The organism is Novosphingobium sp. EMRT-2 (assembly GCF_005145025.1).
Lineage (GTDB): Bacteria > Pseudomonadota > Alphaproteobacteria > Sphingomonadales > Sphingomonadaceae > Novosphingobium.
Map to the genome: position 1 here is coordinate 3,060,891 of NZ_CP039695.1, position 56,365 is coordinate 3,117,255.

A 56,365-nucleotide genomic window follows, 5' to 3' on the forward strand; every position below is an offset into this window, starting at 1 on the left:
GGACCGAAGTCCGGACGCCCCTTGGTGATCGTGTCCCTTGCGGGCGGCGCGGATCAGGCGCTGTAGTACATGTCGAACTCGACGGCCGATGGCGTGGTTTCCCAGCGCATCACTTCCGGCCACTTCAGTTCGATGTAGGCTTCGATCTGGTCCTTGGTGAACACGCCACCCTGGATCAGGAAGTCGTGGTCGGCGGTCAGCGCGTCCAGCGCTTCTCGCAGCGAACCGCAGACGGTCGGCACGGCGGCGAGTTCTTCCGGCGGCAGATCGTAGAGGTTCTTGTCCATGGCTTCGCCCGGGTGGATCTTGTTCTTGATCCCGTCGAGACCGGCCATGAGCAGCGCGGCGTAGCACAGGTAGGGGTTGGCCATCGCGTCGGGGAAGCGGAATTCCACGCGCTTGGCCTTGTCACCGGCGCCATAGGGGATGCGGCACGAAGCCGAACGGTTGCGCGCCGAATAGGCGAGCAGCACGGGCGCTTCATAGCCCGGCACCAGGCGCTTGTAGCTGTTGGTGGTCGGGTTGGTGAAGGCGTTCAGCGCCTTGGCGTGCTTGATCACGCCGCCGATGAAATAGAGGCACATGTCCGACAGGCCGGCATAGCCGTTGCCGGCAAACAGGGGCTTGCCCGCGTCCCAGATCGAGATGTGGGTGTGCATGCCCGAGCCGTTGTCGGTCTTGATCGGCTTCGGCATGAACGTGGCGGTCTTGCCATAGGCGTGCGCGACCTGCTGCACCACGTACTTGTAAACCTGCATGCGGTCGGCGGTGGTCACGAGCGTGCCGAAGGTCAGGCCCAGTTCGTGCTGCGCCGAGGCCACTTCGTGGTGGTGCTTGTCGCAGGGCAGGCCCATCTCGATCATGGTCGAGACCATTTCGCCACGCACGTCGACCAGGCTGTCGACCGGGGCGACCGGGAAGTAGCCGCCCTTGGCGCGCGGACGGTGCGCCAGGTTGCCGCCTTCGTAGTCCTTGTTCGAGTTGGTCGGCAGTTCGATGTCGTCGATCGAGAAGCCGTTGCCGTTGTAGCCGTCGTAGAACTTCACGTCGTCGAACACGAAGAATTCGGCTTCCGGGCCGACATAGACGGTATCGCCGATGCCCGAGGACTTGACGAAAGCTTCGGCGCGCTTCGCGGTTGAGCGCGGGTCGCGGGCATAGAGTTCGCCGGTCGAGGGTTCGACGATGTCGCAGACCAGGATCATCATCGGCGTCGCGCTGAACGGATCGATGTAAACCGCGTCGAGATCCGGCTTGAGGATCATGTCGGATTCGTTGATGGCCTTCCAGCCTTCGATCGACGAACCGTCGAACATCAGGCCGTCTTCGAGTTCGTCTTCACCCAGGACGGAAGCAACCATGGTCAGGTGCTGCCACTTGCCCTTGGGATCGGTGAAGCGGAGATCGACCCACTCGATTTCCTCGTCCTTGATACGGGCGAGGATGTCCTTTGCACTTGCCATCGCTGGTCCTTCTTCTTGCCCCCCTCATCGGGGCATTCGGGGTGATAGTCTCTTGAAGGCCGACGGTCCCTGAGCCAGCCTTGCAAGAGGGAGCCCGCCCGCCCGGCTCCGTGGCGCCGGGCAGGCGGACAAACCTGTCATAAACCCGCCCTGTCAGAGGGCGGCGTCATCGCGTTCGCCGGTGCGGATGCGCAGCACGCCTTCCACGGGAATCACGAAAATCTTGCCATCGCCGATGCGGCCGGTCTGCGCGGCGGCGGCGATCGCCTCCACCACCCGGTCGACCAGGGCATCGGCCACCACGACTTCAAGCTTCACTTTCGGCAGGAAGTCCACGACGTATTCGGCGCCGCGATAAAGTTCGGTATGGCCCTTCTGGCGCCCGAAACCCTTGGCTTCCGTGACTGTAATACCCGAAACGCCGATTTCGTGGAGCGCTTCCTTCACTTCATCGAGCTTGAAGGGCTTGATGATCGCCTCGACCTTTTTCACGTCGTTCAGACCCCTGCAACACGGGCCAAACTCCAAGCGACACGATCTGCGACCTTGTTCGCGCCAGAGTCCGGCGGTTGTCCCTGTGGCACGGTACTAACAAGAATCGTGCCACGCGCTGTCTGATTGCACTAGGCCATCGCCGCAGGGCGGGAAAGCGGGAAAATCGGGGGGTGGTGAAAGAATTGAATCGACAGCCTGAGGACAACATTTTGCAAGTTGCGCGCGGTTGATCGAAAGATGCATAAAATTTGCGCAGCCCTGCTCAAAAAGCAGGCAGGCAGACCGCCCGATGCGCCCTTCAGGCCGAATAGGGCGGTCGGTGCAGTCCCTTTGGGCTGGCCGTGAAAATCTCGCAGCCATCCTCGGTGATGCCGATCGAATGTTCGAACTGCGCCGAAAGCGAACGGTCGCGCGTCACTGCCGTCCAGCCGTCGTCGAGAATCTTCACGCCCGGCTTGCCCAGGTTGATCATCGGCTCGATCGTGAAGAACATGCCCGGGCGCAGTTCGGGGCCGGTGCCGGCGCGGCCCGCGTGGACCACTTCCGGCGCATCGTGGAACAGGCGGCCCAGCCCGTGCCCACAGAATTCGCGAACCACGCCATAGCGCTGCCGTTCGGCATGGGCCTGGATCGCCGCGCCGATATCGCCCAGCCGCGCGCCGGGCCTCGCGTGTTCGATGCCGATCATCAGGCATTCGTAGGTCACGTCCACCAGCCGCCGCGCCTTCAGCGGCACGTCGCCGACCAGGTACATGCGGCTGGAATCGCCGTGCCAGCCATCCAGCAGCGGGGTCACGTCGATATTGACGATATCGCCGTCCTTCAGCGGCTTGTCCGAAGGGATGCCGTGACACACGACATGGTTGATCGAGATGCAGCACGAATGCGCATAGCCGCGATAGCCCATCGTGGCGGGCACGGCGCCGGCGTCCAGCGTCATCTGCCGCACCACGTCGTCCAGCGCAGCCGTGGTCACGCCGGGCTGGACCAGCGGAGCCAGCGCGTCGAGGATTTCGGCGGCAAGGCGGCCGGCCTTGCGCATGCCCTCGAACCCGGCCGGGCCATGGAGCTTGATGGTCCCGTCGCGCGGGAGGACTTCGGTATCGTCTGCGATCACATACTGGGTCATGCCGGCTATATAGCGCGTGTCCCGCGAAAATGCGAGATCATCGCGTTCTGAATGCGGCGCGGTATTCCGGCTTCACCGCGGCAAGCACCGCGCTCGTCACCGGCACCGTTACTTCATACGATCCTTCGGCATAGGGGCCGGCATCGTATGGCGCCACCAGCACGCCGATGCTGTCGAACCCCTGCTTGCCGGCCGACCCCAGGATCACCGTCTCGCCCACCGGATCGATGCAGGCGTCGAATTCGGAATCGCTGTTCGCGGGCACCGGTTCGCCACGCTTCTTCGCGCGCTGGCGATTCAGCTCGGCGCAGAACGGCTGGCGGATCGCCTGCGACAGCGCGGCTTTCGAGGTGAACAGGTCTGCCACGCCACGGCGCTGACCGGCGGCCTTGTCCCACAAAACCGTGTCATAGACGTAGTTCGGGTGCGCGCCGCCCGAATAGCTGCCCACGATCGTCGACAGGCTCAGCCAGCCGGGCAGGTCGGTCACGACCTGCCAGTCGAGCGAAAGCGAATGGGCGTGGAAGGGATAGTTGTTCGCCTTGGCTTCCTTGCGGTCGTCGCTGGCTTCGTTGACCAGACCCTGCTTCTTCGCGATCAGGTCCTTGTCGAGCTGGTCGCGCAGCGCCGGGATCGCGCCGGCCGCCGCCGGATAGGCATAGTCGAACTCGTAGAGATCGTTGTTTTCCGAAACCTTGCGCGCCACGCCCGGCACCGGCTGGGGCGGGGCGGGCGGCGTCGGGGGAGCGGTCAGCGCGTGCGACTGGGATGCCGCCGCAGCCGGCTGCGTGGCCGGCGCCGGCTTGCTGCACGCGCCCGTCGCCAGCATCGCGCCGAACAGGACTGGGGCGATGGTCAGGGTCGTGATCGAAACGGCAACCGGGTGCTTCATCGCAATTTCCTCTCGCGCTTGCCGCACGGCTGCGGCAAGGTCCGCCGCAACATGAACGACCGCACGCCCTTGAACCAGCCCACATTGATCCAACCTGACCGGGGACAGGCCGCCACTGCACTCCACCTGGTCGACAAGGCGTCCTTCGCCGCATGGCAGAAGGCGCGCACTCCCGGCCAGCGCGCGATCCTGGCTGCGCAGAAGTTCGAAGGCGCGGCGGGGGACGTCGCGATCCTGCCCGATGGCGATGGCTGGTTCGCGGCCGGCGGAGTCACCGATGGCGCCGCGCTCACCAGCTGGTGCCTGGCGAAACTTACCGAAACCCTGCCCGGCGGCACCTACCGGCTGGCCGAGGGGGAGGCCGGCAAGGCGCTGCACGGCTGGGTCACCGGTCAATACCGCTTCGACCGCTACCGCAAGGACGCCACGGGTGGCGAACCGCGCGTGCTGCTGACCAAGGATGCCAAGGCGATCGACCCGGCGCTGGCCGAAGCGGCCGCGGTCACCATGGTGCGCGATCTCGTCAACACGCCGGCCGAGGACATGGGGCCGGCGCAGCTGGAAGCCGAGGCGCGGGCGCTCGCCAAGGCGCATCACGCGCAGATCCACGTCTTCGCGGGCGATGTGCTGGAGCGCGATTACCCGATGGTCCACGCCGTCGGCCGCGCCGCCGCGCGCAGCCATGCCCCGCGCCTGATCGAACTGGTCTGGGGCGATCCCAAGCATCCGCGCGTCGCCGTGGTGGGCAAGGGCGTGTGCTTCGATTCAGGTGGGCTGGACATCAAGCCGTCCTCGGGCATGGCGCTGATGAAGAAGGACATGGGCGGAGCCGCGCACGCGCTGGCGCTGGCGGGCCTGGTCATGCAGGCAGGGCTGAAGATCAACCTGCATCTGCTTGTTCCGGCAGTGGAAAATGCGATTTCCGGCAATGCCTTCCGCCCCGGAGACATCCTTCGCACGCGGCAGGGGATGAGCGTGGAGATCACCAACACCGATGCGGAAGGGCGGCTGGTGCTGGGCGATGCGCTGGCGCGCGCCAGCGAGGACAAGCCCGAACTCGTGATCGATTTCGCCACGCTGACCGGCGCCGCCCGCGTCGCGCTGGGGCCGGACCTGCCCGCCATGTTCGCGCGGCAAGACGGCACCGCCGACGCCCTGCTGCGCGCCGGGCTGGAGCGCGACGATCCATGCTGGCGCCTGCCGCTGCACGACGGCTACCGCGAGTATCTGAAGTCCGACGTGGCCGACATCATGAACAGCCACGCCAACGGCTTCGCCGGGTCAAGCGTCGCCGCGCTGTTCCTCGACCGCTTCGTGGGCGAAGGGATAGACTGGGTGCATTTCGATACCTTCGCTTGGCGTCCGGCGGCTAAGCCGGGGCGGCCCAAGGGGGGCGAGGCGCTGGGCCTGCGCGCGGCCTGGGGCCTGCTGCTCGACCGCTATGGCCAGCCGGCGTAGCGCGTCCGACGGACCGGAGCGGAAGGGCCAGCCCTTGAATGAGGGGGCCGGGCCGTATAAGCGCGCGCTTTTCCGCTTCCGGGGACATGCCGAATTGACCATCGAGTCCGCCTTGATCGACCAGTCCGCCCTTTCGGGCGATGCCGTGCCCGCCGAACAGCTCGCGCTGTCAGGCCCGGTGCCGCGCCTGGAAGCGGACCATATCCCGGTGCGAGGCGATCTGGCGCACATCCGTCTGGCCGGAAAGGTTTTCGTGCCGCACTATTCGGTGCCGATGCCGCGCGTGATCGCGGCGGGCGGAACTGAGCTGCGCCGCGCCGGGCGTGACGATGCCGATGTCATGGCGGCGCTGGATGCGGGCACCGTGTTCAGCGTGCTCGACATGGCGGGCGGCTGGGCCTGGGGGCAGGTCGGCGTGGACGGGTTGGTCGGCTACGTGCCGCTGGCCGCGCTGGCGGAGCCGGGCGCGTGACCACCTCCGTCTTCATCGATGGCGCCGCGGGCACGACCGGCCTCGAGATCGCCGACCGGCTGGCCGACCGGCCCGAATTCACCCTGATCGCGCTGGACGAGGCGCGCCGCAAGGACGATGCCGCGCGGGCCGAAGCGATCAACGCCGCCGATGTCGTGATCCTGTGCCTGCCCGATGACGCCGCGAAGGCGGCGGTGGCGATGATTGCCAACGACCGCACCCGCGTGATCGACGCCTCCACCGCGCACCGCGTGGCCGAAGGGTGGACTTATGGCTTGCCCGAGATCGTCGGGCGCGAAGCGGTGGCGAACGCAAAGCGCATTTCCAATCCGGGCTGCTACCCCACTGGCTTCATCGCGCTGGTCGCGCCGCTGGTGCGCGCCGGCCTGCTGCCGGCGGCTTGGCCCTATAGTTGCAACGCAGTGTCCGGCTATTCGGGCGGCGGCAAGGCGCTGATCGCCCGGTTCGAACAGGACCGCGACATCGCCTGGCGCGGCTATGGCCTCACCTTCGGGCACAAGCACGTGCCGGAGATGCAGCAATACGCGCACCTCGCCATCGCGCCGCTGTTCAGCCCGGCGGTGGTGCCGGCGCATCGCGGCATGATCGTGGAAGTGCCGCTGCCGCTGTCGATCATCCCCGGCAACCCCGCACCCGACCTGCTGCGCGCGGCGCTGACCCAGTTCTACGCTGGCTCGCCCATCATCACGGTGGCGCAGGAGCCGCCGGCCGACGGCGAACTGCTGATGCGCGGATCGATGGAGCCGTGGGACGGCCTGGAACTGCACGTCATCGCCAGCGCCGACGGCGCGCAGGCGCGGCTGGTGGCGCGGCTCGACAATCTCGGCAAGGGCGCCAGCGGCGCGGCGGTGCAAAGCCTCAACCTGATCGCCGGCATCGACGAGACGGCGGGGCTGCGCCTGTAGAGTCCAAGAGCTTCAACGCACGCACTTCGTCATTGCGACGGGCGCAGCCTCCGAAGCAATCCAGGGTAGCGTGCGCGGATCTGGATTGCTTCGCTGGCGCTCGCAATGACGAGACAAGGTGGCCCCCAACGTCCACCCAAACGTTGCCAGCTCCCCCGTCATCCCAGCTTGCGCTGGGATGACAGAGGCGGGGATGACGGGAAGGGCCTTGTGCTCAGTCTTCCGGCGCGATGGTGATCTTCAGGCCTTCCAGTTCGCCGGTGATCTGGATCTGGCAGGACAGGCGCGACTGGTCGTTGCGGTGGTCCGAGCTGTCGAGCAGGTCGTTCTCGTCTTCGCTCATCGGCGCGATCTTGCCGGCGAAGGCGGGGTCGACATAGACGTGGCAAGTCGCGCACGAGCAGCAGCCGCCGCACAGCGCCAGCAGTTCGTCGAAACCGTTGTCGCGGATCGCTTCCATCACCGAAAGGCCGGCGTCGGCGTCCACGGTCTTTTCTTCACCAGCACGATTGACAACGACAATCTTGGGCATCGCTTGCGTCTCCGTTCAGGGACGGAATCCGCCCCCCTGTTCCCGTTTGGAAGCGGCTGCTAATGAGTGCCCCCGGCTTTGGCAAGCCGGTCTGCGCGAAAGGATGGAGAGCGCCCGATGGGTTTGACTGCCGATGCCATTGCCACCGGGCTCGATCACATCGCTGCGCGTTCGCCACGCATCGCCACCGCGCTCGGCCGCGTCGGCTATCCGGAGCCGCGCATCCGCGCCACCGGCTACCGCACCTTGCTGCGCACCATCGTCGGCCAGCAGGTCAGCGTGTCGGCGGCGGCCTCGGTCTGGGCGAAGCTGGAGGCCTTGCTGGGCGATGACATGCCGCCGCACGATCTGCTCGCCGCCGATTTCGACGCGCTGCGTGCCTGCGGCCTGTCGCGCCAGAAGCAGGGCTATGCCCGGTCGTTGTGCGAACTGGTGGTGTCCGGCGCGCTCGATCTCGAAAACCTGCCGGCGGATGACGAGGAAGCGATCGCCGAACTCGTGCGGATCAAGGGTATCGGCCGCTGGTCCGCCGAAATCTACCTGCTGTTCGCCGAAGGGCGCCCCGACATCTGGCCGGCGGGCGACCTCGCGGTGCAGGTGGGCCTGGGCAAGCTGCTGGGGCTGGAGGAGCGGCCCGACGAAAAAAGCACCCGCGCCCTGGCCGAGGACTGGCGCCCCCATCGCGGCGCGGCGGCGATCTTCACATGGCACTGCTACAACAACCCCGCGCTCTGACCGCTCGCATCTTGTAAGTTCGCCGCCGCTGTAGGATGAGTTGCGCATAACAACGCAATTTGAACGGCCAAATACGGAGGGGCTTGGGCATTCATGGCACGCAAGGCAATCTTCATCACCGGCGGCGCATCGGGCATCGGCCGCGCCGTGGCGCAGCGGTTCGGGCGCGAAGGCTGGTTCGTGGGTATCGCCGATATCAACGAGGCGGGCATGGCGGAAACCGCCGCGCTCCTGCCGTCGGGTGCCAGTTCGATCCACAAGCTCGACGTGCGCGATCGCGCTGCGTGGGATGCGGCGCTGGCCGATTTCGCGCGCGCCGCCGGGGGCGGTATCGACGTGGTGTTCAACAATGCCGGCATCCCCATCGGCGGGCAGCTCGCCGACCTGGGCGTGGACGAGGTCGAGCGCACGCTCGACATCAATCTCAAGGGCGTGATCTTCGGGGCGCAGGCCGCCTATCCCTGGCTCAAGCGGAGCGCGCCGGGAAGCTGCCTGCTCAACACCGCCAGCGCGGCCGGCATCTATGGCACGCCCGGCGCCTCGGTCTATACCGCCACCAAGTTCGGAGTGCGCGGGCTGACCGAATCGCTCGATGCCGAATGGGCGCCCGACGGCATCGAGGTCCGCGATCTGATGCCCGGCTTCATCGATACGCCATTGCTCGATCACGCACCGAACCGGGCCTCGAACGAGGATATTCGCGGCCGTGTCAAGGAAGCCGGGCTGGAAATCACCCCGGTTTCGCAAGTGGCGGATGCGGCATGGTCGGCCATCCACGGCCAGACGCTGCATACCCTCGTCGGCCCCACCGCGCGCAAGCTGGCCTTCGGCGCGCGCTGGCTGCCCGGCCGCGTGCGCAAGCAGGGCCGGGCGAGCCTGCGTCCGCTGGGGGGGTGAGTGATGCCTTGGGTTAAGCCCTGCCTTTCGTCGTTGCGAGCGTAGCGAAGCAATCCAGAGTCCCGCGTACCGCTCTGGATGGCCGCGGGGCTTCGCCCCTCGCCATGACGATGCAAGGCGAGGGCGTCCGAATCCTAGACGAACGTCTCGATCATCGTCGCCAGCGCCACGTCGCGCGTGCTCAGGCCGCCGGCGTCGTGCGTGGTCAGCGTGATTTCCACGCGGTTGTACACGTTGAACCATTCGGGGTGGTGATCCGCCTTTTCGGCATGGATCGCCACGCGCGCCATGAAGCCGAAGGCTTGGGCGAAATCGGCGAAGCGGAACGTCTTGACGATGGCGAGTCCGTCTTCGCGCAGCGCCCAGCCGGGCAGGCGGGCCAGGGCTTCGTCGCGTTCGGCGTCGGTCAGGCGGGCAATCGACATCTGGCTCTCCTTGGCAGTTGCCGCGCTTTCCCCTATCGAGCCGGTCCATGCAAGCCTGCCATCTCGTCGCCCGTGACATCGCCTGCCGGCGCGGCGACCGGTTGCTGTTCAAGGGGCTGTCGTTTTCGATGCGGGGCGGCGAGGCGCTGCACCTTGCCGGGCCGAACGGCATCGGCAAGTCCAGCCTGATCCGCATCCTTGCGGGGCTGTTGCGCCCCTTCGCCGGCGCGGTAGAGCGCGAGGGTACGCTGGCGCTGTCGGACGAACGGCTCGCGCTCGACGGGCACCAGCCGTTGGGCGCGGCGCTGGCGTTCTGGCGACGGATCGACGGCAGCGGGGGCGAGGGCGCGGATTTCGGCCTTGAAGACCTGCTCGACGTGCCCGTGCGCTACTTGTCCACCGGCCAGCGCAAGCGCGCGGCGCTGGCCCGCGTTGCCGCCAGCCAGGCCGCGATCTGGCTGCTCGACGAACCGCTCAACGGGCTGGACACGCAATGGGCCGCCGTGGCGCAGGAGCGCATCGCCGCGCATCTTGCCGGCGGCGGCGCGGTGGTGATCGCCTCGCACCAGCCGCTCGCACTCGCCGGGGTGCGGGAACTGGCGCTGCGTGAGTACGTCGCGTGATCGCGCGTCTCTGGCCCATCTTCACGCGCGATCTGGCGCTGCTGCTGCGCGGCGCGCAGGGGCGGGGCGGGGCGGTGCTGCCGCTGCTGTTCTTCCTCGCGGTCGCCATGCTGTTTCCCTTTGCGGTGGGTCCGGACGCGCGGCTGCTCGGCCGCACCGGCGCGGGCGTGATCTGGGTGGCGGCGTTGCTCGCCGCGATCCTCCCGCTCGACCGCCTCGTGGAACCGGACCTCGAGGCGGGCTTCTTCGATCAATGGGCCTTGCGCGGCATTGCCGAAGAGGCGCTGCTGCTGGTGCGGATCGTCGCGCACTGGATCAGCTTCGGGGTGCCGCTGCTGCTGGCCGCGCCGCTTTCCGCCGGTCTGCTCTCGCTCGATGCGGGGCAGTTGCGCGCGGTCGAACTGGGGCTGCTGCTGGGCACGCCGGGGCTGGCCGCGATCGGCGTGACCATCGCCGCGCTTACCGCCGGCCTGCGCGCGGGTGCGGCGCTGGGGGGACTGCTGGCGATCCCGTTGGCGGTGCCGCTGCTGATCTTCGGCGCGGGCTCGCTCCAGCCGGGTGGGGAGGGTGGCCTGCTCCTGCTCGCCGCGACAAGCTTGGCCGCGCTGGCCATCGCGCCCTTCGCCGGGGGCGCGGCCATCCGCGCCGGCCGGGAGTAAAGCGGTCCGGAACGATCGGTCGAAAGCGGGATTTGTCGCGGACCAAGCCGCAAACGGATTGCGGAACGCACACGGGCCGCCTAACTCCTTGACCATGACCGTACCCGTCCTTCTTCCCGACACGCTTTCGCTCATCGGCAACACCCCGCTCGTTCGGCTTAAGGGGCCAAGCGAGGAAGCGGGGTGCGACATCTTCGGCAAGTGCGAATTCGCCAACCCCGGCGCGTCGGTGAAGGACCGGGCCGCACTGTGGATCGTGCGCGATGCCGAGGAGAAGGGCCTGCTCCAGCCCGGCGGCACGATCGTCGAAGGCACGGCGGGCAACACCGGCATCGGCCTCGCGCTCGTCGCCAACGCGCTCGGCTACAAGACCGTGATCGTCATGCCCGAAACGCAATCGCGCGAGAAGATGGACACGCTGCGCGCGCTGCGCGCCGAACTCGTGCTCGTTCCCGCCGCGCCGTTTTCCAATCCCGGCCACTTCGTCCACACCTCGCGCCGCATCGCCGAGGAGACCGAAGGCGCGATCTGGGCCAACCAGTTCGACAATATCGCCAACCGCCGCGCGCACATCGAAAGCACCGCGCCCGAAATCTGGGAGCAGATGGAGCACCGCATTGACGGCTTTACCTGCGCGGCGGGCACAGGCGGCACGATCGCCGGCACCAGTCTGGGCCTCAAGGCGTTCGATGAGGACATCACGATCGCGCTCACCGATCCGCACGGCGCGGCGCTTTACAACTACTACGCCTGCGGCGAGTTGAAGGCCGAAGGATCGTCGGTGGCCGAAGGGATCGGGCAGGGGCGCATCACCGCCAACCTCGAAGGCGCGCCGATCGATACCCAGTTCCGCATCGCGGACGAGGAAGGCCTGCTGTGGGTCAGCCGCTTGCTGGCCGAGGAGGGGCTGTGCCTTGGCCTGTCGAGCGGGATCAACGTGGCCGGCGCGGTGGCGCTGGGGCGCAAGCTGGTGGCGGAAGGGCGGCCGCACCCGCGCGTGGCCACGATCCTGTGCGATACCGGCTTCCGCTACCTGTCCTCGCTCTACAACCCGGAATGGCTGAAGGCCAAGAATCTGCCGGTATTTCCATGGCTGCAACAATAGGATAATCTGCCCGGGATGGCTCTTTTCGGCTTCCCTTCGCGTCGATCCGGCCGCGCCGCGCAATCCGTGCCGGGCGCGGGCCATGGCGCGGCGCAGGCGGGCGGCATGGCGAAGGCGCCCATTCACCACGTTCCGCCCACTCCGCGCGAACTGCGCGCGCAAGTGGTCCACCGGCTCCAGATCGGGCTGTTCGGGCTGGCGGCGATGTTGCTGCTCGTCGGTCTGGCCAACGTCATTCTCGATCGCGCCTACATGGCCGATGCTTCGGCCGTGGCCGATCCCGACGCGTCCGCATCGGCCAGCACCACGCCGGCGAACGATCCGCTGGTCGACATGGGTGTGACGCCGGAACTGCCCGCGGCCAACCGTCCGGCCGACAAGACGGCGCCCGCCGCCGCGCCCCAGCACTGATTTCCGTCGCGCGCATGGCTGTATCGCGCCGGTGGCGCTTCGGTGCGGCGCTGCTGGTCTGCGCGCTGGTGGTGGGCGCGGGTGTGGCGTGGAAATCCAGCGGCTCGCGCGCGGTCTCCGCGCAGGAGCGTCCGCGCCTGATGCTGTTCACCAGCCTGCCGATCCTGTGGAACGAAACGCCGGACCTGGCCGCCATGCTGCGCGCCGATGCACCGCCGCACTGGGCGCGCCGCGCGCTGGAAGCACACTACACGCTCGTCGCGCGCGATACGCTGCTGGCCCCGCCGCTGGACGCGCGCTTCCTGCTGCTGGCGCAACCCCGTCCGCTCGCGCCGCAGGAGAATGTCGCGCTGGATGACTGGGTGCGGGCGGGGGGGCGTCTGCTGCTGTTCGCCGATCCGATGCTCACGGCGGACAGCACCTATGCGCTGGGCGATCGCCGCCGCCCGCAGGACATCGTGCTGCTTTCGCCGATCCTCGCGCGCTGGGGGCTGGAACTGCGCTTTGACGAGGATCAGCCGGCGGGCGAGCATGACGCGGCGCGGGAAAGCGCGGGCGCTGCGCTTCCCGTCAATCTGCCCGGGCAGCTCGCGCCGCGCCCGGGCGGGCATGACGCGCGATGCGCGATCGTGCGCGAAGGGCTGGTCGCGCGCTGCCGGATCGGGCGGGGCCGTGCGCTCATCGTGGCCGATGCCGCGCTGTTCGAACCCTCCGGCGCCGACGGAAAGCGCGCGGCGGCGCTGGATTCGTTGCTGGAAGACGCGTTCGCGGGCTGAGCCGGCGACTCCACGGGAAAATACGGGAAAGGCGGAGGGGCTTAGGTGCGGAGTCGCACGAGTCCCGCATTTTTTGGGCGTTTCCAGATAGAAACAAATCAAGTACAACGTGCAACATTGCGATGAAGCGTGTGGAAAAAGTGCTTGGGATTCAGGTTCTGGACGTAATTTCCCGCATTTTCCCCTTTCCGCCCGTGATGTCCCCGGTTAATGATGGTCCATCGGGATGAACTCCAGGCCGTATCCGCGGGGGATCGGCCGGCTTGCGCGCGAGCGTGGGCCGGGGGTGGAGCCTTTCGTCTTCGAGCGGGGTATTCGGCGTGGCGGGAGGGCCGTCAAATTACGTGGGACAGGGCTTTTCGCCGCGCGGCGAAAAGGGTCGCTTCGTCCTGCCCTCCGATTTCCGCGCCGATGTCCGCGACGCGTCTGACGGTCAGCGCATCCTCTGCATCGACAAGCATCACCGCCTGCCCTGCCTGGTCGGCTTCGGCCTTTCCCGCAGCGAACAGTTCGCCGCCGACATCGACCGCGAAGAGGACAAGGCGCTTCGCCTCGGCCTTGACTTCGATCGCGACATGCGCGCCGCGCAGCTTTACGGCTTCCACCGCGCCAGCTTCGACGATTCCGGCCGCTTCGTCCTGCCCGACCACCTCGCCGAACTTGGCCAGGTGGAGGACGGCCTGTTCTTCCAGGGTGGCGGCACCCAGATCACCATCTGGAATCCCCGCATCCTGCTCGACATGGGGCCGGGCTGGGAAGCGGCGCAAGCCGGCTGCCGCGCCAAGATGGCGGACATGGCCAAGGGGAAGCGCAAGTGACCGCGCCCACGGTGTCTCCCGCAACGGGCTTCGGCCCGCACGTTCCCGTGCTGCTCGATGAAGTGGTGGAAGCGCTCGCCCCCGCTCCGGGCGACGTGATCGTCGATGCCACGTTCGGCGCGGGCGGTTATACCCGCCGCCTGCTCGCCGCCGGCGCCACCGTCCATGCCTTCGATCGCGATCCCGACGCGATTGCCGCCGGGCGTCGCTGGCCCGAGGCGCAGGGCGATGCGCCGCGCCTGGTGCTGCATCCGCGCCGGTTCTCGGAACTGGCCGAAGGGCTGGCCGAAGCCGGCGTCGCCAGCGTGCAGGGCGTGGTTTTCGACATCGGCGTCAGCTCGATGCAGCTCGATCAGGCCGCGCGCGGCTTCGCCTTCTCGTCGGACGGCCCGCTCGACATGCGCATGTCGCAGGACGGGCCGAGCGCCGCCGATTTCCTCAACGAGGCGGACGAGCAGGCCATCGCCGACGTGCTCTACCGCTATGGCGAGGAGCGCCAGTCGCGCCGGGTGGCGCGTGCGATCGTGGCGGCGCGTCCGCTGGAAACCACTGGCCAGCTCGCCGCCGTGGTGCGCAAGGCGCTGGGTCATCGCCCCGGCGCGCCCAAGGACCCGGCCACGCGCAGCTTCCAGGCGATCCGCATCCATGTGAACGGCGAACTCGACGAACTCATCGCCGGGCTGGCCGGAGCGGAACGGATGCTCGCGCAGGGCGGGCGGCTCGCCGTGGTCAGCTTCCACAGCCTGGAAGACCGCATCGTCAAGCAGTTCCTGCGCGAGGCGGCTGGCGCCATGCCCGCCGGATCGCGCCATCTGCCGCAGCTTGCCAGCATCGCGAAGCCGGTGTTCGAGAAGCCTTCGTCCGCCATCCGCCCCACCTCCGCCGAAGAGGCGCGCAACCCGCGCGCCCGCTCCGCCACCTTGCGCTGGGCGGTTCGCACCGCCGCGCCCGCGCGCGCCACATCCGGGAGCCTCGCCGCATGATCGTGACCGCCAACCGCTTGCGTTCGATCGGCTGGGTCGTGCTGCTCGCGCTGTGCGGCGCGGTGGTGCTGGCGCTGTCGTTCCGCGTCAACGCGCTGCGCAGCCAGGTGCATCGCGCGGAGCAGCGCATCGTCGCGCTCAAGCAGGAGAAGATGTACCTCGAAACCGAATTCGAGACGCGCGCCAACCAGCAGCAGCTCAAGTCGTGGAACGACATTGAATTCGGCTATGTCGCACCCACCGCCGGGCAGTATCTTGAAAACGAACGGCAACTCGCCTCGCTCAGCAAGCCGGCCGATCCGGATGCACCCGCGCCGATCCGCGTCGCCTCGGCCGATGACAGCGTGATCGCCTCGGCCGCGTTCCCCGCGATGGTCTCGCCGCTCACCGGCAGGTCGGCGCAGGCGGAAGAAGCGATCGCGCAGACCGACGCGCCGGCGGCGCATGTCGATCACGCCACGGCCACCGCCGCGCTGGGTGAACGGCTCGGCACGGTCGGCCGTCCGCGCGCTGCCGAAGGCGCAGCGCCCGCCGTGAAGAAGAAGGCGGCCAAGACCGCCAACGGCAAAACTGTGGACAAGGCCGGCTCCGCGAAGTCCTCCGCCTCGCGTTCGGCGAGCGCCGCTGGCAAGCCCCGCTCGGTGACGGCGCGCAAGGAGGGCAGGATCAGCAGGTGAACGCGCTAACCGCATCCGCCGCGATCGCATCGGGCCGGGTCCAGCTGGCCAATGTCCGCCAGAGCGCGCTGCTGACGGCGAAAAAACGCGCGCTGATCATCCTGCTCGCTTTCGTGTTCCTGACGGCCACGGCGCTCATGCGCGTCGTCCAGATCGGCCTGTTCGAAGGCAGCCCCGACCGGCGCTCGATGGCCGATGCGCTGGTGCCCGAACGCGGCGAGATCACCGATCGCAACGGCGTCGCGCTGGCGCGGGCGTTTCCGTCCTATTCGCTGTGGTACAATCCCAAGGCGTTCGGCGAAAAGGGCGGCAGCCCGCTGGTCAAGACGCCCGAGGAAGTGGCGAGCGCGCTGGTCCAGATCTTTCCCGATGCGGATTACGACGATCTCGTCCGCCGTCTGAAGTCCGACAAGCCGAGCTACCTGCGCAAGCGGGTTCTGCCCGAAGAGGCCAACCACGTCTTTGCGCTGGGCGAACCCGCGCTGGAATTCCCGCGCGAGAACCAGCGGTACTATCCGCAAGGCTCGCTCGCCGCGAACGTGCTCGGTTTCGTCGATCGCGAGGGCAAGGGCCACGTCGGCATGGAGCAGGTGCTGGAACCGCGCCTGCTCGATCCCGCGCAGCGGGCGAATCCCGTGGCGCTGTCGATCGATGCGCGCGCGCAAGGCGCGCTGGAAGACGAACTCGGCCGCGGCATGCTGGAAAGCAACGCCAAGGGAGCGGCCGGCATCGTCCTCGATGTCGATACGGGCGAAGTGATCGCGCTCGCCTCGCTGCCCTCGTTCAATCCGAACCGCAGCGATCGCGTGTTCAACGATCTTGTGTTCAACCGCGTGTCGAACCAGGTCTATGAACTCGGCTCTACCTTCAAGCCGATCACCGTCGCCGCCGCGATCGACGCCGGGGTCATCACCGATCTCTCGGTGCGCTATCCCACCGGGCCACTCAACATCGGCGGATTCACCATTCACGATAGCCACAACTTCGGCCCGTCGCTGAACGTGCCCGAAGCGCTGGTCCATTCGTCCAACATTGTCACCGCGCAGATCGCCGACAAGCTCGGCGGACCAGCCCTTCGTCGCACCATGATGCAGCTCGGCATGAACGAGCGGCCCACGATTGAACTGCCTGCGCGGGGCTTCCCTCTCTGGCCCCGGGGAACCGATGCCAAGGGGGACTGGGCGCGGATCACCACGATGACCGTCAGCTACGGCCACGGCATCGCGGTGACCCCGCTCCATCTCGCCAGCGCCTATGCCGCGCTCGTCAACGGCGGCATCTGGCGCCCGGCCACGCTCTACAAGGTCGATCCGGCGCGCGTGCCGCCGGGGCGGCGCGTGTTCAAAGCGTCCACCAGCGCGCGCATCCGGCAACTGCTGCGCATGATCGTGGTGGACGGCACGGGCCGGAAGGCCGATGCCTCGGGCTTCCGCGTCGGCGGCAAGACCGGGTCGGCGGAGAAGCCCGGTGCTGGCGGCTATCGGCGGACCTCGCTGGTCGCCACCTTCGCGGCGGCGTTCCCGATGGACAAGCCGCGCTATGTCGTGATCGCGATGCTCGATGAACCGCAGGGCACTGTGGCCACGTCCGGGCAGCGCACGGCGGCGTGGAATGCCGCGCCGATCGTCGGCCGGGTCGTGCCGCGCATCGGCCCGCTGCTGGGCGTCGTGCCCGATGCCAGCCGCGATGTCGATATTACCGACCTGTCACCGCTGGTCGCCAACGGAGACGGGGAATGAAGCTAGGGATCATCGCGCACGAAGCGGGCTTCGCCCTGCCGGACGGTGCGGACGGCGACGTTACCGGCTTCGCCATCGATCACCGCAAGGTCGCGCCCGGCACCGTGTTCGGCGCCTTCACCGGCGCGCGCTTCAATGGCGAGGATTTCATCGCCGATGCCGTGGCGGCGGGCGCCGTCGCCGTCGTCGCCCGGCCCGAAGCGGTCGTGCGGGGCGCGGTCCATATCGCCGACGCGCAGCCGCGCCGCGCCTTTGCCCGGCTCGCTGCGCGCTTCTTCACGCCCGTTCCCGAAACCGTGGTCGCCGTCACCGGCACCAACGGCAAGACCTCCACGGTCGAGATGACGCGGCAGCTCTGGCGCATGGCGGGCTATTCGGCCGCCTCGATCGGCACGCTGGGCGTGACCACGGCGGACGAATCCGTCTCCACCGGGCTCACCACGCCCGATATCGTCACGTTCCTTGCGAACATGACCGGCCTGGCGCGCGAAGGGGTGACGCATGTCGCCTACGAAGCGTCGAGCCATGGCCTGTCGCAGTATCGGAACGAGGGCCTGCGCGTCGTTGCCGGGGCCTTCACCAACCTCAGCCGCGACCATCTCGATTACCACGCGACGATGGACGATTACTTCGCCGCCAAGATGCGCCTGTTCGACGATGTCGTGGCCGATGACGGGACGGCGGTGATCTGGGCGGACGACGATGCCTGGTCCGCCAAGGCCGTGGCCCATGCGGCGGCGCGCGGGCTTAACCTGCTGACGGTCGGCGCGAAGGGCGATGGCATCCGCCTGCTGTCGCGTACGCCCACCCAGCTCGGGCAGACGCTGGAGATCGAACACGGCGCCGAAGGCCAGCGGCGTACGCGCAAGGTCAACCTGCCACTGATCGGTGCCTACCAGGCCGCCAACGCGCTGGTTTCGGCTGGGCTGGTGCTGGCCACCGGCGGCGATGCGGACCGCACGTTCGAGGCGCTCGGCCGGCTCCAGCCGGTGCGCGGGCGGCTGGAACGCGCTGCGATCAGCCGTGCCGGCGCACCGGTCTATGTCGATTACGCGCACACCCCCGATGCGATCGAGGCGGCCATCGCCGCGCTGCGCCCGCACGTGAAGGGCCGCCTCATCACCGTGTTCGGCGCGGGCGGGGATCGCGATGGCGGCAAGCGCCCGGAAATGGGCCGCGCCGCCTGCGCCGGCTCCGATCTCGTCATCGTCACCGATGACAATCCGCGCGGGGAAGACCCGGCGGACATCCGCAAGGCGGTCATGGCCGGCTGCACCGCCGGTGCGCGCGAGATCGGCGGTCGCCGCGCCGCGATCGCCGCCGCGATTGCGGAGGCGACGGGGGACGACATCGTGCTGGTCGCCGGCAAGGGGCACGAACAGGGGCAGATCGTGGGCCGGGGCGACGCCATGCGCGTCCTGCCGTTCGACGATGTGCAGGTGGCGCGCGAATGCGCCGGACCGGCCGGAGGAACCTGAACCATGAACGCCCACCCCGCCATGCTGAGCTGGCCGGTCGAAGCCGGCGATGAACTTGGCCTCGCCCTGTGGACCGCGCGCGACATCGCCGCCGCCACCGGGGGCACCGCGTCGGGCGATTTCAGCGTCTCCGGGGTCGAGATCGACAGCCGCGCCGTGGCCGAAGGCGATCTGTTCTTTGCGCTGAAGGGCGAAACCGCGGACGGGCACCGCTTTCTCGAAGGCGCGTTCGGACGTGGCGCGCAGGCCGCCGTGGTCGACCGGGAGGTGCCCTGGCCGCACGTTCGCGTTGCCGATACCTTTCACGCGCTGGAAGACCTCGGCCGCGCGGCGCGCGCGCGGGTGGACGCCGGGATCATCGGCGTCACCGGCTCGGCGGGCAAGACCGGGGTCAAGGAAGCGCTCTATGCGGCGCTCGATCGCGGCAGCCGGGGCCGGGCGCACCGTTCGGTCAAGAGCTACAACAACCATGTCGGCGTGCCGCTCAGCCTGGCGCGGATGCCGGCGCGCACGCGCTTCGGCGTGTTCGAGATGGGCATGAACCACGCGGGCGAGCTGTCCGCGCTGACCCGGCTGGTCCGCCCCCATGTCGCCATCGTCACCACCATCGCCCCGGCGCACATCGGCCATTTCTCCGGCGAGGAGGCGATCGCCGACGCCAAGGGCGAGATTTTCGAAGGGCTGGAACCGGGCGGCACCGCGATCATCCCGGCGGACAGCCCGCACTATACCCGGCTGCGCGCCAAGGCGGAGCGCCACGCCGCGCGCGTGCTCGGCTTCGGTGTGTCGCGCGAGGCGCAGGTCCGGCTGATCGATGCGGTTCCCGCGCCGGCCCTGAATGATGGGAGTGGCGGCACGCTCGTGACGGTCGATCTCGGCACGCGCAAGCTGTGCTACACCATCGCCATGCCGGGCGCGCACTGGGTCGCCAATTCGCTGGCGGTGATGGCGGCGGTCGAGGCGGTCGGTGGCGATCTTGGCGCGGCCGGGCTGGCGCTGGCGGAGATGGAAGGGCTGGCCGGGCGCGGCGCGCGCCATCGCATTCCCGCGCCGCGCGGCGACGGTTCGGGCGAGGCGCTGCTGATCGACGAAAGCTACAACGCCAACCCTGCTTCGATGCGCGCCACGATCCTGCAACTGGGGGCCACGCCCGCGCGCCGGCGGATCGCCGTGCTGGGGGCGATGAAGGAACTGGGCGCCGACGAGGCGCGCTATCACCGCGAACTGGCCGTGCCGCTGATCGAGGCGGGTGTCGATCGGGTGATTCTGGTCGGTGCCGAAATGGCGCCATTGGCCGAGGCGCTGGGGAAAAGCGCCGCCGCGCCGCTTGCCCGGCGAATCGAGATGGCTCATGTGGAAACGACGGCGGAAGCGGCTGAACGCCTTGCTTCCGAAGGGGTCGAGGGTGGCGACGCCATGCTCGTGAAGGGTTCGAATTCGGTCGGATTGGGAGTGCTTGTCCGCGCGCTCACGGCCAGGGAAAACTGAATGCTCTATCTGCTGGCGCACTGGCTTCACTATGAAGGCCTGACCAATCTTTTCCGTTACCAGAGCTTCCGCGCCGGCGCCTCGCTGCTGACCGCGCTGTTCGTGGGCCTGTTGATCGGCCCGCGCTTCATCAACATGCTGCGCGTGCGGCAGGGCAAGGGCCAGCCTATCCGCGAGGACGGGCCGCAAAGCCACCTCGCCAAGCGCGGCACGCCCACCATGGGCGGGCTGATGATCGTTATCGCGCTCACGCTGGGCCTGCTGCTGTGGATGGACGTGACCAGCCGCTATGTCTGGGCCTGCCTGGTCGTCACGCTCGGCTTCGGTCTGATCGGCTTCCTCGACGATTACGACAAGGTCACCAAGTACGCGCACAAGGGCGTGCCGGCCAAGGTTCGCCTGCTTGGCGAATTCGTCGTCGCGGGCGTTGCCGCCTGGCTGGTGGTGGGGGAAACCAACCTCTACGTGCCGGTGTTCAGCAACCTCTATATTCCGCTGGGGCCGTTCTATTACGTCTTCGCCGCCTTCGTCATCGTCGGCGCGGGCAATGCCGTGAACCTGACCGACGGGCTGGACGGGCTGGCGACGATGCCGGTGGTGATCGCGGCGGGCACGTTCGCGATCATCGCCTACCTCGCCGGCCGCGTGGACTATGCGCATTACCTGGGCATTCCGCACGTTCCCGGCGCGGGCGAACTGGCGATCTACTGCGCGGCGGTGATGGGCGCGTGCCTTGCCTTCCTGTGGTTCAACGCCCCGCCTGCCGCGGTGTTCATGGGCGATACCGGCAGCCTTGCGCTGGGCGGCACGCTGGGCGTGATCGCGGTGTCCGCGCATCACGAGATCGTGCTGGCGATCGTCGGCGGCCTGTTCGTGATGGAGGCCGTCTCGGTCATCATTCAGGTCTCGGTCTATAAGCGTACCGGCAAGCGCGTGTTCCGCATGGCGCCGATCCACCACCATTTCGAACAGCTCGGCTGGAAGGAATCCACCGTCGTGATCCGCTTCTGGATCGTCTCGATCGTGCTGGCGCTGCTCGGCCTCGCCACGCTGAAGGTGCGATGATCCGGGCATGATCGTCTCCTCCGCCTTTGCCGGAAAGCGCTACGCGGTCCTCGGCCTCGCCCGGTCGGGGCTGACCAGCGTGGAAACGCTGCTGGCCAGCGGCGCGCAGGTGACGGCGTGGGACAACCGTGAGGAAGCCCGCGCCACGCTGGAAGGCCGGGCGACGATCGCCGATCCGCTGACGATCGATCTTGCCGGGTTCGATGGCGTGGTCGTCTCGCCCGGCGTGCCGCTCAACCGCCACCCCATCGCGGACTATGCCCGCGCCGCCGGGGTGCCCGTGATCGGCGATATCGAACTCTTCGCGCAGGCGCGCGGCGATCTGCCCGCGCACCGCGTCGTGGCCATCACCGGCACCAACGGCAAGTCCACCACCACCGCGCTGGTGCACCACTTGTGCAAGAGCGCGGCGCTGCCGGTGCGCATGGGCGGCAACATCGGCCTGCCCGTGCTGGGGCAGGAGCCGCTGCCGGCCGGGGGCGTCTATGTGCTCGAGCTGTCGAGCTATCAGATCGACCTGACCTATGGCCTCGCGGCGGACGTCGCCGCGCTGATCAATCTCAGCCCCGATCACCTCGACCGCTACGATGGCTTTGCCGGCTATGCCGCCTCCAAGGCGCGGCTGTTCGCCATGCAGCGGCCCGACCAGCACGCGGTGTTCGGCTGCGGCGATCCGCACACCCTGCGCATCGCCGGGGATGTCGCGGAGGGCCGGAGCGCGGGCTTCGTCCATGTCGTTGATCCAGCGGCGCTGGCGGGGCAGGCGGACTGGCCCTCGCTGCAAGGCCCGCACAACCTCCAAAACGCGGCCATCGCCGTGGAAATCGCGCGCCTGCTCGGCCTGTCCGAAAGCCAGTGGCGGCCGGCGCTGCAATCGTTCAAGGGCTTGCCGCACCGCATGGAACGCGTGGCCGAAGCGGGTGGGGTGCTGTTCATCAACGACAGCAAGGCCACCAACCCGGCCTCGACCGCGCCGGCGCTGGCCGCGTTCCCGCGCATCCACTGGATCGTCGGCGGGCTGCCCAAGGGCGACGATCTCGACGAATGCGCGCCGTTCTTCGATCACGTCGTCGCAGCTTACACGATTGGCGAGGCGGGACCGCGCTTCGCCGAGATTCTCGAACCGGTGATGCCCGTCAACCGCAGCGAGATGCTGTGCGACGCGGTCAGCCAGGCGATCGCCGCCGCGCGGCCGGGCGATGTCGTCATGCTCTCGCCGGCTTGCGCCAGCTTCGACCAGTTCCGCGATTTCGAAGCGCGCGGCGATGCCTTCCGCCAGATCGTGGAAGCGCTGACCGGCGCGCCGGGGGAAGGGTGAACGGCCGGCGATGAACACCTCTCCCACGCGCCTCGTCACCACCACCACGCGCGAAGGCGGGGTCCGCCTCGTCGGCGCGGCGCACCGTTTCCGCCGCACCCGGCGCAGCGAACTGCTGATCTGGTGGCGCGAGATCGACCGGGTGCTGCTCGGCCTGATCCTTACCCTGCTTACCGTGGGCGCGGTGGCCGTGGCCGCCGCCTCGCCGGCCAGCGCGCACCGCCTGTCCACCGCGCAGAAGTCGCTGGGCGACCTCTATTTCTTCTGGATCCACCTGCGTTGGCTGGCGGTGGGGCTGACCGTGATGTTCATCGCCTCGCTGCTGCCCCGTGAATCGGCGCGGCGGTTGGCGATCATGCTGTGCGGGGCGATGGTGCTGGCGCTCGTGCTGGTTCCACTGGTCGGCGGCGAGGTGAAGGGCGCCAGGCGCTGGCTTTGGATCGGCTTCAGCCTCCAGCCTTCGGAATTCCTGAAACCGGCTTTCGCGATCACCGTCGCATGGATTCTCTCGTGGCGCGTGCGCGATCCCAACCTGCCGGTCATCACCATCTCGCTGGCCCTGCTCTGCACCATTGGCGGGCTGCTCATGCTCCAGCCCGATTTCGGCTCGACCGTGCTGTTCTGCGGGGTGTGGTTCGTGCTGGTGCTGCTCTCGGGCCTGCCGATCGCGCGGTTGCTGTGGGTTGCCGGCGGGGCCGTCATGCTGGTGATCGCCGCCTACCTGTTCTACCCCAACGCCACCCACCGCATCGACAATTTCCTCAACGGCGGCAGCGAGTTCGACCAGGTTGACCTTGCCATGCGCACGCTCGTTGCCGGCGGGTGGAGCGGGGCCGGGCTGTGGCTGGGCGCGCGCAAGAACGCGCTGCCCGAGGCGCATACCGACTACATCTTTTCGGTGATAGGCGAGGAATTCGGCCTGATCGCCTGTGCGGTGATCGTGATGCTCTACTGCGCGGTTGCCGTGCGCGTGCTGATGCGGCTGGTGGAAGAGGAAGACCTGTTCACCGTGCTGGCCGCCGCCGGGCTGACCGCGCAGCTTGTCGGGCAGGCGTTCATCAACATCCTCGTCAACCTGCAACTGTTCCCGTCCAAGGGCATGACGCTGCCGCTCATCAGCTATGGCGGTTCGTCCACCATCGCCCTGTTGCTCGGGGTCGGCTTCCTGCTCGCCATTACCCGCCGGAATCCCTATCTGACGCGCGAGTCATTCACGATCGGGGAGTTCCCGCGAAAATGAGCGCGGTATCACGGCATTATGTCCTCGCCGCGGGCGGTACGGGCGGGCACCTGTTGCCCGCCTTCGCGCTTGCGCTGGAGCTGGAACGGCGCGGCCATCACGTCGCGCTCGTCACGGACGATCGCGGCGCGAAGATACCGGGCAAGCCCGCGTTCATGCCCGCGCATGTCTTGCCGGCGGGCCGGCTGGGCAAGAACCCGCTTACGCTGCTGAAGGGCCTGCGCGCGATCTGGGCGGGCCGCGCCATGGCGTTGCGTCTGTTCGAAAGTTTCGAGCCGTCCTGCGTGATCGGTTTCGGCGGCTATCCCGCGTTTCCGGCGCTGATCGCCGCGCAGTCCGCCGGTATTCCCACGGTGATCCACGAACAGAACGCGGTGCTCGGCCGTGTCAACCGGATGCTGGCGAAGCGCGTCAACGCCATCGCCACGTCCTATCACGAGGTCGACCGGCTCGATCCCAAGCTGTGGGGCAAGGTCCATCTCGTCGGCAATCCCGTCCGTCCCGAAGTGCTGGCGCTGCGCAGCGAACCGTTCCCCGAATTCACCGAGGAAGGTCTGTTCCGCGTGCTCGTCACTGGCGGCAGTCAGGGCGCCTCGGTGCTGTCCGAAGTCGTACCTGATGGTCTCGCCATGCTGCCGCCCAGCCTGCGCCATCGCCTGCAGGTCACGCAACAGTGCCGCGCGGAAGACCTGGAGGCCGTCCGCGCGCGCTATGCCGCGCACCAGATCCCGGCCGAACTCGGCACCTATTTCGAGGACATGGCCGGCCGCCTCGCCGAAGCGCACTTGTTCATCGGCCGCGCCGGCGCCTCGACCATCGCCGAACTCACCGCCGTTGGCCGCCCCGCCATTCTCGTGCCCCTGCCGATCGCGACCGACGATCACCAAGCCGCCAACACGCGCGAGATCGTCGCCGCCGGCGGCGCGCGCGCGATCCGGCAGACCGGCTTCACGCCCAAGGAACTGGCCAAGCAGATTCAGACCATGGCGCTTCATCCCCAATCCCTCGCCAACGCCGCGCATGCCGCCTGGAACTGCGGCCTGCCCAACGCCGTCACCGACCTGGCAGATCTGGTCGAAAGCTTCGGTGCGGTGCCGCTTCAGGACGTGATCCGGATGGAAGGCGGCAAGACAGCGACTTCGGAACAGGTCGCGCTGGGCGCAAGCGTGCCGCGCGACACCGGAGTCCGCGCATGAAGGGTGTCGGCACAGATATCGGCACGATCCATTTCGTCGGCATCGGCGGGATCGGCATGTCCGGCATTGCCGAAGTCATGCACAACATGGGCTATTCGGTGCAGGGTTCGGACATCGCCGAAAGCTATGTCGTCGAAGGCCTGCGCCAGCGTGGCATCGCGGTGATGATCGGCCACAAGGCGGAGAATGTCGAAGGCGCCGCCGTGGTCGTTACTTCCACCGCCGTCCGGCGCGAAAATCCCGAAGTCGTCGCCGCCCTCGAAGCGCGCGTGCCGGTGGTGCGCCGCGCGGAAATGCTGGCGGAACTGATGCGGCTCAAGAACACCGTGGCGGTGGCCGGCACCCACGGCAAGACCACTACCACATCGATGGTCGCGGCGCTCCTCGATGCGGGCGGGGTCGATCCCACGGTCATCAACGGCGGCATCATCAATTCCTATGGCTCGAACGCCCGCCTTGGTGCGTCGGACTGGATGGTGGTGGAAGCCGACGAAAGCGATGGTTCGTTCCTGCGGCTTGACGGCACGCTGGCGATCGTCACCAACATCGATCCCGAACACCTCGATCACTACGGCAGCTTCGACCGGGTGAAATCGGCCTTCGTCGAGTTCATCGAGAACGTGCCGTTCTACGGCGCGGCGATGCTGTGCATCGATCATCCGGAAGTGCAGGCGATCATCCCCAAGGTGCGCGACCGCCGCGTCATCACCTATGGCTTTTCCGCGCAGGCCGACGTGCGGGGCGAGGGCGTGACGCCGATCCCCGGCGGCAACCGCTTCACCGCCGTGCTGCGCCAGCGCGACGGTTCGTTCCGCCGCATCGAGGGCATCGAACTGCCCATGCCCGGCCGCCACAACATCCAGAATGCGCTGGCCGCCGTGGCCGTCGCCGTGGAAATGGGCGTGTCGGATGACCTCATCCGCGCCGGCTTCGGCAAGTTCGGCGGGGTCAAGCGCCGCTTTACCAAGGTGGGCGAGATCGCGGTGGACGGTGGTTCGGCCGTGGTCATCGACGATTACGGCCATCACCCGGTCGAAATCCGCGCCGTGCTCGCCGCCGCGCGCGAAGGCGTGCAGAACCGCGTCATCGCCGTGGTGCAGCCGCACCGCTTCACCCGCCTGCGCGATCATATGGAAGACTTCCAGGGCGCGTTCAACGATGCCGACGTGGTCTATGTCGCGCCGGTCTATCCCGCCGGCGAAGCGCCGATCGAGGGCGTGGACGCGGCCGCACTGGTCGAAGGCGTCAAGGCGCGGGGCCATCGCTCGGCGCATCTGATCGCCGGGGCCGACGCGCTGGCGCAGGAACTCGCACCGCTGGTCCAGCCCGGCGACATGATCGTCTGCCTGGGCGCGGGCGACATCACCAAGTGGGCGGCGGGCCTGGCGGATGCCGTCAGCGCGCAGGGGGCGGCGGCGTGACCAACTCCGCACCATCCTTTGGGGTAAGGGGCAGGCTGACCCCCAACGCCCCGCTCGCCCCGCTGGTCTGGTTCAAGTCCGGCGGCGCGGCGCAGTGGCTGTTCGAGCCGAAGGATACGGATGACCTGTGTGCGTTCCTGCGCGATCTCGATCCCGCCGTGCCGGTCATGGCGCTGGGGCTGGGGTCCAACCTGATCGTGCGCGATGGTGGCGTTCCGGGCGTGGTGGTGCGGCTGGGCAAGGCGTTCGCGAAAGTGGCGCGGGTGGATGCCGTCACGCTGGATTGCGGGGGCGGCGCGTCGGGCATTCTCGTCTCCTCCACCGCGCGCGATGCCGGCATCGCGGGGCTGGAATTCCTGCGCTCGATCCCCGGCACCGTCGGCGGCTTTTGCCGGATGAACGGCGGTGCTTACGGCTCCGAGGTCAAGGACGTGATGGTCGATTGCGACGTGGTCCTGCGCTCGGGCGAACGCGTCACGCTGCCGGTCGCGGACCTGGGTTATACCTATCGCCATTCCGAACTGCCCGAAGGCGCGATCGTGATCGGCGCGCGGTTCCGGGGCCGGCCGGGCGATCCAGCCGCGATCCAGGCCGAGATGGACCGCATTTCCGCCGCGCGCGAAGCCAGCCAGCCGCTGCGCAGCAAGACCGGCGGTAGCACGTTCAAAAACCCCGATGGGGCAAAGGCGTGGGAACTGGTTGACCGTGCCGGCTGCCGGGGTCTTACCGTGGGCGGGGCGCAGGTCAGCGAAAAGCACACCAACTTCCTCATCAACACCGGCACCGCCTCCAGCGCCGACATCGAGGCGCTGGGCGAGGAAGTGCGACGCCGGGTGAAGGAACAGTCGGGCGTGGAGTTGCAATGGGAAATCCAGCGGGTGGGCAAGCCGTGACCGGTTTGTATCTCGACACGAACGGAGACTGTTGAAGTGTCATTGCCCAAACTCCACGTCGCGGTCCTGATGGGCGGCTGGTCGAACGAGCGGCCGGTTTCGCTGATGTCCGGCGAAGGCGTCGCCAGGGCGCTGGAAGAGCGCGGCCACACGGTCACGCGGATCGACATGGACCGCGCGGTGGCGCTGCGCCTGGCCGAAGCGAAGCCCGATATCGTGTTCAATGCGTTGCATGGGGTGCCGGGGGAAGACGGCGCGGTGCAGGGGATGCTCGATCTGATGGGCCTTCCCTATACCCATTCGGGCATGGTCACTTCGGTCATCGCGATCGACAAGGAACTGACCAAGCAGGCGCTGGTGCCGCACGGCATCGCCATGCCGCAGGGCACGATGGTCCGCACCCCCGATCTCCACCGCGCCGATCCGCTACCGCGCCCCTATGTCCTCAAGCCCGTCAACGAAGGCTCGTCGGTCGGCGTCGCCATCGTCACCGCCGAGGGGAACTATGGCAACCCGATCAGCGCGGAGGCCAAGGGGCCGTGGCAGGAGTTCGACGAACTCCTGGCCGAACCCTATATCCGCGGCCGGGAGCTGACCACGGCGGTCATCGCCGGCGCCGATGGCCCGTGGGCGCTGGGCGTCACCGAGCTGCGACCCAAGTCGGGCTTCTACGATTTCGACGCCAAGTACACCGAAGGGATGACGGACCACATCTGCCCGGCCGAGATTCCGGCCGAGATCACCGAGGCTTGCAAGGACATGGCGTTGCGCGCGCACGTGCTGCTCGGCTGCAAGGGCACCAGCCGGTCCGATTTCCGCTGGGACGATGAACAGCCTGGCCTGTCGGGCCTGTTCTTGCTGGAAGTGAACACCCAGCCGGGGATGACCCCGCTCAGCCTCGTGCCCGAACAGGCGCGGCACGTGGGCATGAGCTATGCCGATCTGGTCGAGGCGATCGTGGCCGACGCGCTGGGCCTGACCGCCACGCAGGGCCTTGTTGCCGCGCAGGGGAAGGGCTGAACCATGGCGCAGACGATCCGGCGGAGCGGCAAGGGCGTGCGGCGCGCGGCGGCGGCCAAGGGCGCGCAGCGCAAGGTGGCCACCGCCAAGAAGCAGACCGGCAACGTCATCGATGGCGTGATGCAGTGGCTGCCGTTCAGCGAGGAGACGCTGCACCGGATCGTGCTGGCGGTGATCCTCGGCGTGGCGGCGATGCTCGTGTGGATGGTCGCCAGCATGGCCGGCGTGCCGATGCTGGCGCAGGAAAAGCTGGCGCAGGTCGCTTCGGGCGCCGGGTTCGAGGTCAAGCGCGTCGAAGTGCGCGGCGTCAACCGCATGAACGAGCTGAAGATCTACGAAAAGGTGCTGGGCCAGCGCGATCAGTCGATGCCCCGGCTCGATATCGACGGGTTGCGTGGTGATCTGATGCAGCTTTCGTGGGTCAAGGACGCGCGCGTTTCGCGCCAGTTGCCCGATACGCTGGTGGTGGACATTGTCGAACGATCGCCCCACGCGGTGCTGCGCAAGGGCGGCAAGCTGGTGCTGATCGATGATACCGGGCACGAGCTCGAACCGGTTTCGGCCGCGCGCGCCAAGGGCATGCTGGTGTTGGAAGGCGAAGGCGCGGGTGAAAAGGTGCAGGATCTCGGGCGCCTGCTCGATGTCGCGCCGGCGCTGAAGCCGCAGGTCGCCGAAGCCGAATGGATCGGCAACCGCCGCTGGAACATCATGTTCAAGACTGGGCAGGTGCTGGCGCTGCCCGAAGGCGATGACCAGTCCGCAAGCGCACTGCTCGGCTTCGCGCGGATGGACGGGGTGAACCGCCTGCTCGGCGGCAAGGTGGCAAGCTTCGACATGCGTGCGTCCGATCGCATGTACCTGCGCGTGCCCGGCCATGCCGACGAAGTGGCGGCCGATCAGCGCGCCGCCGCCGAGGCCAAGGCCGCCGCGAAGAAGGCGGCGCAACTCGCCCGGGCGAAGGCGGCGGAGAAGGATCAGTAGGCCGTGGCGGCTCCGCGCATCACCAGGCTTTTCGCTGCGGTCAACATCGGCTCGTTCCGCGTCTCGGCGATGATCGCCGGGCTATCGGAAACGGGCGAGATGATCGTGCTCGGATCGGGCCACCGCGCCGCGCAGGGGATCAAGCGCGGCTATGTGACCGACATGCAGGCCGCCACCCATTCGGTGCGCGACGCGATCGAACGGGCCGAGAAGATGGCCAACACCGGCGTGCAGAAGGTGTGGATCGGCTGCTCCGGCGCGGGGCTGGTCAGCACTACCGCCCGGGTCGAGGTGGACATCGGCGGCCGCCGCATCGAACAGGACGATATCGAGCATCTGCTCGTTGCCGGGCGCGAGGTGATCCAGCCCGATGGCCGCATGGTGCTCCACGCGCAGCCCGCGCACTACACGCTCGATGGCGCGCATGGCGTGCCCAACCCCAAGGGGCTTCATGCCGAACGGCTGGCGGTGGATATCCACGTCATGCTGGCCGATGGCGCGCCCATCCGGAACCTGACCGAGACCGTGCAGAACGCGCATCTGGAGGTCGAGGCCGTGGTCGGTTCGCCGGTTGCAGCGGGTCATGCCTGCCTGACGCCGGAAGAGCGCGAACTGGGCGTCGCGCTGGTGGAATTCGGCGCGGAAGTGACGACCGTTTCGGTCTATGCCGCCGGCATGCTGCTGGGGATGCAGGTCATCCCGTTCGGTTCGGGCGACATCACCGACGCCGTTGCCTCGGCCTTCGGTATCCGCCGTTACCAGGCCGAGCGGCTCAAGTGCATGTCCGGCTCGGCCATCGCCAGCCCGGCCGATCACCGCGAGATGATCCCGGTCAACGCGCCGGGCGATCCCGAAGGCGCGGGGCCGCTGGCGCGCCACGCCGATGACAAGAACCGCATCCCGCGCGCCGAACTGATCTCGGTGATCACCCAGCAGCTCGGCCACTTCACAGAAGAGGTGGGCAAGGCGCTGAAAGCGATGGGTTTCACGGGCCAGCGCGGCCAGCAGGTCGTGCTCACGGGCGGGGGCGCGCAACTGCCGGGCCTGGCCGATTACGCGCAGTCCGCACTGGGCCGCCCGGTGCGGATCGGCGCGCCGCCGACGATGATCGGCCTGCCGCCGGGCCTCGCCACGCCCAGCTCCTCCACGCTCGTCGGGCTGGTGCTCTATGCCGCCGCCGATCCGGTGGACATCCGCGCGATCGGCCCGGCCTACCAGCCCAGCACGCGCTATTCCGGCCTGGGACTCGTCACGCGGGTCTATCGGGCGTTGCGGGAATACTTCTGATGGCCGCGCCCGATCATGGCAAGTTATCCACCGCTGCGCGGCTGAATAGCGGATTTTGCGGACCATTCGGCCGCTCATCCTGTGGAAAAGGTCTATTTAACCTTTATTCGACGAATCCAACTGTGCCACAGGTCGGCTAAGTTCAACCGAAACGCACCCAACCCGAACGGGAGACCGCTATGAGCATCAACATCGGACCGCCGGCCATCGATGAGCTTCGGCCCCGCATCACGGTGATCGGGGTTGGCGGCGCGGGCGGAAACGCCATCGCCAACATGATCAGCGCCGGGATCGAAGGCGTCGATTTCGTCGTCGTGAACACCGATGCGCAGGCGCTGAACAACTCGATCGCCGAAAACCGCATTCAGCTTGGGCCGGCGATTACGCAGGGCTTGGGCGCGGGCGCGCGGCCCGAAGTCGGCCGCGCCGCCGCCGAAGAGACGATGGAAGAGATCGAGCGCGCGCTCGATGGCGTCCACATGTGCTTCATCGCCGCCGGCATGGGCGGCGGCACCGGCACCGGTGCCGCGCCGGTCATCGCCGAAGTCGCGCGCAAGAAGGGCGTGCTGACCGTGGGCGTGGTCACCAAGCCGTTCCTGTTCGAAGGCACGCGCCGCATGCGTTCGGCGGAATCGGGCATCGAAGAGCTGCAGAAGCACGTCGATACCCTGATCGTCATCCCCAACCAGAACCTGTTCCTCGTCGCCAAGGCGGAAACGACCTTCAAGGAAGCGTTCCAGCTCGCCGACGAAGTGCTGCAGCAGGGCGTGCGCTCGATCACCGATCTGATGGTCATGCCCGGCCTCATCAACCTCGACTTCGCCGACGTGCGCTCGGTGATGGGCGAAATGGGCAAGGCGATGATGGGCACGGGCGAGGGCGATGGTCCGAACCGCGCGCTGGAAGCGGCAGAACGCGCCATCGCCAACCCGCTGCTCGATGGCGTGTCGATGCAGGGTGCCCGCGGCGTGATCATCTCGATCATCGGCGGCGACGACATGAAGCTGCTCGAAGTCGACGAAGCCGCCAACCACATTCGCGAACTGGTTGATCCCAACGCCAACATCATCTGGGGTTCGGCGTTCAATCCGGATCTCGATGGCAAGATCCGCGTCTCGGTCGTGGCTACCGGCATCGAACAGAGTGCCGAAATGGCCGAACAGGCCGCGCGCCCGCTCAACCTTCCCGGCGCCTCGCGCGGTCCGGCTTTCCCGACCACGGCCCCGTCTTCGGTCACTGCCGCCGCGCCGGAACCCGCGCCGCCCGTGCAGCAGGCTCCCGAGCCCGTTCCTGCCTGGACGCCGCCCGTGGCGGAGTCCGCTCCCGAGCCGGAACCCGAAGCGCTCGACCTCACGCTCGATCTCAGTGAGGAACACGCCGCGTCCGTGCCGCCGGCTTCTGCATCAGGCAAGGACGAACTCGTGCTCGGCGGGTCCGACGAAATCGGTGCTCCCCCGCGTTTCGGCGGCGAGGCATCCGATGCCCCGGCCGAACGCTCCACCCCGCGCGTGGCGCCGGGCGGCGGCGGCAGCACGCTGTTCGAACGCATGGCCAATCTTTCTCGCGGCGGCGGCAAGGCCGCCGATGACGAGGACGATGGCGGCGCGCTCAACATTCCGCGCTTCCTCGGGCGTCAGAACAACCAGTAACGGGCGTCCGGACCTCCCGCCGCCGCAATTCGGACGGCGGGAGCACCCGGTTCGCCGATCTGTTGTCGCCGGTTCGGCGGGATGTCGATAAGGGAGCGGCAACATGAGTCGCCATTTGTCGAAACGAACCGTCTGGCCGCGCGTTGCGGTCGGGCTCTTGGCCGCCTGCAGCGCCTCGGCGCTTTTCGCGCAGCGCGCCCCATCGGGTCCGGTCGACGAGGATGTGGACCAGCCGGAATCCGTGTCGCGCCCGGTGGTGCAACCCATCACCGGTCAGGCCAGCGGCACGCAGGCGCTCAATGCCGCGCTTAACCGGCTGGCGCGCGATCCGCGGAATATCGAGGCCCTGATCGAGGCCGGCAACGCCGCGCAGCGCGTCGGCGATAGCGACGCCGCGCTGGGTTTCTTCAAGCGCGCGGACGAGGTTGCGCCGGGCAATGGCGCGGTCAAGGCGCAGATTGGCGCGGCGCTGGTTCGCGACGATCCGTTCTCCGCGATCCGCTATTTCGACGATGCCGAACGGGTGGGGGCCGATCTGTTCCCGATGGCGGCGGATCGCGGGCTGGCCTACGATCTGATCGGCGACAATGCCACCGCGCAGCGCTTTTACCAGGTCGCGCTCAGCCGTGGGCCTAATGCCGAAGTCGCGCGGCGCTACGCGCTCAGCCTCGCCATCGCCGGGGATCGGCGTGGGGCGGAGAACGTGCTGAACCCGCTGTTGCAGACGCAGGACCGCGCCGCCTGGCGCACGCGCACCTTTATCATGGCGATCGCGGGCCAGCAGGACGACGCGGTCGCGGTCGCTTATGCCTCGATGCCGCAGCAACTCGCCGCCGGCATCACGCCCTATCTGCGCTACATGCCGCGCCTTACCCCGGCGCAGCAGGCCGCCGCCGCCAATCTCGGACGCTTCCCGCGCGCGGCGGACATCGGGCGCGACGAGCCGCGCGTCGTGCAATATGCCGCGCTCCATCCGCGCGCGCCGCGTGCCGATGCGTCGCTGATTCCGACGGGCGAGGCGTTGGGCGCGCAGGCGGCGGACCGGCCCAGCCGCGAAAAGCGCCGCCGTCCCGGCCGGGGGGAACCGGTGCGCGTTGCATCGGCGTCGCCCGCCCCGACGGCCTCCTCCCCGACCCGCCCGGCAACGGGCGTCGGCGTGTCGTTGTTGCCGACGCCCGCGCCTTCGCCAGCCGTGTCGCCGCCCGTACCTCCGCCGGTGCCGATGCCATCGCGTACGGTCACTGCGGCGCCCGCTCCGGCTCCGGTCCAAGTGGCGACGGCCGCGCCGTCCGCCCCGGCCTCGCAAGCCGCGGGCGAACGGCCGCTGGTGATTCCGCGCCCCTATCCGGCCTCGCGGCTCGATGGTCCGCCGTCTGCCGGCAGCACGCCTCCGGCCGCGATCGCCGCGGCGGCTCCCGCCCCGGCTCCGATGCAGGTCGCCACGGCCGCCGCGCCGACCGCCGTCACGCCAGTTCCCCGGCCGACGCCAGCACCCGCACCAACACCCGCCCCCGCGCCGTCGCCGGGCTTCGACCTGTCGCGGGTGCAGGGCAGCACCGCCACCGCCCAGCCTGTTCCGACACAGGCGCCTTCACCGGCACCAGCCCCGGCACCTGCGCCCGCGCCGACTCCGGCGCCCGTGGCCGAACCGCCGGTTCAGGTCGCGGCGGTCGCGCCATCCTCGGCCCCACCGCCCACCGCCATTGTCGAACCGGTCCAGTCGCCGCCGGCAGCATCCCCGCCGCCCGCCGACGCCGCCGATTTCCGCAGCCTGTTCGAAGGGTTCCGCCCGCCCGAGGAGGAGCGGCATCAGGCCGTGGCCGCCGTCGACATCTCGCGCATCCAGCCCGCGCGGCCCAAGCCTCCCGAGGAGAAGCCGGCCCCGGCCAAGGCCGCCGAATCCAAGTCCGCCGAACCCGAACCTGCCGATCGCACGACGCGGCGTCGCGGGCGCGCTGCAGCCACCGAGGAGGAGGCCACTCCCTCGTCCGGCCCGCGCGGGCGCGAAACCGCGTCGGACATCCGGGGAAGGGGCTCCAAGGACGCGAAGGACGCCAAGGGAGCTAAGGGCAAGGGCGCGAAGGCCCGTCCGCCCGCCAATCCCAGCCGCGTCTGGGTGCAGGTGCTGACCGGCGCCAACCGTGACGTGATGGGCCGCGAATGGCAGCGCATGGTGCGCGAGGCGTCCGTACTGCGTTCGCGCAAGCCGTATATCACCCCGTGGCGCAGCAATTTCCGGCTGCTGACCGGTCCGTTCGACAGCGACGAGGACGCGCAGGCCTTCCTCAACCAGTTGCGCCGCGCCGGCGTCAGTGGCTTCCAGTGGACCAGCCCGGCGGGGCAGGCGGTCGATCCGCTGCCTGCACGGTAGGGCGCGTGTCCGGGCTTTTGCAGCCGAACCGGATGTTCACCCCTTGTCCACATGTTATAAACAGCCTTGTCGAGTTTTGCCCAACGACGGGTTAACCGTTGATTGTCCCCGGCCCCGCGCTCCGCGATGGGTCAGGGCAGGCGGACGGCAGGTTGGTCGTTCGCGATGGATGGAGTGTCTGATGCGGACCGGTCACGACGACAGCGAACGCGACGACGCGGCGCCCGTCGACATGCTCGCCTCGCTGTTCGAGGCGCGCGGCTGGCCGTTCGAATTCGTTTCGGACGACGAGATCCTTGGCGAAATCCAGGGCAGCTGGGCCAATTACCAGATCCGTTCGATCTGGCGCGCAGAGGACCACGTCCTCCAGATTCTCTGCCTGCCCGACATTCGCGTGCCCGATGACAAGAAGGGCGCGGTCTTCGAGGTCATGGCGCTCATCAACGAACAGGTCTGGCTCGGCCACTTCGATATCTGGTCGAACGGCGGCGTCCTGCTCTATCGCCACGGCCTGATGCTGGGTGATGACGGGCTGCTCAGCCTGACCCAGGCGCAGACCGCGATCGAGGCGGCGGTCGACGAATGCGACCGGTTCTACCCCGCGTTCCAGTTCATCCTGTGGGGCGACAAGACCCCGGCCGATGCGCTCGCCAGCGCGTTGGTGGACGCCGCCGGAGAGGCCTGAGCGCTTTTCTCAGCCCGGAGGCGGGGCGTCGGAAACGCGCGTTCGTCCGCCGAGATCGCTTTTGAGAACGTGCGCCGCATGGCGAGCCTCGGCGTGGATGCCGTGGCGGACGGTGGGCGGGGTCACGGCGACAAGCGCCAGCGCCAGCGCGCCCCACAGGGCGATCGACAGCGGCACGCCCCAGATCAGCCCGCGCGCCAGTTTCGCGCTGCCTTGGTTGTCGGTATCGGTCATGACGCACGGCATAGCGCGCCGGGCATGACCGCACGCTGAGGGCCGGATGAAAAACCGGACAGGATCGGCCGCCCTGCCGTGATCGCGCTCTTGCCTTTGGCGCGGTGATCGCCCAGTCGCGGACCGCAGTAGCGGCGCAGGAGACATGCTATGACGTTGAAGGTCCTCCAGTTCGGGTGTGGCAACATGGGCGGCGCCATGCTCGCTGGCTGGCTGGCGGCGGGATTCGATCCGGCGGCCTTCACCATCGTCGATCCCCGGCTGGAAGCCGCGCCGGCGGGCACGCGGCTGGTGCGCTCTATCGCCGATGCCGGCGGGCGCTACGACGTGGTCCTTCTGGGGTTCAAGCCGCAGCAGTTCGCCGAGGCGATGGCCACGGTCCGGCCGTTCGTGACGGAAGGAACGCTGCTCCTGTCGATTCTCGCCGGGGTCGACCTTGCCACGCTGCGCGGTGCCTTTCCCGATGCCGGGGCGGTGGTGCGCGTCATGCCCAATCTCGCCGCCGCGCTCGGCAAGTCGCCGATCGCGCTGTTCGGCGATGCGCAGGGCGATGCGCGCACCCTCACCGATCGCCTGATGGCGCCGCTGGGACAGGCTGAATGGCTCGCCGAGGAAGGCCAGATGGACCTCGTCACCGCGCTGGCCGGGTCGGGACCGGCGTTCGTCTATCGCTTCATCGATGCGCTGGCAGAGGCGGCGGCGTCGCTCGGCCTCGCGCGCGAACAGGCGGATCGCCTGGCGCTGGCCATGGTCGAAGGCGCGGCGGCGCTGGCGGCCTCGTCCGAGCATTCGCCGGGTGAACTCGCCCGTCGCGTCGCCAGCCCCGGCGGCGTGACGCAAGTGGGCATCGACGTGCTCGATGCCGATCGCCGGCTGGTGCGCCTGCTCGAAGACACCCTGCGCGGCGCGCGCGATCGCAGCGCGGAAATGACCGAACAGGCGCGCGCAGCCGCCGGCTGAGTGGCTGATTTTCCCGCAACGGCAACAAATTCTTACAATTCGCGACCGGTTCCCGGTTCCGGTTTCGCTTGAAACCCGCCCGCGATGCTACGATATTGCCGTGTATCGGGCATTGTGCCCGGCAACGGAGTTTTGGAACCAATGGCAAACTGGAACGATCCTCAGCCCACTCGGACGGGCTTCGGCGCGTCTCCGAGCCTTTCCGGCGCCTATGGTCGCGGCGAAGTCTTCGACGCCGGCCTGCGGCGGTACATGCTTTCGATCTACAACTACATGGCTTCGGGCGTGCTGCTTTCGGGCATTGTCGCGCTGCTGTTCGCCACCACCGGCATGGCCGCAGCGGTGTTCGGCACCCCGCTGCGCTGGCTCGTGGCGCTCGCGCCGCTGGGCTTCGTCATGGTGATGAGCTTCGGCGTCAACCGCCTGTCTACCGCCGCCATGCAGGGCCTGTTCTGGGCCTTCAGCGTGGTCATGGGCATGTCGCTGTCGGCGATCTTCTTCGTCTATACCGGCCCCTCGATCGCGGTGACGTTCTTCGCCACGGCGGGCGCGTTCGCCGGTCTCAGCCTGTTCGGCTACACCACGAAGAAGAGCCTGTCGGGCATGGGCAGCTTCCTGATCATGGGCCTGTTCGGCATCCTGATCGCGTCGCTGATCAACATCTTCCTGCGCTCGCCTGGCCTGGCCTGGGGCATCAGCTTCCTGGGCGTGCTGATCTTCGCGGGTCTGACCGCCTATGACACGCAGCGCCTCAAGGAAACCTACGCGCAGGTCGCCGGCACCGATTTCGTCGGCAAGGCGGTCGTGCTGGGCGCGCTGACGCTCTACTTGGACTTCATCAACATGTTCCAGTTCCTGCTGCAGTTCATGGGCGATCGTCGCTGATCGACAGGCAACGGCAGGCCATAACGTGGCGCTGACGCGCCACGGTGTGGACAAAACGGGATGCCCGGCGGCCGGAATGGCTTGCCGGGCATTTTCTTTGTCGTGCGGTGGGGTTACATCGGCGCTTCATCTTGGAGACAGGCGGCGGCAGGCATGGTCGCGCGCTTCGGGCTCTTCGGGGGAGTACAGATGTTCCGTTTTTCGCGCCTTTCGGGGCCAGCTATCGTTACCGGCGGCACGGTTGCCGTTCTGACCGTCGCACTTGCGTCCTGCGCGCCCAAGGTCGTCCCGCCGCCGCCTCCGCCGCCCCCGCCGCCGAAGGTGGTCATCATTCCGCCCAAGCCGATGCCGCCCAACGGCGCCAGCAACAACCTTGCCTTCCCGGCAGCCGATGCCAACGGGCTGCGCGAATCCGTCAACCGCAACATCTCGCCCTCGCAGATGCTGTGGAACCTGCGTTCGGCGTACAACGTGGCCGCGCTCAACTGCAACGAACCCAAGCACGCCAACATTCTGGTGCGCTATCGCGCGTTCCTGAAGAACCATGCACGCACGCTCACGGCCGCGAACAAGAAGGTCGACGAGGAATTTCGCAAGAAATATGGCGCGCGCTTCACCGCTCCGCGCGAACAGTACATGACGGCGGTTTACAACCACTTCGCGCTGCCGCCCACGCTGCCCCATTTCTGCGATGCCGTGCTGGCGGTCAGCGAGGATGGCGATGCGGTGAAGTCGGCCGATCTGGAAGCCTTCGCGGTGCGCAGCCTGCCGAACATCGAAGTGGTGTTCGACGACTTCTACCGCCGGTACGAACAGTACCGCATCGATCTGGCCGCGTGGCAGGCGCAATACGGCCAGCCGGTGGCCCAGCCGGCCTCGGCCGTGGTGCTTCCGGCCACTGCGGGCGGTGGAACGGGCACCTCGCCAAAAAAGTGATTTTTGGTCTTTCATCGGCGGGAGCGCTGCGCTAAGGGGCGCGCTCCCGCCGGTCCATGGCGTGTCATGGGCAGGCGGAAGATACTGGGAACGGGGCCGTAGCTCAGCTGGGAGAGCGCGTCGTTCGCAATGACGAGGTCAGGGGTTCGATCCCCCTCGGCTCCACCAGTATTCTTAACCGGCCTCTTGTCGGGTGCTATCAAGAGGTGAGGGCGGCGGCCGCAGCGCCGCGCCGACCTCAATCGAAACAGCGCCCTACCGCCGGACACCAGGACCCATGCATTTTCTCGACCAGGCCAAGATTTTCATCCGTTCGGGCGCCGGCGGCCCCGGCGCGGTCAGCTTCCGGCGCGAAAAATACGTCGAATACGGCGGCCCCGATGGCGGCGAGGGCGGCAAGGGCGGCGACATCGTGTTCGAGGCGGTGGCCGGCCTCAACACCCTGATCGATTTCCGTTACACCCAGCATTTCAAGGCGCAGCGCGGCATGGGCGGCGCGGGCAAGAACCGCACCGGCGCGGGCGGCAACGATCTTGTCATCAAGGTGCCGGTCGGCACGCAGGTGCTCGACGACGATCGCGAGACCGTGCTGGCGGACCTGATCGAGGCGGGCCAGCGCATCACCCTGCTGCGCGGCGGCGATGGCGGGCGCGGCAACGCCAGCTACAAGACCAGCACCAACCGCGCGCCGCGCCAGTCCGGACCGGGCTGGCCGGGGCAGGAAATGTGGGTCTGGCTGCGGCTGAAACTGCTGGCCGATGCGGGTCTTCTGGGCCTGCCCAATGCCGGCAAGTCCACCTTCATCAACCAGATCACCAACACCAAGGCGAAGGTCGGCGCCTATGCCTTCACCACCACGCGCCCGCAACTGGGCGTGGTGCGCCACCGCAACCGCGAATTCGTGCTCGCCGACATTCCCGGCCTGATCGCCGGCGCCGCCGATGGTGCGGGGATCGGCGATCGCTTCCTGGGCCATATCGAACGCTGCCGCGTGCTGATCCACCTGATCGATGTCCACGGCGATACCGATCCGGTGGAAGCGATGCACATCGTCGAGGAGGAACTGGAAGCCTATGGCGCCGGGCTCGATGAAAAGCCGCGCATCGTCGCGCTCAACAAGATCGACCTGGTCGATGCCGAACTGGTCGAGGCGTTCTCGCAGGAACTGCTCGAAGCCGGGGCGGACCGCGTGTTCCCCATTTCCGGCGCGACCGGCAAGGGCATGGACCGCCTGCTCGATGCCGTGCTGGACTATCTGCCCGCCGCCACCGTTACCGAACGCCCCTCGGGCGAGGTGGAGGACGAACAAGACCGCCAGCCCTGGTCCCCGCTGGGGTGACCGCCCGACTGTGATGACGGCGCGGCGGCGGTGGCACGTTCACCCGTGCCGCATTTCGCCCCGATCGCCCTTCACCTCCTGTCACATTTCCCGTAAGCGGCGCGGATCATGAAGATTGCCCAGCTTGCCCATCTGTCCGATCCCGCCACCTGCCCGCGACTGGTGGTCAAGGTCGGGTCCGCGCTGCTTGTCGGCAAGGACGGGCAGCCGCGCCGCGCATGGCTGACCGCGCTGGTCGCGGAAATCGCCGCCGCGCGCGGGCGCGGGCAGGAAGTGATCGTGGTCTCTTCGGGCGCGATCGCGCTCGGCGCCCGCCGGCTGGGGCTGGCCAAGGGCGGGCGCGGCAGCCTGTCCGATGCGCAGGCCGCCGCCTCGGTCGGCCAGATCGCGCTGGCGGGGCTGTGGGCGGAGCTGCTGGGGCAGCACGGCCTTACCGCCGCGCAGATCCTGCTGACGCTGGAAGACCTCGAAGACCGCCGCCGCTATCTCAACGTCACGGCCACGCTCGGCACGCTGCTCGCGGCCGGGGCGGTGCCGGTGATCAACGAGAACGATTCGGTCGCCACGCAGGAAATCCGCTTCGGCGACAACGATCGGCTGGCCGCGCGGGTGGGTCAGGCGGCGGGCGCGCAGGGCGTGCTGCTGCTGTCCGACATCGATGGCCTCTACGATCGCGATCCACGCCAGCCCGGCGCGGTGCGCATCCCCGTGGTGAAGGGCGTCACCCCGGAAATCCACGCCATGGCCACGGGCGGTTCCTCGTCCGGCCTCGGCTCCGGCGGCATGACCTCCAAGCTGCAGGCGGCGGAGATCGCGGAACTGGCCGGCATGGCGCTTGCCATCATCGATGGGCAGCCCGTGGCACCCATCGGCACCGCATTGTCTGCCGATCGCGGCACGCTGTTCCTGCCGCGCGGCCGCCGGCAGGCGCGCAAGGCGTGGCTGGGCGGCAAGCTGCGCGTGCGCGGCTCGGTGGGTGTGGACGAAGGCGCGGTGCGCGCGCTGCGGGGCGGCTCCAGCCTGCTCGCCGCCGGCGTCACCACGGTCGAAGGGCAGTTCCAGCGCGGCGATGCCATCGCCGTGACCGGCCCCGATGGCGCGATCCTGGCGCGGGGCCTTTCCGAATATGATGCCGCCGAATGCGCCCGCCTGCTCGGCCGCCACACACGCGAGCACGAGGCAATCCTGGGCTATGCCCCGCGCAGCGCCCTGATCCACCGCGATCAGATGGTCCTGTTGTGAAGGCGCGCGGCTGATGGCGGGGGAATTGCTGGCGATCACCGGAGCCACCGGCTTCGTCGGGCAGGCCGTGCTCGACCATGCCGCGCGCGCCGGGCTTGAAGTGCGCGCGCTTGCTCGCCGCCCGCAGGAGCCGCGCGCTGGGGTGGAATGGGTGCAGGGCGATTTGGCAGACAAGGCCGCGCTGCGCCGGCTGGTCGGCCGGGCGAGCGTGGTCCTCCACATCGCCGGCGTGGTCAGCGCGCCGGACGAAGCAGGCTTCCGCGAAGGCAACGTTACCGGCACGCTCAACGTCGTGGAGGCCGCGCTCAACGCGGGCGTGCCGCGCCTGGTCCACGTCTCCTCGCTGTCCGCGCGTGAGCCTGGGCTGTCGCTCTACGGCGCGTCGAAGCTGGGGGGGGAGCGCATGGTCAAGGCCAGCTGCCTCGACTGGACGGTCGTGCGCCCGCCCGCGGTCTACGGCCCGCGCGATACCGAGATGTTCGAGCTGTTCAAGCTGGCCCGGCGCGGCGTGGTGCCGCTGCCGCCCGAAGGCCGGCTCTCGATCATTCATGTCAGCGATCTCGCCCGCCTGCTGCTGGCGCTGATCCCCGGCGGCGAGGACGTGACGCACAAGGTGTTCGAGCCGGACGACGGCCAGCCCGGCGGCTGGACCCATGTCGGGCTGGCCAAGGCGATCGGCGTCGCCGTGGGCCGCCGTGTCGCCGCTGTGCCGCTTCCGCCGGGCGTATTGCGGCTGGGCGCGCGGGCGGACCGCCTGTTCCGGGGCAAGGGCGCCAAGCTGACGGAGGACCGCGTCGGCTATATGTGCCACCCGGACTGGCAGGTTACCGACGGCGCCCGCCTGCCCGAACACGTGTGGAAGCCCCAGGTCGAAACTCGCATGGGCCTCCACGCCACCGCTGCCTGGTATCGCGAGGCCGGCTGGATGAAGTGACGACGGTGGGGTGAGCCGCCATTCCCCGCATCGTCATTGCGAGCGCAGCGAAGCAATCCAGGGCGGCGCGCGGAACTCTGGATTGCTTCGCTGCGCTCGCAATGACGATGCCTGTCTCCCAACGAAAAAGCCGCCCGGTTTCCCGGACGGCCTTTCGCGCTTTCGCAGCCTGACGCAGGGCGTCAGATGTGGATCGGCTTGCCGGTCACCGCCATCGCGGCTTCCTTGATCGCTTCCGAATGCGTCGGGTGGGCATGGCAGGTATAGGCGATGTCCTCGCTCGTCGCGCCGAATTCCATCGCCTGTGCCGCCTGCGCGATCATCGTGCCGGCCACGCTGGCGATGCACCACACGCCCAGCACGCGGTCGGTCTTGGCGTCGGCGATCACCTTCACGAAGCCGTCGGGCTCGTGGTTGGTCTTGGCACGGCTGTTGGCGAGCATCGGAAACTTGCCGACCTTGATCTCGCCCCGTTCCTTCGCCGCTTCCTCGGTCAGGCCCACGCCGGCGAATTCGGGCTGGGTATAGACCACGCCAGGGATTACGTCATGGTTCACGATGCCGGTCAGCCCGGCTATGTTCTCGGCCACGGCGATGCCTTCGTCCTCGGCCTTGTGCGCCAGCATCGGGCCGGGGATCACGTCGCCGATCGCCCACACGCCGTCGACGGCGGTGCGGAAATCGTGGTCGGTCTCGATCTGGCCGCGCGCGTTGAGCGAGAGGCCGATCGCGTCGAGGCCCAGCCCGTCCACGTTCGGACGCCGGCCGATGGAGACGAGCACGACATCGGCGTCGAGCACTTCGGCTTCGCCGCCCTTGGCCGGCTCGACCGTGACCTTGGCGGTCTTGCCCTTCACCGTCACCCCGGTCACCTTGGTGCCGAGCTTCAGGGTCATGCCCTGCTTCTTGAAGATCTTGCCGGCTTCCTTGCGCACGTCGCCGTCCATGCCGGGCAGCAACTGGTCGAGGAATTCGACCACGGTCACCTCGGCGCCGAGCCGCCGCCAGACCGAGCCAAGCTCCAGCCCGATCACGCCGCCGCCGATCACTACCATCTTCTTCGGCACGGAGGCCAGTTCCAGCGCGCCGGTGCTGTCCACCACCACGCCGCCGGCGTTGTCGATGGTCACGCCCGGCAGCGGGGTGACCGACGAGCCCGTGGCGATCACCACGTTCTTGGCCGTCACCGTCTTGCCGGCAACCTCCACGCTGTGCGCATCCTTGAACGTGGCGTAGCCCTTCAGCCAGTCGACCTTGTTCTTCTTGAACAGGAACTCGATGCCGCCGGTCAGGCCCTTCACCGCGTCCTTGCGCTGGCCCTGCATGGTGTCGAGGTCCAGTTCGGGCGTCACCTTGATGCCCATCTTGGCCATCGCGCCGTTCTTGGCCGCATCGAAGTATTCCGAGGCGTGCAGCAGCGCCTTCGACGGGATGCAGCCCACGTTGAGGCAGGTTCCGCCCAGCGTTTCGCGCCCTTCGGCGCAGGCGGTCTTCAGGCCAAGCTGCGCCGCGCGGATCGCCGCGACATAGCCGCCGGGGCCGGCACCGATGACAAGCACGTCATAGTCGTATTCAGCCATTTCGGCCTCCGTGGCGCGCGTCCTTCGACAGGCTCAGGACGAACGGAATCTGGATAGTCCGGCCGCGCGACATCCGCTCATCCTGAGCCTGTCGAAGGATGCGCGCGGGCGTCACCTCAAAGGTCGATCAGCAGACGCGTCGGGTCCTCGATCGCTTCCTTGATCGTCTTCAGCGCGGTCACGGCTTCGCGGCCGTCGATGATGCGGTGGTCATAGGTCAGCGCGATGTACATCATCGGGCGGATCACGATCTGCCCGTTGCGCACCACCGGGCGGTCCTCGATGCGGTGCAGGCCCAGCACGGCGGACTGCGGCGGATTGATGATCGGGGTGGACATCAGCCCGCCGAACACGCCGCCGTTGGAGATGGTGAACGTGCCGCCGGCCATGTCGGCCATGGTCAGCGCGCCGTCACGCGCCTTCTTGCCGTAGTCGGCGATGGCCTTCTCGATGTCGGCGAAGCTCATCTTGTCGACATCGCGCACCACCGGCACGACCAGACCGTTCGGGGCCGAGACCGCGACCGAGATGTCGACGTAGTCGAAATAGACGATTTCTTCCCCCTGGATCTGCGCGTTGACCGAAGGGATGTCCTTCAGAGCCAGCACCGATGCCTTGGCGAAGAAGCTCATCAGGCCCAGCTTCACGCCGTGCTTCTTCTCGAACACGTCCTTGTACTTGGCGCGTGCTTCCATCACCGCGCCCATGTCCACGTCGTTGAACGTGGTGAGCAGGGCGGCGGTTTCCTGCGCGCTCTTCAACCGCTTGGCGATCGTCTGGCGCAGGCGCGTCATCTTGACGCGTTCCTCGTTGCGGCCGGCGGTCGGCGCGGCGGCGGGCGCTGCAGCCGGGGCAGGGGCCGAAACAGCGGCGGCGGGCGCTGCCTGCTTGGCCTGCGCTGCGGAAAGGACGTCTTCCTTGGTCAGGCGGCCATCCTTGCCGGTGCCTTTGACGGTCGAGGGGTCGATCCCGTGTTCCAGCACTGCGCGGCGCACGGCGGGCGAAAGCACGGCGGCATCGGCATCGGCGGTGGTGGCGGCGGGAGCCGAAGCAGCGGCGGGGGCCGGAGCAGGGGCCGGGGTCGCAGCTGGAGCGACGGCGGCAGCGGAGCCGCCTTCCTCGATCACCGCCAGCAGCGCGCCGACCGAAACGGTATCGCCTTCGGCCACCATCAGCTGGCCGATCACGCCGGCAGCCGGGGCGGGGACCTCCACCGCGACCTTGTCGGTCTCAAGGCTGGCGATGGGCTCGTCCACGGCCACGGTGTCGCCCGGCTTCTTCAGCCACTGGCCTACGGTCGCTTCGCTGACGCTTTCACCGAGCGTCGGAACCTTCACTTCGATGGACATTGCTTGGTATTCCTTGGGAAGAATGGGGGGCTAGGCTGCGAGGGCGGGCTTCAGGCCTTCTTCTTGCGCCGGATTTCATCGCGAACGGAAAGGCCCAGCGCGTCGGCGACGAGCGCCGCCTGTTCGGCCGCGTGCCGCTTGGCAAGGCCGGTGGCGGGCGAGGCCGCCGCGTGGCGGCCGGCATAGCGCGGACGCGCCACCTTGCTCTTGGCGTCCTTCAGCGATTCCTCGATCAGCGGATCGACGAAGAACCACGAACCATTGTTGCGCGGTTCCTCCTGGCACCACACCACGTCCTCCAGCTTGGGCATCCGCGCCAGGCGCGCGGCCAGTGGCTCGCCGGGGAAGGGGTAGAGCTGTTCGAGCCGGATGATCTGCACGTCGTCCAGCCCGGCCGCGTCGCGTGCCTCGATCAGGTCATAGGCGACCTTGCCGCTGCACAGCACCACGCGGCGCGTCTTGTCGTCGGGCGAACCGTTGGTGTCCGACAGGATGCGCATGAAGTGCCCGTCGCCGATGAAGTCGGCGGCGGAGGACTTCGCCAGCGGATGCCGCAGCAGCGACTTGGGCGTCATGATGATCAGCGGCTTGCGGAACGGCCGGTGCATCTGGCGGCGCAGGACGTGGAAGTAGTTGGCCGGCGTCGTGATGTTGCAGACCTGGATATTGTCTTCCGCGCAAAGCTGCAGATAGCGTTCGAGGCGGGCGGACGAATGCTCCGGACCCTGCCCTTCGTAGCCGTGCGGCAGCAGCATCACCAGGCCGTTGGCGCGCAGCCACTTGGCCTCGGACGCGGCGATGTACTGGTCCATCACGATCTGCGCGCCGTTGGCGAAATCGCCGAACTGCGCTTCCCACAGCACCAGCGTCTTCGGGTCGGCGCTGGCGTAGCCGTATTCGAAGCCCAGCACGCCGTATTCGGACAGCGGGCTGTCGTGCACCTCGAAGCGGCCGTGCGGCAGCGTGGCCAGCGGCACGAACTTGTGCTCGTCGGTCTGGTCAACCCACACCGCGTGGCGCTGGCTGAACGTGCCGCGGCCGGAATCCTGTCCGGAAAGGCGCACGTTGAAGCCCTCGGTAACAAGGCTGCCATAGGCCAGCGCCTCGCCGGTGGCCCAGTCGAAGCCTTCGCCGGTCGCGAACATCTGGCGCTTGGCGTCGATCACGCGGCCCAGCGTCTTGTGGATGGTCAGGTCGTCGGGCACGGTGGTCAGCACACGGCCAAGGCTTTCGAACAGCTTGCGCTCGATCCCCGTGGCCACGTTGCGGCGCGCGGTGACCGGATCGGCCGGCTTGTTGAGGCCCGACCAGCGTCCGCCGAACCAGTCGGCCTCATTGGCCTTGTAGGTGTTGGCCGCCTGGAATTCGGATTCCAGCGTCGCGGTGAAGCGGTCCTCGTTTTCGCCCTTCCAGTCCTTGTCGATCACGCCCTGCTCGACCAGACGGTCGGCATAGAGCGCCGATACCGGCGGATGCTGGCGGATCTTGGCGTACATCAGCGGCTGGGTGAAGCCGGGCTCGTCGCCTTCGTTATGGCCGAAGCGGCGATAGCACCACATGTCGATCACGATGTCGCGGCCGAACTGCTGGCGATAGTCGATCGCCAGCTTGCAGGCGAAGGTCACCGCTTCGGGATCGTCGCCGTTGACGTGGATGATCGGCGCCTGCACGCCCTTGGCCACGTCCGAAGGGTAGGGCGATCCGCGCGAGAACTGCGGGCTGGTGGTGAAGCCGATCTGGTTGTTGATGATGAAGTGCAGGCACCCGCCGGTGTTGTAGCCGCGCACGCCCGAAAAGCCGAAGCATTCCCACACGATACCCTGGCCGGCGAAAGCGGCGTCGCCGTGGATCAGCACGGGCAGCACCTGCTTGTGCTTGCCCTTGCCGATATCGTCGCGGAACGCCTGCTGCGCGCGCGTCTTGCCCAGCACCACCGGGTCCACCGTTTCCAGGTGCGACGGGTTGGGCTGCAGGCTCATGTGCACCTTGATCCCGTCGAACTCGCGGTCGGTGCTGGTGCCGAGGTGGTACTTCACGTCGCCCGATCCGCCCACGTCCTCGGGGTTGGCGGTGCCCCCTGAGAATTCGTGAAAGATCACGCGGTATGGCTTGGCCATCACGTTGGCCAGGATGTTCAGGCGGCCGCGATGGGCCATGCCATAGATGATCTCGCGCACGCCAAGCTGGCCGCCATACTTGATGACCGCTTCCAGCGCCGGAATCATCGATTCGCCGCCGTCCAGGCCGAAGCGCTTGGTGCCGACGTACTTCTTGCCCAGGAACTTCTCGTACTGTTCGCCGCGGATCACGGCAGCCAGGATCGCCTTCTTGCCGTTGGGCGTGAAGTCGATCGCCTTGTCGCCGCCTTCGATGCGGTCCTGGATGAAGCGGCGCTCCTCCACGTCGGCGATGTGCATGTACTCGAAGCCGATCTTGCCGCAGTAGTTCTGGCGCAGGATGTCGACGAGCTGGCGGAAGGTGGCCCATTCCAGCCCCAGCGCGCCGCCGAGATAGACCTTGCGGTCCAGTGCGGTGCCGCTGATGCCGTGGTATTCGGGCGAAAGGTCGGCCGGCAGTTCCTGCCTGGCCAGGCCCAGCGGATCGAGGTTGGCCGCCAGATGGCCTCGCACGCGGAACGTGCGAATCAATGTCATGGCGCGGATCGAATCCGATGCCGCCTGTTCCAGCGCGGCTTCGTCCAGCGCGGGCGCGCCGGGCTTCTTGGCGGCCTTTTCCACCACCAGCCGCAGCGCCATCGGGTCGAGCGCCTGGGTCAGGTCATCGCCCTGCGCGGCATCGGTGATCGGCCAGCGCTTGCTCTGCCACGAAGGGCCTTGCTGCGGGCCTTCCTGGCTGGGATCGACGTCGAATTCGTGCAGTTCTTGGCCCATGGTCTCGGTCCAGTCCTTTCCCCGGGGAGGAGGGGATCAGTCAGCCCCCGAACGGCGGGAGCATCAGGGATGCGGCGTCCCGGCTTGCGGCCGGGTGGCGACCGGTGGAATATAGGCAGTCCGCCCGTGTTCCGCGAGATCGCCGGATGAAAGATGGTCCCCATTCTTCGGGATGGGTTCGTCCGTGGTGCGGAAGGTCCGCGAAAGCGGCTTATGCCGCGATAATCCTAAACAGTCGTATCGCCGGGCGTGGCAGTTGCCCGATCGACCCCGCGCGCCGGATGGGAGCGCGGGGTCGCCAGGGAAGCGATCAGGCCAGCGAGCCGTCGATGCCCTTGCAGGCCACCAGCAGTTCCTTGACCGCGTCGACCGAAACCTGGAGGTTGGCCTTGGCCGCGTCGTCGAGGCTGATCTCGATGACCTTTTCCACGCCGCCCGCGCCGATCACCACCGGCACGCCCACGTAGAGGCCGTCAACGCCATAGGCGCCGTCGACATAGGCCGCGCAGGGCAGCACGCGCTTCTGGTCGCCCAGATAGGCTTCGGCCATGGCGATGCCCGAGGCGGCGGGGGCATAGAACGCCGAACCGGTCTTGAGCAGGCCGACGATTTCGCCGCCGCCCGAACGGGTGCGCGCCACGATCGCGTCGATCTTTTCCTGGGTGGAGGCGCCCATCTTGATGAGGTCGGTGACCGGGATGCCGGCGACGGTCGAATATTCGACCACCGGAACCATGGTGTCGCCGTGGCCGCCGAGCACGAACGAGTTCACGTCGCGCACCGAAACGCCGAATTCCCAGGCCAGGAACGTACTGAAGCGCGCCGAATCGAGCACGCCCGCCATGCCCACCACCTTGTTGTGCGGCAGGCCGGAGAATTCGCGCAGCGCCCAGACCATCGCGTCGAGCGGGTTGGTGATGCAGATGACGAAGGCGTCGGGCGCGTTGTCGCGGATGCCTTCGCCCACGGCCTTCATGACCTTCAGGTTGATGCCCAGCAGGTCGTCGCGGCTCATGCCCGGCTTGCGGGCCACGCCGGCGGTGACGATGATGACGTCCGCGCCCGCGATGTCCTTGTAATCGTTGGTGCCGATGATGCTGGCGTCGAAGCCCTCGACCGGGCCGCACTGCGAAAGGTCGAGCGCCTTGCCCTGCGGAACGCCCTCGACGACGTCGAACAGGACGATATCACCCAGTTCCTTCTGGGCGGCGAGGTGGGCCAGAGTGCCACCGATATTGCCTGCGCCGATGAGTGCGATCTTCTTGCGTGCCATGCTTTACGGTCCTTTCCCCGTAGACGCGGGACAAACGCTCAAGCAACCGCCTCTCAGCCCTCCCGCGTCCCGCGTGCCGGGAAGGGTGCCTGACGGGTAAAACGGCCCGTAGGCCCGCTTTTTGGCGAAAGCAACCGCGAAAAAGGTATGATTGCCAAGGTTTTTGTGATAACAGTTCGCAATAGCAAGTGAAGCGCTGCGGCGCTGTTTCCGAGTCTCGCGATCAGCCTGAACGGCGAATGAATCCGGTGGTGGGAATGGCGCGGGAACGGTGGGGGCTGCGTGTGTCGGTCGCCATGGAAGACGGCTTCACGCTCTCGTTGAGGGCGGCGCCGACAACGGCACGGTCATAGGAAAGCGAAGGTGGCAAAAATCGCCGCTAAACCAAACGCGCCAGCCCAGATAAGCAGCTGAAATCCGAACGAATGCCATAAGGACCCCTGTGCCGCACGGTGCTGCAAGACGGCTGCTCCGAGAGTCGCAGCGATCATTATTGCGGCAAAGGAAAGCGCGGGGTTTTCCGGAGATCGCAGAGCGTCCGCAATGACCGCGAGTACGATCATGGTTGGCGGCACCAAAAAGCTAGCACCTCTTCTCGTTCGACTATCGCGACGATTCTTCCGCTGAACACCTAGCCATTCGGGTTCGCCAATTCGTTCGGGCGGCAGTTGCATCTTTGCATATTGAACTCGCACGTTCCCTTCCGCAACCTAATGCGCGGGTTACGTACGGATTGACCAAAGCGGTAAATTCCCGGGACGGTCACCCAAATCCCCAAACCGTTCGTCCTGAGCTTGTCGAAGGACGCGCGTACGGTCCGGTTCTGGCGGCGGTCATCGCGCCGGCGCCAACAGCCACGTCAATCAAAGATATCGCCAACCTTGGTCCGCGTGCCTTCCGCCGTCGGCTGCGGTTTATCGTCGGCGCTGAAGGCGATCGCCTTCCTGACACGCCAATCCGCCAGCCATGCCAGTCCGAAACTGAGCACCAGCGCCGCGCCACCGGCCATGCTGAAAACCACCAAAAGCCGGTCTAGTAATTCTTGCCGGCTCTCTCCGTCTTGGAGAAGGTACATAAGCGGGAAAGCGATCATTACCACAGCCGGTTTGACCACAACGTCAAATGCCGGGTCGCCGTTAATCGCGCAAGTTACGGCCAGTGCCAGATATATCAGAAAGAACGTCAGCGGAATGGCGCTGATGAGAGCGGCGATCGTCGCGTTTCTGGACATATCCAACCCGGCCCCGCGCCGCACCCGGCCGTTCCTACCGCGCCCGCGCCTGCTGGCGGCGGAAGGCGCGGGCCATGCGGTGGTCCAGCATGTCGCACACCGCGATCCACCATTCGGCGCTTTCCCGGTCGCCCCGGCATTCCGCTTCGCGGGCGGCTTCGCAGGCGCGCGCGGCCGCGGCAAGGCCGTGCGTGCCGAACAGGCGCAGCGCCCCGTCGACCAGCGAATCCGCCTGCAGGTCCTGCCCGGTGCGCGGCGCGCCGTTATCGTTCGCCGCCCGGATCGGTCCCCGCCGCGCCGGCCGCACGAGGCAGGGCGAGATGATTCCGTAGCGGGGGGCAAAACGCAGCATGGGCGACCAATCTCTCCTTGATGTCGCCGTTGTGGCGACCATCCGTATCGATCCTGCGGTTCTACCCCTATGCCGCTAACGGAGCGTTGGGCGACAAGGTATAGGAGACATTAAGGCTGTTTCGCGGGCCATCCTCCCTGCCGGCAAAACAGTGGCACGGCGTTCCGAAACAACCGTATCGGATGAAATACCCATGCCAGCGCGCCCATCCTAGCCGGTTTCGCCGCGCCTGCCCGTTGTTCCGTCTTGCGATAATCCGCCAGCCTGTCCACACCGGGCGGGCCAACTCCTTTCAGGGACGTCATTTTTCATGCCATCGGGCCTGGTCGCGCTGCTTGACGATGTTTCGGTGATCGCCCGCGCGGCGGCCGCCTCGCTGGACGATGTGAGCGCGGCGGCGGGCAAGGCCGGGGCCAAGGCGGCGGGCGTGGTGATCGATGACGCGGCGGTCACGCCGTCCTACGTCACCGGCTTCACGCCCGATCGCGAGCTGCCGGTGATCTTCCGCATCGCGCGCGGCAGCCTGCGCAACAAGCTGCTGTTCCTGCTGCCGATCGCCTTGATCCTCAGCGAATTCCTGCCCGGCGCGGTGGTGCCGCTGCTCATGCTGGGCGGGCTGTACCTGTCGTTCGAAGGCGCCGAAAAGGTGATGGAAAAGCTTGGCGGCGACAAGCATGGCGAAACGCTGGACGGTCCCGTCGGCGATGTTGCCGCGTTCGAACGGCAGCGGGTGGCGGGCGCGGTGCGCACCGATTTCATCCTGTCGGCGGAGATCATGGCGATCGCGCTGGCCGAAGTCAGCGGGCAGGGCCTGATCGCGCGCGCGGTCATCCTTGCGATCGTGGGCATTCTCATCACCATCGCGGTCTATGGCGCGGTCGGCGTGATCGTGAAGATGGACGATGTCGGCCTTCATCTCGCCAAGCGGCCGGGCGCGGGGGCGATGACGCGACAGTTCGGGCGAATGCTTGTCGCGGCGATGCCGCGCGTGATGGGGCTGCTGGCGACAGTTGGCACGGCGGCGATGCTGTGGGTTGGCGGGGGCATCCTGCTCCACGGAGCCGACGAATTGGGGTTCCATCATCCGGCGACCCTGGCGCACGGCATCCAGCACGCGGTGCAGGCCGGCGTGGGGCCGGGGGTATGGGGTGGCGTTGCCGGTTGGCTGACCTATGCCGGGGTCTCGGCGGTGGTCGGGCTGGTCGCGGGCACCGTGCTGGCGATGGTGGTCCACCTCGTCGGCGCCATGCGTCGCCGCGCGGGGGATTGATCCGCCCGCCCAGCATACGTCACAGCCGGAACGCGTCAGCAGTAAGCGGGCCGCAGCGTGCGCAGAGCGTCCAGTCCGCTGGCGATAGAGGGGCGGGCCTGGCCCAGCGCATAGCCGGCGACCAGCTCGGCAAAGGCGTCCTCGCCGAGCGGAGTCGCAAATTCGAGGCCGGACGACATCGGTTCGGACCAGACCACAAACGCCGTGGTCGCAGGCTGATCGGGCAGGAACAGCGTCAGCCCCTCGCCGATGTGCAGTTCGGCGATACCGGCGATGCGGGCGCCATGGGTTGTCAGGTCCTTAAGCATGGCCGTTGACCGAACCAGCCCGTGCTTCACGCGGACGGGCAGCTCGAAACCGATGCGCCGCGCGCGGCGCTTGTGCAGATGGGCCATCTCTTCCCGGTCAATCCACATTTTCGCCTCCACGCCGTTAACCACAATCGCAGGACGGCGGCGGTGGCGTGGATTTCAGGGGCGGGCCGAAATATTTCCGGCCGCCTGCCCGTCGACCAGCGCGATCGCGGCGGCAATGGCCACTTCGGGCGGCATCGCGGAGGTATCGAGCAGCGCCGCGCCTTCGGCTTGCCGCAACGGGGCTTCGGCACGGGTGCTGTCGCGCTCGTCGCGCCGGGCGAGGTCCGCCTCGATCGCCTCGCGGCTCACGTCCTGCCCGCGTTCGCGCATTTCCTTCCAGCGCCGCAGCGCCCGCGCCGCCACGCTGGCCGTCACGAACAGCTTTGCGTCGGCTTCCGGCACGATCACCGTGGCGATGTCGCGCCCGTCGAGCACCGCGCCGCCGGGCTGGTGCGCGAACGCGCGCTGCCGCTCCAGCAGCGCGGCGCGCACGGCGGGGTGGACGGACACGCGGCTGGCAAGGCTGCCGGTTGCCTCGCTGCGCAGTTCCGGCTCGGCGAGCAGCGCTTCGGGAAACGCCGTGGCCGCCAGCGCGTCCTCGGCCTTGTCCGGATCGCCGCCGGCGTGCACCACCTGCCAGCCCACCGCGCGATAGAGCAGCCCGGTGTCGAGATGCGGCAGGCCATAGTGCCGGGCCAGCGCCCTGGCGATGGTGCCCTTGCCCGATGCGGTGGGGCCGTCGACGGCGATGATCACGGTTATGCTCTCCGGTTGCGGAAGGCCTTGACCAGCCCCCAGATGGCGATCGCGGCCCAGAAGAATTCGAGGACGAACGATGCCGGGTTCATGTGCACCAGCAGCGACAGCGTCAGCAGCCCCGCGCCGACCAGGTTCACGCCGTGCTGGACGAACGGGTTCGGCGCTTGCTGCCGGGTGGTATAGGCATAGGCAAAGATGATGCAGGCCATCCCCGCGAAGCCCGCGATGTTTGCGCCAGTGTCTGTCATGCGGTGTCCGTCATGCGGTATCCGTCATCACGCCGCCTGCATCGCCCCGGCGAGCAGCGCCTCGAACGTGGGGAAGCTGGTGGCGATGGGACGGGTGTCGTCCACTTCGACCCCGGCTTTGCTCGCCAGGCCCGCCACGGCCATGGCCATGGCGATGCGGTGGTCGAGGTGCGTGACGACCGGATGATTGGCGCCGCCGCGCAGCGGATCGCCGCCGGTGCCGTCGATAATCAGCCCGTCCTCGGTCTCGCGCACCGTCGCGCCGGCCAGTTCGAGCGCGGCGCGCATCGCGGAAATGCGGTCCGATTCCTTGACGCGCAGCTCCTCAAGGCCCGTCGTCACCGTGCGGCCCGTGGCCAGCGCGGCGGCGACGAACAGCACCGGGAACTCGTCCACCATGCTGGGCACGACGGCGGGATCGACCGCGATGCCGGTCAGCGGCGAATGCCGCACGCGCAAGTCCGCGACCGGCTCGCCGCCCACGTCGCGAGCGTCCAGTTCCTCGATGCTGCCGCCCATCTGGCGCAGCACGTCGAACAGCGCCGCGCGTGTGGGATTGAGCCCGACGTTCTCGATCACCAGATCGGACCCCGGCACCAGCAGCGCCGCCACGGCGAAGAATGCGGCGGACGAAGGATCGCCGGGCACGTCGATCACCTGCGGCTTCAGGTCCGCTTCGCCGCGCAGGCGGATCACGCGAGCGCCTTCACCGTCGATCTCGACGGTCAGCTCCGCGCCGAAGCCGCGCAGCATACGTTCGGAATGGTCGCGCGTCGGCACCGGCTCGATCACCGTGGTCGTGCCCGGCGTGTTGAGGCCGGCGAGCAGCACCGCGCTCTTTACCTGCGCCGAGGCGACGGGAAGGCGGTATGCGATCGGCACGGCCGGCGCCGCGCCCTGGACCATCAGCGGCAGGCGGCCGCCGGGATAGGCGGTGAACGTCGCGCCCATTTCGGACAGCGGCGCGATCACCCGGCCCATCGGGCGCTTGGACAGGCTGGCATCGCCGGTGAAGCATGCCGTGATCGGATGGCTGGCGACAAGGCCCATCAGCAGGCGCGTGGAGGTGCCCGAATTGCCCATGTCGAGCGCCTGCGCCGGTTGCAGCAGCGCGCCCACGCCCACGCCGTTGATCCGCCATTCACCGGGACCGGTGCGTTCGATGTCCGCGCCCATCGCGCGCATCGCGGCGGCGGTGGACAGCACGTCCTCCCCTTCCAGCAGGCCGGTGACGCGGCTTTCGCCGACAGCCAGCGAGGACAGCATCAGCGACCGGTGGCTGATCGACTTGTCGCCCGGCACGCGGATGCGGCCACGCAGCGGGCCGGTGGCGGTGAAGCGGCGGGGGCGCATCTGCGCAGGATCGGCAGCGGTCACGTCGGGGTCTTCCTGGCGGGTCTTGGTATCGGGCGGATCGGGCGGGGCCGGGGCCTTTGCGAACGCGGGCTTTTGACAGCGCCATCGCGCTATGGCAAGGCGCGCGACCGATTGGTGCCCGGTGGCTTGATTTTGGCGGCGCGGGTGACCATCAAGCACAAGTTTCCGGCCTGCGGCTTTCCGCCGCCGGCAAGATCGAGGACATTTCATGGTCAAGCCTGAATGGGGCGCCAAGCACACCTGCCCGAAGTGCGGCACCCGCTTCTACGACCTGGGCAACGCGGACCCGGTCACCTGCGTCGAATGCAAGTACGCTTGGCAGCCCGAGCCGGTGCTGAAGTCCAAGCAGCCGATTCCCTATGAGGAAATCCAGAAGGAGAAGGTCGAGGCCGACGCCGACGTCGATCTGGCCGACGAGGATCTGGATATCGACGAGGACGGCGATTCGCCCGACAACGACGTTGACCTGGGCGGCGACGATGATCTGGGCGTGCCCGGTCACGACGACGAAGTCGACGAAAACTGAGTTCTGGCCGGAGCTTCCCGCCGCGCGTTTGCGGGTGTGGAAGCTCCGGTCACAAAATTGCGGCGGCGGCGAAAATTGCTCTTGCCAGCCGCGCGGGCCTCACTTAAAGGCCCGGCTCCCGGCAGGGCAACTGCCGGACGGAGCGCCTCCCAGGGCGTTTCCGCTGGATACCGTGGGGCCGTAGCTCAGCTGGGAGAGCGCTACAATGGCATTGTAGAGGTCAGGGGTTCGATCCCCCTCGGCTCCACCATCCCCCCGTTTCGATCACGGGAATGGACGCATAGCTCAGTTGGTAGAGCAGCTGACTCTTAATCAGCGGGTCCTAGGTTCGAGCCCTAGTGCGTCCACCATCCCCTTTCCATCCCGACATTTCGAAGCCGCTGCGCGCGATCGGTCCGGCGTGAACCGACCGCGCCTTACCGCCTACTTTTTCAGGCCGATTTCGCGCAGGCGCTCCTGCAGGTAATCGTCGGCGGTGATCGATACCGGATAGCGGTCCGGGTTGTCGGCCGTGATGCACCCAGGCAGCGTGTGGAACGCGAAGTCGCTGCGCAGGTGCAGGAAGAAGGGCATCGAATAGCGGCTGAACGCGGCGCGCGGGCCTTCGGGATTCCGGACGCGGTGCGTGGTCGATGGCAGCACGTGGTTGGTCAGGCGCTGCAGCATGTCGCCGATGTTGACGACGAGCGCGCCGTCGGGCGGGGAGATGCCGATCCAGCGCCCGTCCTTGGTCAGCAGTTCGAGGCCCGCTTCCTCCGCGCCCAGCAGCAGCGTGATGAGGTTGATGTCCTCGTGCGCGCCGGCGCGGATCGCGCCGCCTTCGGCCGCGGGCACCGGCGGATAGTGCAGCAGGCGCATGACCGAGTTGCCGTCCGCGATGGCGGGGTCGAACCAGTGTTCATCCAGCCCCAGCCACACCGCTATGCGCGCCAGGATGCGCGCGCCGGTCTGGTCGAACGCGGCGTAGAGCGCCTCGAACGTTTCGCGGAAGCCTTCCGGCCGGGCGGGCCAGATGTTGGGCGGCATCGACGTGGTGGCGAGCGGGTGGCCGGCGGGCAGATCGCGCCCGACGTGCCAGAACTCCTTGAGGTCGCGCGCCTTGGCACCCTTGGCGATTTCCACACCGAACGGGGTATAGCCGCGCGCGCCGGCAAGGCCATCGAGGAAGTAGGAGCGCTTCTCCTCCTCGGGCAGGGCGAAGAAGGCTTCGGTCAGTTCCCAGGCCCGGGCGATCAGGGCCGGATCGATGCCATGATCCCGCACCATGGCGAATCCGAAGGTCTGGAAGCTTTCGCCCAGATCGCGGGAAAGCGCGG

The 56,365-nt window shown here is 68.0% G+C and carries 54 protein-coding genes and 3 tRNA genes (1 of these 57 running past the window's edge); 39 read left to right on the forward strand and 18 right to left on the reverse strand.

Translation table 11 applies throughout. From position 1 onward, the window contains the following. Positions 1-53: 53 nt before the first annotated feature. The 4 genes from glnA to FA702_RS14990 all read right to left on the reverse strand — a co-directional run bounded on the left by glnA (position 54) and on the right by FA702_RS14990 (position 3,979). The gene (gene glnA, locus FA702_RS14975; protein ID WP_136956771.1) at positions 54-1,463 is read right to left on the reverse strand and encodes a type I glutamate--ammonia ligase; all 1,410 of its coding nucleotides are present in this window, start codon (positions 1,461-1,463) and stop codon (positions 54-56) included. Positions 1,464-1,616: 153 nt separating this feature from the next. Then, on the reverse strand, positions 1,617-1,955 hold the full coding sequence (locus FA702_RS14980; protein WP_124809003.1) for a P-II family nitrogen regulator: 339 nt from the start codon (positions 1,953-1,955) through the stop codon (positions 1,617-1,619). A gap of 301 nt (positions 1,956-2,256) precedes the next feature. Next, positions 2,257-3,087 (reverse strand): type I methionyl aminopeptidase, encoded by an 831-nt coding sequence (map, locus tag FA702_RS14985; protein ID WP_136956772.1) that lies wholly within the window; start codon positions 3,085-3,087, stop codon positions 2,257-2,259. 37 nt (positions 3,088-3,124) lie between these two features. Next, positions 3,125-3,979: a PdaC/SigV domain-containing protein gene (locus FA702_RS14990; RefSeq protein ID WP_168196074.1), complete on the reverse strand. Its 855-nt coding sequence runs from the start codon at positions 3,977-3,979 to the stop codon at positions 3,125-3,127. A gap of 51 nt (positions 3,980-4,030) precedes the next feature. Between FA702_RS14990 and FA702_RS14995 the strand changes: the two genes are divergently transcribed. The 3 genes from FA702_RS14995 (at position 4,031) to argC (ending at position 6,835) form a co-directional block, all read left to right on the forward strand. Further along, positions 4,031-5,437 carry a M17 family metallopeptidase gene (locus FA702_RS14995; protein ID WP_136957457.1) on the forward strand — a complete coding sequence of 469 codons (1,407 nt, stop codon included), beginning with the start codon at positions 4,031-4,033 and terminating at the stop codon, positions 5,435-5,437. Positions 5,438-5,531: 94 nt separating this feature from the next. Beyond that, a complete protein-coding gene (locus FA702_RS15000; RefSeq protein WP_370385478.1) occupies positions 5,532-5,909 on the forward strand; it encodes an SH3 domain-containing protein in 378 nt (125 codons plus the stop codon). Continuing rightward, on the forward strand, positions 5,906-6,835 hold the full coding sequence (gene argC, locus FA702_RS15005; RefSeq protein WP_136956773.1) for an N-acetyl-gamma-glutamyl-phosphate reductase: 930 nt from the start codon (positions 5,906-5,908) through the stop codon (positions 6,833-6,835). The genes FA702_RS15000 and argC overlap by 4 nt, the downstream gene beginning before the upstream one ends. Before the next feature lie 214 nt (positions 6,836-7,049). Here argC and FA702_RS15010 read toward each other — a convergent pair whose 3' ends face one another. Then, the gene (locus FA702_RS15010) at positions 7,050-7,367 is read right to left on the reverse strand and encodes a 2Fe-2S iron-sulfur cluster-binding protein (protein ID WP_124809006.1); all 318 of its coding nucleotides are present in this window, start codon (positions 7,365-7,367) and stop codon (positions 7,050-7,052) included. A 117-nt stretch (positions 7,368-7,484) separates the two neighbouring features. Between FA702_RS15010 and FA702_RS15015 the strand changes: the two genes are divergently transcribed. Then, positions 7,485-8,102 carry a DNA-3-methyladenine glycosylase gene (locus tag FA702_RS15015; RefSeq protein WP_124809007.1) on the forward strand — a complete coding sequence of 206 codons (618 nt, stop codon included), beginning with the start codon at positions 7,485-7,487 and terminating at the stop codon, positions 8,100-8,102. A gap of 93 nt (positions 8,103-8,195) precedes the next feature. Then, entirely contained in the window at positions 8,196-8,999 is an 804-nt protein-coding gene (locus FA702_RS15020; RefSeq protein ID WP_136956774.1) for an SDR family oxidoreductase, read from the forward strand. A 134-nt stretch (positions 9,000-9,133) separates the two neighbouring features. Here FA702_RS15020 and FA702_RS15025 read toward each other — a convergent pair whose 3' ends face one another. Then, positions 9,134-9,424 (reverse strand): 4a-hydroxytetrahydrobiopterin dehydratase, encoded by a 291-nt coding sequence (locus FA702_RS15025; RefSeq protein WP_125957140.1) that lies wholly within the window; start codon positions 9,422-9,424, stop codon positions 9,134-9,136. Positions 9,425-9,471: 47 nt separating this feature from the next. Between FA702_RS15025 and ccmA the strand changes: the two genes are divergently transcribed. From ccmA to FA702_RS15140, 23 genes are all read left to right on the forward strand, one after another. Next, positions 9,472-10,047: a heme ABC exporter ATP-binding protein CcmA gene (gene ccmA / locus FA702_RS15030; RefSeq protein ID WP_136956775.1), complete on the forward strand. Its 576-nt coding sequence runs from the start codon at positions 9,472-9,474 to the stop codon at positions 10,045-10,047. Then, on the forward strand, positions 10,044-10,706 hold the full coding sequence (ccmB, locus tag FA702_RS15035) for a heme exporter protein CcmB (protein WP_136956776.1): 663 nt from the start codon (positions 10,044-10,046) through the stop codon (positions 10,704-10,706). Before ccmA ends, ccmB begins: the two co-directional genes overlap by 4 nt. Positions 10,707-10,800: 94 nt before the next feature. After that, the gene (locus FA702_RS15040) at positions 10,801-11,811 is read left to right on the forward strand and encodes a cysteine synthase A (protein WP_136956777.1); all 1,011 of its coding nucleotides are present in this window, start codon (positions 10,801-10,803) and stop codon (positions 11,809-11,811) included. Positions 11,812-11,826: 15 nt separating this feature from the next. Continuing rightward, positions 11,827-12,222 (forward strand): hypothetical protein, encoded by a 396-nt coding sequence (locus FA702_RS15045; protein ID WP_125957133.1) that lies wholly within the window; start codon positions 11,827-11,829, stop codon positions 12,220-12,222. A gap of 14 nt (positions 12,223-12,236) precedes the next feature. Next, positions 12,237-12,998 (forward strand): ABC transporter, encoded by a 762-nt coding sequence (locus FA702_RS15050; protein ID WP_136956778.1) that lies wholly within the window; start codon positions 12,237-12,239, stop codon positions 12,996-12,998. Between the two features lie 344 nt (positions 12,999-13,342). Further along, positions 13,343-13,816 carry a division/cell wall cluster transcriptional repressor MraZ gene (locus tag FA702_RS15055; RefSeq protein ID WP_168196076.1) on the forward strand — a complete coding sequence of 158 codons (474 nt, stop codon included), beginning with the start codon at positions 13,343-13,345 and terminating at the stop codon, positions 13,814-13,816. Next, on the forward strand, positions 13,813-14,799 hold the full coding sequence (gene rsmH, locus FA702_RS15060; RefSeq protein WP_210417553.1) for a 16S rRNA (cytosine(1402)-N(4))-methyltransferase RsmH: 987 nt from the start codon (positions 13,813-13,815) through the stop codon (positions 14,797-14,799). The genes FA702_RS15055 and rsmH overlap by 4 nt, the downstream gene beginning before the upstream one ends. Further along, positions 14,796-15,476 (forward strand): hypothetical protein, encoded by a 681-nt coding sequence (locus FA702_RS15065; protein WP_136956780.1) that lies wholly within the window; start codon positions 14,796-14,798, stop codon positions 15,474-15,476. Before rsmH ends, FA702_RS15065 begins: the two co-directional genes overlap by 4 nt. Next, positions 15,473-17,215, forward strand: coding sequence for a penicillin-binding protein 2 (locus tag FA702_RS15070; protein ID WP_136956781.1), 1,743 nt, complete (start codon positions 15,473-15,475; stop codon positions 17,213-17,215). The genes FA702_RS15065 and FA702_RS15070 overlap by 4 nt, the downstream gene beginning before the upstream one ends. Continuing rightward, positions 17,212-18,693 (forward strand): UDP-N-acetylmuramoyl-L-alanyl-D-glutamate--2,6-diaminopimelate ligase, encoded by a 1,482-nt coding sequence (locus tag FA702_RS15075; protein WP_136956782.1) that lies wholly within the window; start codon positions 17,212-17,214, stop codon positions 18,691-18,693. Before FA702_RS15070 ends, FA702_RS15075 begins: the two co-directional genes overlap by 4 nt. Before the next feature lie 3 nt (positions 18,694-18,696). Beyond that, positions 18,697-20,181: a UDP-N-acetylmuramoyl-tripeptide--D-alanyl-D-alanine ligase gene (gene murF, locus FA702_RS15080; RefSeq protein ID WP_136956783.1), complete on the forward strand. Its 1,485-nt coding sequence runs from the start codon at positions 18,697-18,699 to the stop codon at positions 20,179-20,181. Beyond that, entirely contained in the window at positions 20,182-21,246 is a 1,065-nt protein-coding gene (gene mraY, locus FA702_RS15085; protein WP_124809019.1) for a phospho-N-acetylmuramoyl-pentapeptide-transferase, read from the forward strand. A gap of 7 nt (positions 21,247-21,253) precedes the next feature. Continuing rightward, complete coding sequence (gene murD, locus FA702_RS15090) at positions 21,254-22,564, forward strand: UDP-N-acetylmuramoyl-L-alanine--D-glutamate ligase (RefSeq protein WP_136956784.1); 1,311 nt, start codon at positions 21,254-21,256, stop codon at positions 22,562-22,564. 10 nt (positions 22,565-22,574) lie between these two features. Continuing rightward, positions 22,575-23,804, forward strand: a complete 1,230-nt coding sequence (locus FA702_RS15095) for an FtsW/RodA/SpoVE family cell cycle protein (RefSeq protein ID WP_136956785.1) — start codon at positions 22,575-22,577, stop codon at positions 23,802-23,804. Next, complete coding sequence (gene murG / locus FA702_RS15100) at positions 23,801-25,000, forward strand: undecaprenyldiphospho-muramoylpentapeptide beta-N-acetylglucosaminyltransferase (RefSeq protein ID WP_136956786.1); 1,200 nt, start codon at positions 23,801-23,803, stop codon at positions 24,998-25,000. Before FA702_RS15095 ends, murG begins: the two co-directional genes overlap by 4 nt. Next, positions 24,997-26,421: a UDP-N-acetylmuramate--L-alanine ligase gene (gene murC / locus FA702_RS15105; protein ID WP_136956787.1), complete on the forward strand. Its 1,425-nt coding sequence runs from the start codon at positions 24,997-24,999 to the stop codon at positions 26,419-26,421. Before murG ends, murC begins: the two co-directional genes overlap by 4 nt. Beyond that, positions 26,418-27,314 carry a UDP-N-acetylmuramate dehydrogenase gene (murB, locus tag FA702_RS15110; RefSeq protein ID WP_136956788.1) on the forward strand — a complete coding sequence of 299 codons (897 nt, stop codon included), beginning with the start codon at positions 26,418-26,420 and terminating at the stop codon, positions 27,312-27,314. Before murC ends, murB begins: the two co-directional genes overlap by 4 nt. Before the next feature lie 36 nt (positions 27,315-27,350). Beyond that, on the forward strand, positions 27,351-28,334 hold the full coding sequence (locus tag FA702_RS15115) for a D-alanine--D-alanine ligase (protein WP_136956789.1): 984 nt from the start codon (positions 27,351-27,353) through the stop codon (positions 28,332-28,334). 3 nt (positions 28,335-28,337) lie between these two features. Beyond that, positions 28,338-29,315, forward strand: a complete 978-nt coding sequence (locus FA702_RS15120; protein ID WP_136956790.1) for a cell division protein FtsQ/DivIB — start codon at positions 28,338-28,340, stop codon at positions 29,313-29,315. A gap of 3 nt (positions 29,316-29,318) precedes the next feature. Then, on the forward strand, positions 29,319-30,602 hold the full coding sequence (gene ftsA / locus FA702_RS15125; protein ID WP_136956791.1) for a cell division protein FtsA: 1,284 nt from the start codon (positions 29,319-29,321) through the stop codon (positions 30,600-30,602). A gap of 179 nt (positions 30,603-30,781) precedes the next feature. Further along, positions 30,782-32,251 carry a cell division protein FtsZ gene (gene ftsZ, locus FA702_RS15130; protein WP_136956792.1) on the forward strand — a complete coding sequence of 490 codons (1,470 nt, stop codon included), beginning with the start codon at positions 30,782-30,784 and terminating at the stop codon, positions 32,249-32,251. Between the two features lie 115 nt (positions 32,252-32,366). After that, the gene (locus FA702_RS15135; protein ID WP_168196077.1) at positions 32,367-34,622 is read left to right on the forward strand and encodes an SPOR domain-containing protein; all 2,256 of its coding nucleotides are present in this window, start codon (positions 32,367-32,369) and stop codon (positions 34,620-34,622) included. Positions 34,623-34,803: 181 nt separating this feature from the next. Continuing rightward, positions 34,804-35,307, forward strand: a complete 504-nt coding sequence (locus FA702_RS15140) for a YbjN domain-containing protein (protein ID WP_136956794.1) — start codon at positions 34,804-34,806, stop codon at positions 35,305-35,307. A 9-nt stretch (positions 35,308-35,316) separates the two neighbouring features. Here FA702_RS15140 and FA702_RS15145 read toward each other — a convergent pair whose 3' ends face one another. Further along, positions 35,317-35,541 carry a hypothetical protein gene (locus FA702_RS15145; protein ID WP_136956795.1) on the reverse strand — a complete coding sequence of 75 codons (225 nt, stop codon included), beginning with the start codon at positions 35,539-35,541 and terminating at the stop codon, positions 35,317-35,319. 150 nt (positions 35,542-35,691) lie between these two features. Here FA702_RS15145 and proC point away from each other — a divergent pair, with 150 nt between their 5' ends. The 7 genes from proC (at position 35,692) to FA702_RS15180 (ending at position 41,837) form a co-directional block, all read left to right on the forward strand. Next, positions 35,692-36,501, forward strand: a complete 810-nt coding sequence (gene proC / locus FA702_RS15150; RefSeq protein WP_210417554.1) for a pyrroline-5-carboxylate reductase — start codon at positions 35,692-35,694, stop codon at positions 36,499-36,501. Positions 36,502-36,642: 141 nt separating this feature from the next. Then, complete coding sequence (locus tag FA702_RS15155) at positions 36,643-37,386, forward strand: Bax inhibitor-1/YccA family protein (RefSeq protein ID WP_124809032.1); 744 nt, start codon at positions 36,643-36,645, stop codon at positions 37,384-37,386. Positions 37,387-37,575: 189 nt separating this feature from the next. Then, on the forward strand, positions 37,576-38,322 hold the full coding sequence (locus FA702_RS15160) for a hypothetical protein (RefSeq protein WP_136956796.1): 747 nt from the start codon (positions 37,576-37,578) through the stop codon (positions 38,320-38,322). Between the two features lie 92 nt (positions 38,323-38,414). After that, positions 38,415-38,490, forward strand: a tRNA-Ala gene (locus FA702_RS15165). Between the two features lie 109 nt (positions 38,491-38,599). Beyond that, a complete protein-coding gene (obgE, locus tag FA702_RS15170) occupies positions 38,600-39,661 on the forward strand; it encodes a GTPase ObgE (protein WP_136956797.1) in 1,062 nt (353 codons plus the stop codon). A gap of 108 nt (positions 39,662-39,769) precedes the next feature. Then, the gene (proB, locus tag FA702_RS15175; RefSeq protein ID WP_136956798.1) at positions 39,770-40,903 is read left to right on the forward strand and encodes a glutamate 5-kinase; all 1,134 of its coding nucleotides are present in this window, start codon (positions 39,770-39,772) and stop codon (positions 40,901-40,903) included. Between the two features lie 13 nt (positions 40,904-40,916). Then, complete coding sequence (locus FA702_RS15180) at positions 40,917-41,837, forward strand: NAD(P)-dependent oxidoreductase (protein WP_136956799.1); 921 nt, start codon at positions 40,917-40,919, stop codon at positions 41,835-41,837. A gap of 182 nt (positions 41,838-42,019) precedes the next feature. Here FA702_RS15180 and lpdA read toward each other — a convergent pair whose 3' ends face one another. From lpdA to FA702_RS15210, 6 genes are all read right to left on the reverse strand, one after another. Continuing rightward, positions 42,020-43,417 (reverse strand): dihydrolipoyl dehydrogenase, encoded by a 1,398-nt coding sequence (lpdA, locus tag FA702_RS15185; protein WP_136956800.1) that lies wholly within the window; start codon positions 43,415-43,417, stop codon positions 42,020-42,022. Positions 43,418-43,533: 116 nt separating this feature from the next. Beyond that, positions 43,534-44,766 carry a 2-oxoglutarate dehydrogenase complex dihydrolipoyllysine-residue succinyltransferase gene (odhB, locus tag FA702_RS15190; protein ID WP_136956801.1) on the reverse strand — a complete coding sequence of 411 codons (1,233 nt, stop codon included), beginning with the start codon at positions 44,764-44,766 and terminating at the stop codon, positions 43,534-43,536. Between the two features lie 50 nt (positions 44,767-44,816). Beyond that, positions 44,817-47,657: a 2-oxoglutarate dehydrogenase E1 component gene (locus FA702_RS15195; protein ID WP_136956802.1), complete on the reverse strand. Its 2,841-nt coding sequence runs from the start codon at positions 47,655-47,657 to the stop codon at positions 44,817-44,819. Between the two features lie 310 nt (positions 47,658-47,967). Beyond that, positions 47,968-48,930, reverse strand: a complete 963-nt coding sequence (mdh, locus tag FA702_RS15200) for a malate dehydrogenase (RefSeq protein WP_124809040.1) — start codon at positions 48,928-48,930, stop codon at positions 47,968-47,970. Between the two features lie 859 nt (positions 48,931-49,789). Then, positions 49,790-50,161, reverse strand: a complete 372-nt coding sequence (locus FA702_RS15205) for a hypothetical protein (RefSeq protein ID WP_136956803.1) — start codon at positions 50,159-50,161, stop codon at positions 49,790-49,792. Positions 50,162-50,195: 34 nt separating this feature from the next. After that, positions 50,196-50,513, reverse strand: a complete 318-nt coding sequence (locus FA702_RS15210; protein ID WP_136956804.1) for a hypothetical protein — start codon at positions 50,511-50,513, stop codon at positions 50,196-50,198. A gap of 310 nt (positions 50,514-50,823) precedes the next feature. Here FA702_RS15210 and FA702_RS15215 point away from each other — a divergent pair, with 310 nt between their 5' ends. Further along, a complete protein-coding gene (locus FA702_RS15215; RefSeq protein WP_136956805.1) occupies positions 50,824-51,783 on the forward strand; it encodes a DUF808 domain-containing protein in 960 nt (319 codons plus the stop codon). A 35-nt stretch (positions 51,784-51,818) separates the two neighbouring features. Here FA702_RS15215 and FA702_RS15220 read toward each other — a convergent pair whose 3' ends face one another. Genes FA702_RS15220 through aroA form a run of 4 tightly spaced genes read right to left on the reverse strand, consistent with a single transcriptional unit; the run spans position 51,819 to position 54,499 of the window. Then, positions 51,819-52,199: a PilZ domain-containing protein gene (locus tag FA702_RS15220; RefSeq protein WP_136956806.1), complete on the reverse strand. Its 381-nt coding sequence runs from the start codon at positions 52,197-52,199 to the stop codon at positions 51,819-51,821. A gap of 54 nt (positions 52,200-52,253) precedes the next feature. After that, positions 52,254-52,895, reverse strand: a complete 642-nt coding sequence (locus FA702_RS15225; protein ID WP_136956807.1) for a d(CMP) kinase — start codon at positions 52,893-52,895, stop codon at positions 52,254-52,256. 2 nt (positions 52,896-52,897) lie between these two features. Further along, positions 52,898-53,146, reverse strand: coding sequence for a permease (locus FA702_RS15230; protein WP_136956808.1), 249 nt, complete (start codon positions 53,144-53,146; stop codon positions 52,898-52,900). A gap of 27 nt (positions 53,147-53,173) precedes the next feature. Beyond that, entirely contained in the window at positions 53,174-54,499 is a 1,326-nt protein-coding gene (gene aroA / locus FA702_RS15235; protein WP_136957461.1) for a 3-phosphoshikimate 1-carboxyvinyltransferase, read from the reverse strand. 232 nt (positions 54,500-54,731) lie between these two features. On the opposite strand from aroA, the gene FA702_RS15240 reads away from it, so the two are divergent. The 3 genes from FA702_RS15240 to FA702_RS15250 all read left to right on the forward strand — a co-directional run bounded on the left by FA702_RS15240 (position 54,732) and on the right by FA702_RS15250 (position 55,399). Then, entirely contained in the window at positions 54,732-55,049 is a 318-nt protein-coding gene (locus tag FA702_RS15240; RefSeq protein WP_136956809.1) for an FYDLN acid domain-containing protein, read from the forward strand. 174 nt (positions 55,050-55,223) lie between these two features. Next, positions 55,224-55,299: transfer RNA gene (locus FA702_RS15245), tRNA-Ala, on the forward strand. Positions 55,300-55,323: 24 nt separating this feature from the next. Further along, positions 55,324-55,399: transfer RNA gene (locus FA702_RS15250), tRNA-Lys, on the forward strand. A 73-nt stretch (positions 55,400-55,472) separates the two neighbouring features. On the opposite strand, the gene FA702_RS15255 is transcribed toward FA702_RS15250, so the two are convergent. After that, positions 55,473-56,365: the 3' portion of an isopenicillin N synthase family oxygenase gene (locus tag FA702_RS15255; protein ID WP_136956810.1), read on the reverse strand. 46 nt of this gene lie beyond the right edge of the window; only the last 893 of its 939 coding nucleotides appear in the window; the start codon falls outside the window, past its right edge; it ends in the stop codon at positions 55,473-55,475.

Bases quoted from the DNA above. Each gene is read 5' to 3' on its own strand.
- mraY (WP_124809019.1), top strand. From the start codon at position 20,182: ATGCTCTATCTGCTGGCGCACTGGCTTCACTATGAAGGCCTGACCAAT.
- obgE (WP_136956797.1), top strand. From the start codon at position 38,600: ATGCATTTTCTCGACCAGGCCAAGATTTTCATCCGTTCGGGCGCCGGC.
- FA702_RS15160 (WP_136956796.1), top strand. From the start codon at position 37,576: ATGTTCCGTTTTTCGCGCCTTTCGGGGCCAGCTATCGTTACCGGCGGC.
- FA702_RS15010 (WP_124809006.1), bottom strand. From the start codon at position 7,367: ATGCCCAAGATTGTCGTTGTCAATCGTGCTGGTGAAGAAAAGACCGTG.
- FA702_RS15025 (WP_125957140.1), bottom strand. From the start codon at position 9,424: ATGTCGATTGCCCGCCTGACCGACGCCGAACGCGACGAAGCCCTGGCC.
- murG (WP_136956786.1), top strand. From the start codon at position 23,801: ATGAGCGCGGTATCACGGCATTATGTCCTCGCCGCGGGCGGTACGGGC.
- FA702_RS15065 (WP_136956780.1), top strand. From the start codon at position 14,796: ATGATCGTGACCGCCAACCGCTTGCGTTCGATCGGCTGGGTCGTGCTG.
- FA702_RS14995 (WP_136957457.1), top strand. From the start codon at position 4,031: ATGAACGACCGCACGCCCTTGAACCAGCCCACATTGATCCAACCTGAC.
- FA702_RS15050 (WP_136956778.1), top strand. From the start codon at position 12,237: ATGGCTGTATCGCGCCGGTGGCGCTTCGGTGCGGCGCTGCTGGTCTGC.
- FA702_RS15140 (WP_136956794.1), top strand. From the start codon at position 34,804: ATGCGGACCGGTCACGACGACAGCGAACGCGACGACGCGGCGCCCGTC.
- FA702_RS15195 (WP_136956802.1), bottom strand. From the start codon at position 47,657: ATGGGCCAAGAACTGCACGAATTCGACGTCGATCCCAGCCAGGAAGGC.
- FA702_RS15020 (WP_136956774.1), top strand. From the start codon at position 8,196: ATGGCACGCAAGGCAATCTTCATCACCGGCGGCGCATCGGGCATCGGC.
- FA702_RS15120 (WP_136956790.1), top strand. From the start codon at position 28,338: ATGGCGCAGACGATCCGGCGGAGCGGCAAGGGCGTGCGGCGCGCGGCG.
- murF (WP_136956783.1), top strand. From the start codon at position 18,697: ATGAACGCCCACCCCGCCATGCTGAGCTGGCCGGTCGAAGCCGGCGAT.
- FA702_RS15230 (WP_136956808.1), bottom strand. From the start codon at position 53,146: ATGACAGACACTGGCGCAAACATCGCGGGCTTCGCGGGGATGGCCTGC.
- FA702_RS15015 (WP_124809007.1), top strand. From the start codon at position 7,485: ATGGGTTTGACTGCCGATGCCATTGCCACCGGGCTCGATCACATCGCT.
- FA702_RS15210 (WP_136956804.1), bottom strand. From the start codon at position 50,513: ATGCTGCGTTTTGCCCCCCGCTACGGAATCATCTCGCCCTGCCTCGTG.
- FA702_RS15205 (WP_136956803.1), bottom strand. From the start codon at position 50,161: ATGTCCAGAAACGCGACGATCGCCGCTCTCATCAGCGCCATTCCGCTG.
- aroA (WP_136957461.1), bottom strand. From the start codon at position 54,499: ATGCGCCCCCGCCGCTTCACCGCCACCGGCCCGCTGCGTGGCCGCATC.
- proC (WP_210417554.1), top strand. From the start codon at position 35,692: ATGACGTTGAAGGTCCTCCAGTTCGGGTGTGGCAACATGGGCGGCGCC.
- map (WP_136956772.1), bottom strand. From the start codon at position 3,087: ATGACCCAGTATGTGATCGCAGACGATACCGAAGTCCTCCCGCGCGAC.
- glnA (WP_136956771.1), bottom strand. From the start codon at position 1,463: ATGGCAAGTGCAAAGGACATCCTCGCCCGTATCAAGGACGAGGAAATC.
- mdh (WP_124809040.1), bottom strand. From the start codon at position 48,930: ATGGCACGCAAGAAGATCGCACTCATCGGCGCAGGCAATATCGGTGGC.
- FA702_RS15180 (WP_136956799.1), top strand. From the start codon at position 40,917: ATGGCGGGGGAATTGCTGGCGATCACCGGAGCCACCGGCTTCGTCGGG.
- FA702_RS15145 (WP_136956795.1), bottom strand. From the start codon at position 35,541: ATGACCGATACCGACAACCAAGGCAGCGCGAAACTGGCGCGCGGGCTG.
- FA702_RS15040 (WP_136956777.1), top strand. From the start codon at position 10,801: ATGACCGTACCCGTCCTTCTTCCCGACACGCTTTCGCTCATCGGCAAC.
- murD (WP_136956784.1), top strand. From the start codon at position 21,254: ATGATCGTCTCCTCCGCCTTTGCCGGAAAGCGCTACGCGGTCCTCGGC.
- murC (WP_136956787.1), top strand. From the start codon at position 24,997: ATGAAGGGTGTCGGCACAGATATCGGCACGATCCATTTCGTCGGCATC.
- proB (WP_136956798.1), top strand. From the start codon at position 39,770: ATGAAGATTGCCCAGCTTGCCCATCTGTCCGATCCCGCCACCTGCCCG.
- FA702_RS15240 (WP_136956809.1), top strand. From the start codon at position 54,732: ATGGTCAAGCCTGAATGGGGCGCCAAGCACACCTGCCCGAAGTGCGGC.
- FA702_RS15155 (WP_124809032.1), top strand. From the start codon at position 36,643: ATGGCAAACTGGAACGATCCTCAGCCCACTCGGACGGGCTTCGGCGCG.
- FA702_RS15075 (WP_136956782.1), top strand. From the start codon at position 17,212: ATGAAGCTAGGGATCATCGCGCACGAAGCGGGCTTCGCCCTGCCGGAC.
- FA702_RS15215 (WP_136956805.1), top strand. From the start codon at position 50,824: ATGCCATCGGGCCTGGTCGCGCTGCTTGACGATGTTTCGGTGATCGCC.
- ccmA (WP_136956775.1), top strand. From the start codon at position 9,472: ATGCAAGCCTGCCATCTCGTCGCCCGTGACATCGCCTGCCGGCGCGGC.
- FA702_RS14990 (WP_168196074.1), bottom strand. From the start codon at position 3,979: ATGAAGCACCCGGTTGCCGTTTCGATCACGACCCTGACCATCGCCCCA.
- FA702_RS15095 (WP_136956785.1), top strand. From the start codon at position 22,575: ATGAACACCTCTCCCACGCGCCTCGTCACCACCACCACGCGCGAAGGC.
- ftsZ (WP_136956792.1), top strand. From the start codon at position 30,782: ATGAGCATCAACATCGGACCGCCGGCCATCGATGAGCTTCGGCCCCGC.
- FA702_RS15220 (WP_136956806.1), bottom strand. From the start codon at position 52,199: ATGTGGATTGACCGGGAAGAGATGGCCCATCTGCACAAGCGCCGCGCG.
- FA702_RS15045 (WP_125957133.1), top strand. From the start codon at position 11,827: ATGGCTCTTTTCGGCTTCCCTTCGCGTCGATCCGGCCGCGCCGCGCAA.
- lpdA (WP_136956800.1), bottom strand. From the start codon at position 43,417: ATGGCTGAATACGACTATGACGTGCTTGTCATCGGTGCCGGCCCCGGC.
- odhB (WP_136956801.1), bottom strand. From the start codon at position 44,766: ATGTCCATCGAAGTGAAGGTTCCGACGCTCGGTGAAAGCGTCAGCGAA.